Genomic DNA, 57671 nt, shown 5'->3' on the forward strand with positions numbered 1-57671 from the left:
GCGAGAACAAGGTTGAGTCCCTGACGCTGCGCGACACGGTCACGGGCGAGGAGCGTTCGATCGACGCGACGGGCCTGTTCGTCGCGATCGGGCACGACCCTCGCTCGGAGCTCGTCAAGGGGCAGGTCGACCTGGACGACGAGGGCTACATCAAGGTCCTCGGGCGCACCACCGCGACCAACCTGGAGGGCGTGTTCGCGTGCGGCGACGCCGTGGACCACACGTACCGCCAGGCCATCACGGCCGCCGGCTCGGGCTGCTCCGCGGCTCTCGACGCCCAGCGTTACCTGACCGAGCTCGTCGATGCGGTCGAGACCGAGAAGGGACTGCCGGAGATCGCCGGCACCCCCGACTCCCCCGCACCGGAGGAGCTGCCCCGCGCACTGGAGGAGATCCGATGACCAACACCGTCAAGGTCACCGACGACACGTTCAAGACCGAGGTCCTCGAGTCCGACATCCCCGTCATCGTGGACTTCTGGGCGACCTGGTGCGGTCCGTGCCTCCAGATCGCCCCGATCCTCGAGGAGCTCGCCGGTGAGTACGCCGGCAAGGTCAAGATCGCGAAGCTCGACTCCGACGAGAACCCCGCGATCACTGCGGCCTACGGCGTGGTCTCGATCCCGACGCTCAACTTCTACTCGGGCGGCGAGCTCGTGAAGTCCATCGTCGGTGGTCGTCCCAAGCGCATCCTCGCCGAGGAGATCGACGCGCTGATCGCCTGATCCACCGTCGCGGCTCGCGACACGCAGCACGCCCTGGGGCGGCCGGTCTCGTCGGACCGGCCGCCCTTCGTCGTCGGAGCCAGGCCGGACGGCACGGGCCGGCCGCCGTCCGGGGAGCGGCCCCTTCACTGTTTCCCCCGATCCGTCGTGCGAGACTGGGGATCGTGAGCACGACACCGACGCACCCCGCTCAGTCTGCCGCTTCAGGCGGCACCCGCCTCGACCCCTGGTTCGGCGCCTACGCCGAACGAGCGCACGGGATGCGAGCGTCGGAGATTCGCGCCCTGTTCGCGGTCGCGAATCGCCCCGAGGTCGTCTCGCTCGCCGGCGGCATGCCCTACCTCGAAGGACTCCCGCTCGACGTCATCGCCGCCGCCATGCAGAAGCTCGTCGCGACGCGCGGGACCACGGTCCTGCAGTACGGCTCGGGTCAGGGAGACGAGTCGCTGCGCGAGAAGATCGTCGACGTCGTGCGACTCGAGGGCATCGACTGCCACCCGGACGACGTCGTGGTCACGACCGGATCCCAGCAGGCGCTCGACCTCGTGACGCGGATCTTCATCGACCCCGGCGACGTCATCGTCGCGGAGGCTCCCAGCTACGTCGGGGCGCTCGGTGTCTTCCGGTCCTACCAGGCCGACATCGTCCACGTCCCGCTCGACGAGCACGGGCTGGTCCCGGAGGCTCTCGAGGAGACGCTGACGCGGCTCGCTGCCGAGGGCCGCCGCGTCAAGCTCCTGTACACCGTGCCCAACTTCCACAATCCTGCCGGTGTGACGCTCTCGGCCGAGCGGCGCCCCCGCATCCTCGAGATCGCGCAGCGGTTCGGGGTCCTCGTGATCGAGGACAACCCCTACGGCCTGCTGGGGTTCGACGGCGACCCGCTGCCGGCCATGCGGTCGCTCGACGACCAGGGCGTGCTCTACCTGGGCTCGTTCTCCAAGACGTTCGCGCCGGGCTACCGGGTCGGGTGGGTCGTCGCGCCGCACGCGGTCCGCGAGAAGCTCGTGCTGGCCAGCGAGTCGGCCATCCTGTGCCCGTCGAACGCGTCCCAGCTCGCGATCGCGACGTACCTGGAGACCTGCGACTGGCAGGGTCAGATCAAGCAGTTCCGTGAGCTCTACCGCGAGCGACGCGACGCGATGATCGGCGCCCTCTCGGAGTACCTCCCGTCGGCGTCCTGGAACGTCCCCGACGGCGGGTTCTACACCTGGGTGAAGCTTCCGGACGGGCTCGACGCACGGTCCATGCTTCCGCGGGCCGTGACCGCTCGCGTTGCCTACGTCCCCGGCACGGCGTTCTACGCCGACGGCACGGGGGCGGACCATGTGCGCCTCTCGTACTGCTTCCCGACGCCGGAGCGCATCAGGGAGGGCGTGCGCCGGTTCGCCGGGGTCGTCTCCGCCGAGCGAGACCTCGTCGACCTGTTCGGGACGTCAGGGGCCCAGGACCCGGACCTGACGGACGTCGAGAACCCTGGCCCCAACCTCGCGTGAGCGCCACCCCTGCTCGTGCGAGAACCCCGCTGAACGTCGAGAGGACCAAGACCGTGGGCACCGCTGCGGAATCACTGACCGTCACCGAGGACGCCACCGAGAACGTCTCGGCCGACCTCCCGACCCCCGACGGCGACACGGGGACCACCGGACCGGACCGACGTCCCGTCGAGCGGGTCGTCGTGCTCGCTGGCGGGTTGTCGCACGAGCGGGAGGTCTCGCTGCGCTCCGGACGCCGCGTCGCTGACGCCCTCCGGGGAACGGGGATCGAGGTCTTCGTCCACGACGTCGACGCGTCGCTCCTCCCCTTCCTCGACGAGATCAAGCCCGACGTCGTCTGGCCGCTCCTGCACGGCGCGAGCGGTGAGGACGGCTCGATCGGCGACGTGCTGGAGCTGCTCGGCATCGACTACGTCGGCACCGGCCCCCGCGCGTCGCGCGCGGCCTGGAACAAGCCGATCGCGAAGAACGTCGTGCTCGGCGCCGGCATCGACACCCCGGACTACGTCACGCTGCCCCAGAGCCTCTTCCGGGAGCTGGGTGCGCAGCCGGTGCTGGACGCCGTCGTCGGGCGTCTGGGCCTGCCTCTCGTGGTCAAGCCCACCCGCGGGGGCTCCGCTCTGGGGGTCACGCTCGTCCGTCGCGCAGAGGACCTCCCCCGCGCCATGGTGGACTGCTTCTCCTACGGCGACATCGCCCTCATCGAGCGTGCCGTCGAGGGCACGGAGATCGCCGTGAGCGTGGTGGACGGACCTGACGGACCCGAGGCGCTTCCCGCCGTCGAGATCGTCACCGACGGCACGTACGACTACGACGCACGGTACAACCCGGGCCGCACCCGGTACTACGCGCCCGCACGACTCACGCCGGAGATCGCCCGCCACGTCGGGGACGTCGCCGTCCGTGCTCATGTCGCGCTCGGCCTTCGAGGCCTGTCCCGGACGGACCTCATCGTCGACGCTGACGGGAACGCCCAGTTCCTCGAGGTGAACGTCGCACCTGGGATGACCGAGACGTCGCTCTTCCCCCAGGCCGCGCAGGCGGCGGGCCGTGACCTCGGAGATCTCTACCGGGCGATCGTGACGCAGGGCGTCAACCGTCGGGCAGCCTCGCGGTAGAAGCCTCGGCCTGGTACGACATCGGCCCCGATGAGCAGCTGCTCATCGGGGCCGATGTTTCACGTGAAACGCTGGTGACGCCTGGCGGCTACCGCCGCAACAGGCCAGGATCCTGGGGGGCCATGAGATCGAGGATCCGGTTGAGGTCCTCGACCGACGCGAACTCGACCGTCAGGCGCCCCTTGTTCTTCCCCAGGTCGACCTTGACGCGCGTCTCGAACCTGTCGGAGAGACGCGAGGCCAGCTCGTCGATCGCTGCGCTGCGCTGCCCCGGACGGGGCGTCCGCTCGACCGGGCGCTTGGCGTCCAGTCCCCCGAGAGCGACGATCTCCTCGGTGGCTCGCACGGAGAGCCCCTCGGACACGATCCGCTGTGCGAGGCGTTCGATCTCCGCGCCGTCGGTCAGCCCCAGGAGGGCGCGAGCGTGACCCGCCGACAGCACTCCCGCGGCCACCCGTCGCTGGACCAGCGGCGGAAGGCGCAGCAGACGGAGGGTGTTGGAGATCTGCGACCTGCTCCGGGAGATCCGGCTGCCGAGCTCCTCATGGGTGCACCCGAAGTCGTCGAGGAGCTGCCGATACGCGGCCGCCTCCTCCAGGGGGTTCAGGGCGCTGCGGTGGAGGTTCTCGAGGAGCGCGTCGCGCAGCAGGTCTGCGTCCTCGGTCTCGCGGATGATCGCGGGGATCACGTCGAGGCCGGCGGCCTGCGTCGCCCTCCACCGACGCTCACCCATGATGAGCTCGTACCCGCCGGCGTTCTCGGGGTCGCGGCGAACCACGACCGGCTGAAGAACCCCGATCTCGCGGATCGAACCGACGAGCTCGTCGAGCTCACCCTCGTCGAAGACCGTGCGCGGCTGTCGAGAGTTCGGCCGGATCAGCCCGACGGGCAGCTCGGCGAAGGTCGCACCAGGGACCGGCAGGAGGCCGTCCTCTGCCGGTGTCGCGTCCTCGCTGCTCGACTGCGGGGTTTCACGTGAAACATCGGCCTCCGCTTCACCGGAAGCCGTGGAGTCCGTCCCCTCTGCTGTCGACTCCTCCGGTTCCTGCGTGTCCTTCCCCGGGCCCGCCGCATCCTTCGGGGAGGCCGCCACAGGCTCCGTCTCCACGTCCGCGGGCAGCGAGGTCGGCGAGTCCGCCTCCGGCCGTTCGATCGTGAGTACGGAGGTGGCGGGCTCCGCTGGCTCCGCTCCCCCGGCTTCGACGGCGACCCGCTGACCACCTGCCTCGGCGACCCGCGGTGCCGAGGGGAAGAACACGTCCACGGGGCGCTCTCGCTCAGGACTCGTCGGGATCAACGCCCCGAGTCCACGGCCGAGTCCACGGCGCTTCTCACTCATCGTGCATCCTCCTGATAGCTAGGCAGCACTGCCCATCGCTCGGCGAGGTAGTTCTGCCGCGAGACGTTGCGAGACGCTCCGTCGACGGGTTGAACAGACAAAGGCTGAGGACGACCGCGGTCGGCAACCTCCCGCGCTGCTTCGAGATAGGCCAAGGCGCCCGTGGAGCTCGGGTCGTAGGTGATGACGCTCTGACCGTGACTCGGCGCTTCCGAGATCCGCACCGAGCGAGGGATCGACGTCTTGAGAGTCTGTTCGGGGAAGTGCTCGCGGACCTCGGCGGCGACCTGTTGCGCCAGGTTGGTCCGACCGTCGTACATGGTCAGCAAGATGGTCGAGACGTGGAGCTGCGGATTCAGATGCGCCTTGATGAGCTCGATCGTCTTGAGGAGCTGGCTGAGTCCCTCCAGTGCGTAGTACTCGCACTGGATGGGGATCAGCACCTCGCGGCCCACCACGAAGGCGTTGACCGTGAGCAGCCCCAGGCTCGGAGGGCAGTCCACCAGCACGTAGTCGATGGGCTCGAGGCCCTGTTGGACGCGCTCGGCCAGGAAGTCGTCCACAGCCTTGCGAAGCCGTGTTTCACGTGAAACCAAGGACACGAGCTCGATCTCTGCGCCCGACAGGTCGATCGTCGCCGGTACGCACCACAGGCTCGGGAGGTCGGGGCACTGCTGCACCGCGGAGGACAGGGGTGCGCCGTCCACGAGCACCTCGTAGACCGAGGGCGTGCCTGCTCGATGCTCGACCCCCAACGCGGTCGAGGCATTCCCCTGCGGGTCGTTGTCGATCACGAGCACGTTCAGACCCGCCTGCGCCAGGCCGGCAGCCAAGTTGACCGTGGTGGTCGTCTTGCCGACTCCGCCCTTCTGGTTCGCGATCGTGATGACGCGCGTCGACGCCGGACGTGGGAACCGTCGCCCTTGAAGGTCGATCCGACGACGCGCATCGATGGTGAGCTGAGCGGCGAGCGGCGTGTCCTCGTCCATCTCCGGAAGGCTCGCCATCAGGGCTTCCCGGCGGTCCTGATCGAAGCGGGACGAGGACACCGAGTCGACAGGGGTTTCACGTGAAACATCCCTCAGGCTCATCCTGTCCTGCGCCTGGCCCGGACCGTCCTGTTGCTGGTCGGAACTCTCCGTCACGCCCATCTCCCTCACTTGACCTACTACAGCATGCGCTCCGTGGCAGCCTCATTCGTGGACCGTCGAACGCGTGTCGTGCCGGGGTTCTGGCTACCCGAGACCATGCGTCGACGCACCACTTCCCCGAGCCACCCTATGTGCTGCGCACCACTGGTGGTGTGATCAGTCCCGCTGGACATCGGGTGGTTCGGCGAGCGAGGCGGGCGAGGCGTGATCCGGACGCAACGCTCAGAACTGGGCCGGTGTCCGCCGAACGCGGAGCACGGTGGTGGGCTCGACGCCCTCGATGCTGAACGCTTCCAGAATCTCCGGCTCCTCGGTCTTGTACTTCCGAAGCACCTTGCGCGCGGGCTCGATCTCCTGCGTGACGTTGCGCCCCTTGAGCACGACCATCTCTCCCCCGCGTTCCACCAACGGGAGCGACATCCGGGCAAGCTTCTCCAAGGCAGCGACCGCGCGCGAAGTGACGGCCTCGCACTGGAACGCGCCGTGATACTCCTCGGCACGACCGCGCTTCACCTCGACGTTAGCCAGGCCGAGTTCCTCGATCACCTCGGACAGCCAGACGCACCGGCGCTCCATCGGTTCGATCAGCAGGACCTCGGCCTCCGGTCGCATCGCGGCGATCACGATGCCCGGGAGTCCGGCCCCAGATCCGATGTCGGCGATGGTGCCGGTCTCAGGAAGGAACTGGACGACCGCCGCAGAGTTGAGGATGTGCCGGTCCCAGATGCGCGAGACCTCGCGAGGACCGATCAGCCCCCGGAGCTCGCCCTGATCGCGCAACATCTCGGCGAACCGAGCGACAAGCGGGTACGCGCTGCCGAAGTAGGTCTTCACCTCCGGCGAATCGGCGAGTGTTTCACGTGAAACATCACTCTCAGCAGCGTCGCTCGTCTCGTTGGCCATCTACTCCTCTTTCGATACTCGAGTACTCACCGGCAAACGTCGGTTCCTCACCGACAGCCTGGCACCCCATGGTGTCATGTCTCGCGGCCACGCGGCGGAATGCCCACTCCGGTACTGCGTCGCGTCCACGACCGTCTCGTTCAATCACTCGCATCTGCCTCCCGTGCCGACGTCCGGTCCGTGACCGCTCCCTTGGGCAGCGTCCGTCAGGGACGCGACCCCGGCGGCACCACGGAACGCGCCGAGGACAGACCAGCCTGACACGTGAGCCGAACCAGCCCCCGGACCTGGACTGTGCATCACTGTCGGTGGGAGTGCGGGCCGCCGACCACTCGGCTCAACGGGCATCGGACATCTGCCCCGGCTCCCTCGTGAGACACCACGGATGACAACCGATGGGTACTGCCGCTGTGCTCGACCTGGCGCCCTGCACGCGTCACGCGGACCGTGGCACGCGGACCGTCGCACGCGGCGGAGGGCAATCGGCACTCGGCGCACAGGACCCGGAACTGACGACGCGGCGCCCGGGCGCGCCAACGCCGGACGCTGGACAGCGCCGGTCGCCCAGTCGTCACGAGACCCGGGTTGTCGGCCCCTGTCCCCACCCAACGCACCGTCGAGCATCGTCAGCACCGTCGAGCATCGCCAGTCCCCCGCTGGACCTGATGGGCGCGACAGGGACCCTCGACCGGGGCCACCATCGCTCAGAGGGACGCTGCGGACGGCGGCTCCCGCAGGGGCGCTGTGCCGCATCGCGCTCAGCGAGTCCCGTTCCCCGGCGTAGCGCGCCGTCCGTCATCTTCCCACCCGCGCACACGCGGAAGCACCCTCGCCCCCGTGGAATCGCCGCTCCCCCGTCGCACAGAGAAACGGCCGCCTGATGTTTCACGTGAAACATCAGGCGGCCGTCTGTGGTGCGGACGATCAGGAGGCGTCTGCAGGCCGGATCACGACGTATCGCTCGGGGTCCGTCCCCCGAGAGTCGCTCGTGAGCCCCGCGGCCGCGACGACGTCGTGCACGACCTTGCGCTCGAAAGCGTTGAGAGGCTCCATCGAGAGTTCTTCACCCGACTCGCGCACGGTCGCGATGGCCGTGGTCGCGAGCTCGGTCAGCTCGACCTTGCGCTGAGCCCGGAAACCGGCGATGTCGAGCATCAGTCGGCTTCGTTCGCCCGTCCGGGCCTGGACAGCGAGGCGGGTGAGCTCCTGGAGCGCGTCGAGGACCTCCCCTTCCTTGCCGACCAGGTGGCGCAGCGAGGCGGGCTCGTCGGCGACGATCTCGAGCGCGGCACGACCGTGGTCGATGTCGATGTCGATGTCCCCGTCGAGGTCTGCGATGTCGAGGAACTCCTCGAGGTAGTCAGCAGCAACCTCGCCCTCTTCCTCGAGGCGCGTCATCTCGTCGGGCGCTTGGTCTTCGGCAGCGGGTGCGTCGGTCGACGACATGCTGACTCCTTGGAGGTGGTCGGGAGAACCCGGGTCGGGAAGGATCCTCGGTGCTCTCGGAACAGGACTGGGGCTACTTCTTCGGCTTCTTCGGCTTCGAGGAACCCGAGCCGGTTCCCTTGGGCTGACCGTCGGTCTCGTCGGTGACGGGCGCGTCCTCGACCTGGTCCGCGGGCACGGTGGTTCCCGTGATCACGCGGGGCGTGCCCGGCTTCCGGCGGTCCTTGCGCTTGGGCTGCTGCCGCTGGCCGCGAGGCTGCTCGATGACGGGGGCCGCATCTTCGACGATGCCCTTGGCCGCCGCCTTGCGTGCCTTGCGCTCCTTCATGAGGCGCTCGGCCTCGGATCCCGGGGCCGGCATGCGCTTGATCGTGTAGAACTGCTGGCCCATGGACCAGAGGTTGGTGGTGGTCCAGTAGACCAGGACGCCGACGGGGAAGTTCACGCCCGAGACGGCGAAGATGAACGGGAAGACGTAGAGCATCATCTTCTGCGTCGACGCCATGGGGCCCTCGAGCGCCGACTTCGGCATGTTCTTCATGGTCAGCTGGCGCTGCGTGAAGAACGTCGTGGCGCACATCGCGACGATGAGGGCGCCGATGACGATCTTCGCCTGCACGTCGTCGGTCTTGAGGAAGATGTCCGAGAGGTGCGCACCGAAGAGCGATGAGCTCTCGATGTCGCTCGCGACGCTCGCGTCGATCGGCCCGATCGCCTTGGCGTCGCCGTTGGAGATCGGCACCAGGCCGTTGAGCACGCGGAACAGGGCGAAGAAGATCGGCGACTGCAGCAGGATCGGCAGGCAGGAGGCGAACGGGTTGGTCCCGTGCTTCTTGTAGAGCTCCATGGTCTCGCGGCTCATGGCCTCGCGGGACGCCGGGTCGGACTTGCCCTTGTACTTCTTCTGGATCGCCTGCATCTCGGGCTGCAGCATCTGCATGCCGCGGGAGGCCTTGATCTGCTTGAAGAACAGCGGGATCAGGAGGATACGGATGATGATCACGAGCCCGACGATCGAGAAGACCCAGCCGAGCCCCGGTCCGTCGCCCATGCCCAGGAACACGAGCCCCTGGTGGCACAGGTACATGATCCACGCGACCGCCCACTCGATCGGCGCGAGGAACGCGAAGAAGTCCATCCGTACTACTCCCTAACCTTCAACAAACTGGGTCCTGACCGACGTCGCCGGCAGGAGGACTAGTGCGAGTGCTTCCTCGGCGCCTCGGGGACGTCGTCGACGCCTCCCTTGCTCCAGGGATTGCATCTCAGCAGCCGCCACACGGCGAGCCGTACGCCGCGCAACGCACCGTGTCGTCGTATCGCGACGAGCGCGTACTGCGAGCACGAGGGGTAGTACTTGCAGGTGGGACCGGTCATCGGGGAGATCACGCTCTGATATCCCCGGATGAGCCCCACGAGCACGAGCATCGGAACTCGCCGGACGAACCGCCACGACCGCACGCCCCACCCGGGCGAGGCGACCGCGGGGCGGTCCACCTGGGCGGTCGCGCTCACGGCTCGGCCCTCCGGCGGTCCCACTGGGCCACTGCTCGCGCGAGGCAGGACGCGAGGTCCTGCTCGAGCCGGGAGTAGTCGCTGTCGGCGGAGGCCGGGAGGGCTCGCACGACGACCCGTGTCCGTGGGGGCAGCGCTTCGAGGTACGCCGAGGACGCAGCGCGCAGGCGTCGCTTCACCTGGTTGCGGTGAACCGCGTTGCCGACGGCCTTGGATACGACAAAACCGACCTGTGGTGGTTCTTCTCCCCCAGGATCCTGGGCGAGATGAACCACCACGGTCGATCGTCCCGCGCGCACGCCACGTCGCACCGCCCGCTCAAAATCTACGGAACGGCGCAAGCGGTGCGCCGCGGGTAGCACCTGCTGTCAGGCAGAGAGCTCGGCGCGGCCCTTGCGACGACGGGCTGCCAGGATGGCGCGGCCGGCGCGGGTGCGCATACGCAGCCGGAAACCGTGGGTCTTCGCACGGCGCCGGTTGTTCGGCTGGAAAGTCCGCTTGCTCACGAGGTACTCCAAGAACGTCGGGGAGGTACACCGTCTATGTCCTCGACGATGCAGTGCTACAGCTGGAAGAGATGCAGTTCTGCATCCCAGCCGCCCGTGTACCCGCCACGATCAGTCCGTGGATTCGCCCCCGTGAGGGCGCGCGAAAGTACCTGGAACGGCTGTATGACGTTACGCCGGGGACCCCCCTCGGGTCAAACCCAGGTACTCAGCGCCGAGCCTGTCATGATATGTCGCGCAGCAGGCGATACGTCTACCCTGGTCATGGGACCGTGGGCGCCCGGCCGGGGCACCAGACCGCCTGGCGTGCGCCGACGGCGCAGCAGGCCCGAGAGAGCCGGAGTGCTTCCGAGCATCCCCACAGGTTGTGGAAAACTATGTGGATAACGTGCCGGCGTGGCACACTCCAGACTGATCCCCCGCATCACGCCCCGCCCGACGACGAAGGAATCACCTGGTGTCCAACCCTGACGAGAACATCGCTGACGTCTGGGCCCAGACCATCGCCGTCCTCGAGGCCAGTCCCGACATGACGCCGCGGCAGATCGCGTTCATCAAGCTTGCCAAGCCTCTGGCGATCCTGGACGACACCGTCTTCATCGCCGTGCCGCACGAGCAGACGCGAACCTACCTGGAGACCCGGGTCCGGGACGAGCTCGTCTCGGCGATGGCCGGCGCCCTCGGCCGGGACGTCCGGTTCGGGATCACGGTCGACCCCGAGCTCGCGGCCGAGCCCCCCTCGCCCGCCGCTCTCACGGCGAGCGTGCCGGACCAGCCTCTTCCCATGCCCGTGCGCGTCGAGCCGGAGCGTGAGCGGATGCTCCCCGCCCCGGCGCAGCAGCGCCCGCACGCCGAGCCGACCCGGCTGAACCCGAAGTACATCTTCGAGACCTTCGTCATCGGTTCGTCGAACCGGTTCGCCCACGCGGCCGCCGTCGCCGTCGCGGAGGCACCCGCCAAGGCGTACAACCCGCTGTTCATCTACGGCCAGTCCGGTCTGGGCAAGACCCATCTGCTGCACGCGATCGGGCACTACGCGCACAACCTGTACCCCAACGTGCGCGTGCGGTACGTGAACTCGGAGGAGTTCACGAACGACTTCATCAACTCGATCGGTGAGGGCAAGGCAGGGGCGTTCCAGCGACGCTACCGCGACGTCGACGTCCTCCTCATCGACGACATCCAGTTCCTGCAGGGCAAGGAACAGACGATGGAGGAGTTCTTCCACACGTTCAACGCGCTGCACAACGCCAACAAGCAGCTCGTCATCACCTCGGACCTGCCCCCCAAGCAGCTCAACGGCTTCGAGGACCGGCTGCGCAGCCGGTTCGAGTGGGGCCTCATCACCGACGTCCAACCTCCGGACCTCGAGACCCGTATCGCGATCCTCCGCAAGAAGGCGGCGAGCGAGCGCCTGGCGGTCCCGACCGACGTCCTGTCGTACATCGGGTCCAAGATCTCGACGAACATCCGTGAGCTCGAGGGTGCGCTGATCCGAGTCACGGCGTTCGCGAACCTGAACCGGCAGCAGGTGGACCTGGCGCTCGCCGAGATCGTCCTCAAGGACCTCATCACCGACGACGACGCCTCGGAGATCACCCCGGCGAGCGTCATCGCGCAGACCGCGGCCTACTTCGGTCTGACCATAGAAGATCTGTGCGGCAGCTCGCGCTCGCGTGTGCTGGTGACCGCGCGCCAGATCGCCATGTACCTGTGCCGCGAGCTCACCGACCTCTCCCTGCCCAAGATCGGCCAGCAGTTCGGTGGACGCGACCACACGACGGTCATGCACGCGAATCGCAAGATCACGGAGCAGATGGCTGAGCGTCGTTCGACGTACAACCAGGTGACCGAGCTGACGAGCCGCATCAAGCAGCAGCACCGGGGTTGACCTTCGTCCCGTGCTCGTGAGGGGACCAGGCCGGCAGGGGCGAGGCCTGGTCACGTGCCTGCGGCTCCTGTCCCGGTCCGGCCTGGAGCCGTGTGCCGCGGGCTCCTCCGTCCGTCGCCCTGCCGTGCTGACGTAGCGCCTCCGCAGCTCCTTCCTCGTCGTGGGGTGACCGCCTGGCGGTCCAGCGCGAACCAGCGCCGTCCAGCGCGGCCCCGCACCGTCTCCCCGTCCCGAGGTCACCCCGCGCCGCGCTCGTCTGGTCCGGTCCCGGGACGTCCCGATCCCGGGACGCAAGGACGGCCCAGGTTCGCCGGCCGTCAGCCCTGTGTGACGACGGGGTCCACGCGCGTCGTCGCACGTCCAGGGTCTGTTATGCACTTTATGCGGCTTAACTGTGGATGAATTCTCGTCCGGCGCTCGACACTGTGCACAGACGCCCCGACGACGTCGCTCACCCTGTTCACAACTGGCTGAGCCGTCCGCGAGGATGCACAGGCTGTCGGAACCGATGTGTACAAGTAGCTGTGGATACGACGTCGTCCCCATGGTTGTCCACAGCGCCTGGGGGTATGTCCACCACTCACCCTCGATCGTCCCCAGATCGGTGGTCCTGCGTCCCCAACAGGCTGTGTACAGGGCACTCTGTGCTGTGTACAGATCAGGTGGAGGCCGCGCTCCCCCACAACCTTGTGCACCTACCTGTGGATAACTGTGGATGAAGGGGCACATCGTGTGGACAGAGGAGGTGCCGTCGGTGGACGGCGATCTGTGGACAACTCGCCGTCAACAGTGCCTGCGATTTACCCACAGGTTCGTACCCGGCTCGTCCACACGCAGAACATGCCTCTGACCTGCGAAGAGACCCGTTTTCCACACTTTGCACAACACCGATGACTACGACGAATGATCTCTAAGAGGAAAAATCCACACGCCTTCATCTGGTGCCGCGCCGTTCGAGCTGCCTCAAGTCGCAGGTGTGACCGCAGTCACAGCACGTGCGTCCGAGAGCCCGGGCAGGACCAGGATCACCCGAGATCCACAGAGCGTGCCAGAGGTACCGGGCAGGGCCACGACTCGCGTAGGGTTCATGCGGGCACGACGACCCGAACAGGTCTCGTCCTCCCCGACGGTGAGGAGGTCGACGCGACGAACCGCGACGTGCGGTCTTCATGCACGAGCGAACTCACCCCTGTGTACCGCGCGGTCGAGTGCCTGACATGTGAAGATCGATCCATGGACGAGAGGGTGTGGGATGAAGTTCCGGGTTGAGCGTGATGTCCTGGCCGACGCAGTGACCTGGACGGCCCGTACGTTGCCGACACGGCCGCCGGCGCCCGTCCTCGCAGGGGTGCGGATCGAGGCCGACGCGATCGGCACGATCGGGCTGTCGAGCTTCGACTACGAGGTCTCCGCACGGTCCGAGATCCCGGCCGAGGTCGTCGAGCCGGGGACCGTCCTCGTGTCGGGCCGGCTCCTCGCCGAGATCTCGCGCGCCCTGCCGGCCAAGCCGGTGGACTTCGCGGTCGAGGGCAACAAGGTGATCGTGACGTGCGGTGCGAGCCGCTTCACGCTGCTCACGATGCCCGTGGAGGACTACCCCGCGCTGCCCGCCATGCCGGAGCTGTCCGGGACGGTCTCCGGCGACGAGCTGACGCACGCGGTCGCCCAGGTGACGGTCGCGGCGAGCCGTGACGACACGCTGCCGCTCCTGACGGGCGTGCGCATGGAGATCGACGGCGAGCGCATCACGCTGCTCGCGACGGACCGCTACCGTCTCGCGCTGCGCGAGCTCACGTGGACCCCGTCGTCCCCCGACTTCAACGCGGTCGCCCTGGTACGTGCCCGCACGCTCAACGACGTCGCGAAGTCCCTCGGTAGCTCGGGCCTGGTCAACGTGGGCCTCACGGCCGGCTCCGGCGTCGACCTCATCGGTTTCGAGGCGGGCGGGCGCCACACGACGTCGCAGCTCGTCGACGGCGACTACCCCGCGGTGCGTCGCCTCTTCCCCGACGAGACCCCGATCCACGCCGTGATGGCGACGGCACCCCTGATCGACGCGGCCAAGCGCGTCTCGCTCGTCGCGGAGCGCAACACCCCGATCCGCCTGTCGTTCACGGACGGTCAGGTCGTGCTCGACGCCGGCCAGGGCGACGACGCGCAGGCGTCCGAGGCCCTCGAGGCGGTCCTGGTGGGTGAGGAGATCTCGGTCGCCTTCAACCCGCAGTTCCTGCTCGACGGGCTGGGGGCCCTGGGGACGGACTTCGTCCGCCTGAGCTTCACGCACCCCAACAAGCCGGTCGAGTTCACGGGCCAGGAGTCGCTGGACGGCGAGGACTCCTCGCACTACCGCTACCTGCTGGTCCCCATCCGGTTCGCGAGCTAGCAGCGGCGGGACGAGCCCTACGGCACGGAGGTACGCCATGGTCATGCACATCGGTCTGGTCGGTCTGGGCAAGATGGGCGCGAACATGCGCACCCGTCTGCGCGCGGGGGGCATCGAGGTCACGGGCTTCGACCGCAACCCGGAGGTCTCGGACGTCGCCTCGATCGCCGAGCTCGTCGCGGCGCTGCCCGCGGGCCGGCGGTTCGTGTGGGTCATGGTGCCGGCGGGTGACGTCACGCGCGGCGTCGTGACCGAGCTGGGGGACCTCCTGGCGGAGGGCGACGTCGTGATCGAGGGCGGCAACTCCCACTTCTCGGACGATGCGGCGCACGCGGCACAGCTCGCCCCGCGAGGAGTCGGCTACCTCGACGTCGGGGTCTCGGGCGGCGTCTGGGGCCTCGAGAACGGCTACGGCCTCATGGTGGGCGGTGACACGGCGCTCGTGGAGGCCGCGATGCCGGTCTTCGACGTGCTGCGCCCCGAGGGCCCGCGCGACGAGGGCTTCGTCCACGCCGGTGCGGTGGGGGCGGGGCACTACGCGAAGATGGTCCACAACGGCATCGAGTACGGCCTCATGCAGGCCTACGCCGAGGGCTACGAGCTGCTCGAGGCCAAGGACATCGTGACGGACGTGCCGGGCACCCTGAAGGCCTGGACACGGGGCACGGTCGTCCGGTCGTGGCTGCTCGAGCTCCTGGTCAAGGCCCTCGAGGAGGACCCGGAGCTGGGCGAGATCAGCGACTGGGTCGAGGACTCGGGCGAGGGCCGGTGGACCGTGGACGAGGCGATCGACAGCGCGGTCCCGCTCCCGGTGATCTCGGCCGCCCTCTTCGCGCGCTTCGCGTCGCGCCAGGGGGCGTCGCCCGCGATGAAGGCCGTGGCGGCGCTGCGCCAGCAGTTCGGCGGTCACGCCGTGAAGCCCGCGGGCGGCTCCTGAGGCCGTCGTGTCCCGCGCCCGACGGCGTCGCGCGCCCGGTCGTCCGTCGCACCGCGGAGCCTGCACACTGGTGGGGAACGTCGCCCGGCGCCTCGTCCCCCGCCCTGTCCACACCCTGTGGGCGGTCGCACCGCAGAGCGACGACCGACCTCTCGACCCGACGCCGTAGGACCTGATGTACATCTCTCACCTCTCGCTCGTGGACTTCCGCTCGTACCCGTCCGTCGACCTCGAGCTCGAGCCGGGCGTCAACGCCTTCGTGGGCCCCAACGGGCAGGGCAAGACGAACCTCGTCGAGGCGATCGGCTACGTGGCGACCCTGGGGAGCCACCGGGTGCCGTCGGACGCAGCACTCGTCCGGGCGGGCGCCTCGCGGGCCCTGGTCCGGGCACGGATCGTCCGTGGCGACCGCGCGAGCACGGTCGAGATCGAGATCGCCGCGGGCAAGGCGAACCGGGCACGGATCAACCGGGCGCCCGCGGGCAAGCCGCGTGACGTGCTCGGCATCGCCCGGACGGTGCTGTTCGCGCCGGAGGACCTCGCCCTGGTGAAGGGGGACCCGGACGGTCGTCGGCGCTTCCTCGACCAGCTCGCGGTGCTCCTGGTCCCCCGCTTCGCTGGGGTCTTGAGCGACTACGACCGGGTCCTGCGCCAGCGCAGCGCGCTGCTCAAGTCCGCGGGCGGGGCGATGCGTGCCTCGCGCTCGTCGACGCCGGACCTGCGGACGCTCGACGTGTGGGACGCCAAGCTCGCGGCCACGGGCGCGGAGATCGTCGCGCTGCGGCTCGAGCTGGTGGCGGCGCTCCAGCCGTACACGGCCGCGGCGTACGAGCAGGTCAGCTCGGGGCAGGGCGAGGCGCACATCGCCTACCGGTCCTCGGTGGCGGCCGCGCTGGAGGACGGGAGCGACGCCGTCGGGCAGGAGGCCGGGCCACGGACCGTCGAGGCCCTCGAGGCCCAGCTCCTCGAGGCCATGGCCGCGGTGCGGAAGAAGGAGATCGAGCGCGGGGTGTGCCTCGTGGGGCCGCACCGGGACGACCTCGTGCTGACCCTCGGCGGCCTGCCCGCCAAGGGGTACGCGAGCCACGGGGAGTCGTGGTCGTTCGCGCTCGCGCTGCGCCTCGCGTCGTACCGGCTCCTCACGGACGGCGCACCGGAGGCGGCCGGCTCGCTCCTGTGGTCGCCGGACTGGGGGCCCGACGGCGAGCCCGTCCTCCTGCTCGACGACGTGTTCGCGGAGCTCGACGTGCGCCGCCGCAACCGGCTCGCGGACCTGGTCGCGGGCGCCCACCAGGTCATCATCACGGCGGCCGTCCCGGAGGACGTGCCGGAGCAGCTCTCGGGTCTGCGGCTCGACGTGCTCGACGGCACGGTGACCCGTCGTGCGTGACGTCGAGCGGCCGGAGGAGGGCGACGCGGCCCGTGAGGACGGCGAACCGACGCGTCCTGCGGGGCTGCCCGTCGGGGAGGTCGTGGACCTGACGCCCCCGGCGCAGGTCGCGCGCGAGGCGCTCAACCGGGCACGGGCCGCGGCGCGGGCGAAGGGCATCCGTCCGGGGCAGCCCTCGCGGCGGGTCCTGGCGGACCCTCCCCCGTCGAGCGGCGCCCGGCCGGGGGGACGCGACCCGCAGACGTTCGGTGCGGTCGTCCAGCGGCTGCTGCACGAGCGCGGATGGGTCCAGGACGTGTCGGTCGGCGGGGTGATCGGGCGGTGGCGCGAGGTGGTCGGCGACCAGGTCGCGGACCACTGCGAGCCGGAGACGTTCGAGGACAAGGTGCTCGTCGTGCGGGCGGACTCGACCGCGTGGGCCACCCAGGTGCGTCTGCTGACGCCCCGGCTGCTCGAGCGCCTGGCCCAGGAGGTCGGCGAGGGCGTCGTCGAGACCGTCACGGTCCTGGGGCCGACGGGGCCCAGCTTCCGGCGTGGCCCGAAGTCGGTCCGGGGACGTGGACCGCGCGACACGTACGGCTGATCCCGGTGCCCGGTTCGCCCGAGTTTGTCCACAGGCGGACCCGCTGGTTCCGCCTCGGCGGCGGACAGATCCACCACCCTGTGGAGAACCTTGTGGAGAACTTGCCGGGAAGGGCCCCTGATCCGCTGTTTCGGCCACCTCCCGGGTAGAATGGAGAGGTCATTCCGGGTACCTCCGCGAGCACCGAACCGGTGCACCGTGCGAGCCGGAACCGATGAGCCGTGCAGCGATCCTCCCCAGCGGGTGAACCTGTCGCGTGCATGATGACGAGGAGCGCTTCCGCCCGTGGCAGAGCACACAGACAACGTCCCTTCGAGCCTGCCCCCGGAGAGCGGTGGAGGTCCGGGCCTGGACCGGGATCCCTCGGGTGGCACGTACGACGCGAGCAACATCACCGTCCTCGAGGGGCTCGAGGCCGTGCGCAAGCGGCCCGGTATGTACATCGGCTCGACCGGTGAGCGCGGGCTCCACCACCTCGTGTACGAGGTTGTGGACAACTCTGTGGACGAAGCCCTCGCGGGGTACGCCGACACGATCGACGTGACACTTCTGGCCGACGGAGGTGTACGGGTCTCGGACAACGGCCGCGGCATCCCTGTCGCGATGCACCCGACCGAGGGCAAGCCCACGGTCGAGGTCGTCATGACGATCCTCCACGCCGGCGGGAAGTTCGGGGGCGGCGGGTACGCGGTCTCGGGCGGCCTGCACGGCGTGGGCATCTCGGTCGTCAACGCGCTCTCGCGCAAGGTGGAGACCGTCATCCGGCGCGACGGCCACGTGTGGAGCCAGAACTTCAAGGACGGCGGCAAGACCGACGGACCGCTCGTCCAGGGCGAGGCGACCACGGAGACCGGCACGACGCAGACGTTCTGGCCGGACCCGGAGATCTTCGAGACGACCGAGTTCGACTTCGAGACGCTGCGCTCGCGCTTCCAGCAGTACGCGTTCCTCAACAAGGGGCTGCGCATCACGCTCACGGACGAGCGCCGCCAGTTCCTCGACACCGACGACGAGGTCACGGGCCAGGTCGCCGACCCGTCGGAGGACCTCGTGGCCGCACCCGAGGGCGACGAGGAGTTCAAGCCCCGCGTGGTCTCGTACAAGTACGACGACGGTCTCGTGGACTACGTCCGGCACCTCAACTCGGCCAAGAAGGTCGAGCTGATCCACGACCAGATCATCGACTTCGAGTCCGAGGACAAGGAGCGGCGCATCTCCGTGGAGATCGCGCTCCAGTGGACCAGCGCCTACTCCGAGTCCGTGCACACGTTCGCGAACACCATCTCGACGACCGAGGGCGGCACGCACGAGGAGGGCTTCCGTGCGGCCATGACGTCCCTGGTCAACGAGTACGCGCGGGCCAAGTCCATCATCAAGGAGAAGGACGACAACCTCACGGGCGACGACATCCGTGAGGGCCTCACGGCCGTCCTGTCGATCAAGCTCGGCGAGCCCCAGTTCGAGGGGCAGACCAAGACCAAGCTGGGCAACACCGAGGCCAAGTCGTTCGTGCAGCGCGTCGTGCGCTCGCAGCTCACCGACTGGTTCGACTCGCACCCGACCGAGGCCCGCGACATCATCCGCAAGGCGATCCAGGCCTCGCAGGCCCGCCTGGCCGCCCGCAAGGCCCGCGAGGCGACCCGGCGCAAGGGTCTGCTCGAGTCCGGCGGCATGCCGGGCAAGCTCAAGGACTGCCAGTCGAACCGTCCGGAGGAGTGCGAGGTCTTCATCGTCGAGGGCGACTCGGCAGGCGGCTCGGCGGTCCGTGGGCGCAACCCGCACAACCAGGCGATCCTCCCGTTGCGAGGGAAGATCCTCAACGTCGAGCGCGCGCGCCTCGACCGTGCGCTGGGCAACAACGAGGTCCAGGCCCTCATCACGGCGTTCGGTACGGGCATCGGCGAGGACTTCGACATCGCCAAGCTGAGGTACCACAAGATCGTCCTGATGGCGGACGCCGACGTCGACGGGCAGCACATCTGCACGCTGCTGCTGACGCTCCTCTTCCGCTACATGCGCCCGCTCATCGAGCACGGTCACGTGTACCTCGCGCAGCCGCCGCTGTACCGCCTCAAGTGGTCCAACGCGCCGCACGACTACGTGTACTCGGACCGGGAGCGCGACGCGTTCCTGCTCGAGGGGCAGGCCGCGGGCAAGCGCATCCCCAAGGAGAACGGGATCCAGCGCTACAAGGGTCTGGGCGAGATGGACTACTCGGAGCTGTGGGACACGACCATGGACCCCGAGCACCGCACGCTCAACCAGGTCACGCTCGACGACGCCGCTGCCGCGGACGAGATCTTCTCGATCCTCATGGGCGAGGACGTGGAGTCGCGACGCAACTTCATCCAGCGCAACGCCAAGGACGTGAGGTTCCTGGACATCTAGCGTGCGGTCGTGGTCGGTGCCACGGAGCGGTCGGGTCCTCGACCCGGCCGCTCGCGGCGCCCGGCCCGACCCCGGGCCGGGGTCTCGACCCGGGCCCGGACCCGGCACAGCCACCCGCGCCGGCGGACCGTCCGAGAGGGCGGGACCCGCGGCCCGGGCACAGGCTCCGTGCCACGACGACTCAGCTTCACCACTCAGCAGGACCACGACAGGACGAGGTAGACGACGGTGACGGACGAGACTCCCGAGCAGGACGAGAACCAGGGAACCCTCCCCGGGGACGGGACCGAGGCGGCGCTGGGGGCCGACGGCACGGTCGCCGTGCACCACGGCCGGATCGCGCAGGTGGACCTGCAGCTCGAGATGCAGCGCTCGTACCTCGACTACGCGATGAGCGTCATCGTGGGCCGTGCGCTGCCGGACGTGCGTGACGGGCTCAAGCCCGTGCACCGTCGCGTCCTGTACGCGATGCACGACGGCGGCTACCGCCCCGACCGTGCGTTCTCCAAGTGCAGCCGTGTCGTCGGCGACGTCATGGGCAAGTTCCACCCGCACGGCGACACCTCGATCTACGACGCCCTGGTGCGCCTGGTCCAGGACTGGTCCCTGCGCTACCCGCTGGCCGCCGGGCAGGGGAACTTCGGCTCCCCGGGCAACGACCCCGCGGCAGCGCCGCGATACACCGAGTGCCGCATGGCGCCGCTGGCCACCGAGATGGTCCGGGACATCGACAAGGAGACGGTCGACTTCCAGGACAACTACGACGGCCGGACGCAGGAGCCCGTCGTCCTGCCCTCGCGCTTCCCGAACCTGCTGGTCAACGGCTCGGCCGGGATCGCCGTCGGGATGGCCACGAACATCCCGCCGCACAACCTCCGTGAGGTCGCGGACGGCGTGAAGTGGCACCTGGAGCACCCCGAGGCCTCCAAGGAGGAGCTGCTCGAGGTCCTGCTGACCAAGATCAAGGGCCCGGACTTCCCGACGGGCGCCACGATCCTGGGCCACAAGGGCATCGAGGAGGCGTACCGCACGGGCCGAGGTTCGATCACGATGCGCGCGGTCGTCAACGTCGAGGAGATCCAGAACCGGATCTGCCTCGTCATCACCGAGCTGCCCTACCAGGTCAACCCGGACAACCTGGCGCTGCGCATCGCGGACCTGGTCAAGGACGGCAAGGTCCAGGGCATCGCGGACATCCGTGACGAGACCTCGGGTCGTACGGGCCAGCGCCTGGTCGTCGTGCTCAAGCGCGACGCGGTCGCCAAGGTCGTCCTGAACAACCTGTACAAGCACACGTCGCTCCAGGAGAACTTCGGCGCGAACATGCTCGCCCTGGTCGACGGGGTGCCGCGCACGCTGAGCATCGACGCGTTCGTCCGGCACTGGACGACGCACCAGATGGACGTGGTCATGCGCCGCGCCCGGTTCGACCTGCGTGCCAAGGAGGAGCGGGCCCACATCGTCCGTGGCTACCTCAAGGCGCTCGACGCCCTCGACGCGGTCATCGCGCTCATCCGCGGGTCGGCCACGGTCGAGGACGCGCGCGAGGGGCTCATGGCCCTCCTCGAGGTCGACGAGGTCCAGGCACGCGCGATCCTGACGCTCCAGCTGCGGGCACTCGCGGCCATGGAGCGGCAGAAGCTCATCGACGAGTACGCCGAGCTCGAGGCAGCGATCAAGGACCTCAACGACATCCTGGCCCGGCCCGAGCGCCAGCGTCAGATCGTGGGCGAGGAGCTCGAGGAGATCGTCGCGCGGTACGGCGACGAGCGCCGGACCACGATCCTGCCGTACGACGGCGAGGTCTCGATGGAGGACCTCATCGCCGAGGAGGAGGTCGTCGTCACGATCACGCGCGGCGGCTACGCCAAGCGCACGCGCAGCGACAACTACCGCCAGCAGAAGCGTGGCGGCAAGGGCGTGCGGGGTGCGCAGCTGCGCGAGGACGACATCGTCGACCACTTCTTCGTGACGACGACGCACCACTGGCTCCTGTTCTTCACGAACCTCGGCCGGGTGTACCGGGCCAAGGCGTACGAGCTGCCCGAGGGCGGCCGGGACGCCAAGGGGCAGCACGTCGCGAACCTGCTGGCGTTCCAGCCGGGCGAGAAGATCGCGCAGGTCCTGGACATGCGCGACTACGACGCGGCCGAGTACCTGGTGCTCGCGACGCGTCGCGGCCTCGTGAAGAAGACCCGCCTGTCGGAGTACAACTCGCCCCGGTCGGGTGGTCTCATCGCGATCAACCTGCGCGAGGACGAGGAGGGCAACACCGACGAGCTCGTCTCGGCCCGTCTCGTGGACGCGACGGACGACCTGATCCTGGTCTCGCGCAAGGGCCAGTCGATCCGCTTCACGGCCGACGACGAGGCGATGCGTCCGCTGGGGCGCTCGACCTCGGGTGTCACGGGCATGAAGTTCCGCGACGAGGACGACCTGCTGGCCATGGACGTCGTCCGTGACGACGCGTACCTGTTCACGGTCACGGAGGGCGGGATCGCGAAGCGGACCCAGCTCACCGAGGACAACTACCGGGTCCAGGGCCGCGCAGGGTTCGGCATCAAGGTGGCGAACCTGCCCGAGCGCAACGGTGACCTGGTCGGCGCCCTCGTGGTGGACGACGACGACGAGGTCCTCGTGATCATGGAGCGGGGCAAGATCGTCCGTTCGTCGGTCGACGAGGTCAAGCCCACGGGCCGCACGTCGCAGGGCGTCATCTTCGCCAAGCCGGACAAGAACGACAAGATCATCGCCGTTGCCCGTAATGTCGAACGTCGGCTGGGAGAGGATCGGGATACCGTGGACGAGGACGCGTCCGAGCAGGGGCAGTCCGAGGTCGCCTCTCCCGCCAGCACGACCGGGCAGGAGGCTTCGTCGGAAGCGGCCCCCGGAGCCACCGAGGATGGTAGATGAGCAGCGAGAAGAAGTCCCCGCCGACGATCGTGCCGAAGGTGGTGCCGCCACGTCCTGACGAGGTGACGAGCACCGCCACCCGCCCACCGGCGAGCAACGGCACCGCACGGACCGCAGGGGGCGGGACGACCAACGGTGCGCAGCCCGGGGCGAGCGCCCCGGTGCCGCCGCCACCTCCGACGACCGGCGCTGCGCCGTCGGGCGGGACGGTGGCGGGCGGCGAGCCCGTGCCGCCGCCGCCCTCGGCCGGCTCGACCGCACGGTCCGGCGCGCTCAAGGCGGCTGCGGCCGCCATGGCGACCGCCAAGGCTGCTGCCAAGAAGCTGGCGGAGCCCGCCCCGGCGCCCACGCCGACCAAGCAGAGCGAGAAGTCCTCCGACGAGATCGACGACCGGACGGTGCCACGAGTGACGACCAACTCGACCAGCACGGGGAAGCCTTCCGTGGGCGAGACCCGGGAAGTGCCTGCGATGCACTACACCGCGGCAGGGTTCAGCGGATCGGCGAGCCCCGTCACGGGCAGCACGCCGGCGACCGGCGAGGCACAGCCCGGGACCGGTGCGACGCCCGCGGCGCGCCCCGCCGACGGCCCTCGCCGGGTGCGGCTCGCGATCTCGCGCGTCGACCCCTGGTCGGTCATGAAGCTGTCGTTCCTGCTGGCCGTGGCGATCGGGATCATGACGGTCGTCGCGACGGCGGTCCTGTGGACGGTCCTGGACGGCATGGGCGTCTTCACCGAGACCGATGCGCTGATCCGCAGCATCGTCGGCGAGGAGTCGAAGGTCGACGTCCTGCAGCTCGTGGAGTTCAACCGCGTGGTCGCGCTGTCGACCTTGATCGCGATCGTGAACATGGTGCTCATCACAGCGCTGTCCACGATCATGGCGTTCATCTACAACATCGTCGCGGCGATGGTGGGCGGAATCCACCTGACCCTGACGGACGACTAGGATATAACGCACCATACCGGGACGTCGTCCGGAGGCCCTGACAGGGCGTCGGAGCACGTCGGACGATGTCCCGGTTTGGGCGCACCCCGAGAAGTGCGGTAGTCTCAAGCGCTGCCGCAGCACAGCAAGGGCCTATAGCTCAGACGGTTAGAGCGCTTCCCTGATAAGGAAGAGGTCAGAGGTTCAAGTCCTCTTAGGCCCACTGCAGGAAACCCACCCGAGGGGGAACGTCATGAAGAAGTTCTTCGCACTGCTGCTCGTTGCCGGCGCCGGATTCTTGATCTGGCGCAAGGTGTCCGAGGACAACAACGAGCGCGATCTCTGGGCAGAGGTCACCGACACCTTCGAGTGACGGCCTCTGTGAGGTAGTTCCGCACGATCTGGGGCCATGGCGCAATTGGTAGCGCACCTGCTTTGCAAGCAGGGGGTTGGGGGTTCGAGTCCCCCTGGCTCCACAGCACGAACAGGCCGTCGGCCGGGTACAGCACCCGGACGGCGGCCTTTCGCGTGCCCGCAGCAGGACGTCTCGCCGCCAGGCCGTGGCGGTGCACCGGCACCCGCCCGACGAGCTCCGTGGTGCCCCCTCGACGACGAAGGCCCTGACCCGAGGTGATCGGGTCAGGGCCTTCGTGCTGCGGGCGCTGGTGCGCCGTGCGTGGGTCAGACGGTCGGCTTCGTGTCGTCGCCGGCCGCGTCGCCCTCGCTGCCCGACGGCGCAGCGTCCTTGGCGCGGCTCGTCGCCTTGCGCGTGGCCTCCTTGGCCTCGCTCACGGCGTCCTTGGCCTTGCCCGTGATCTTCTCACCGGCGTCCGTGACGGCCTCCTGCACCTTGCCGGTCGTCTCGCGGCCCTTGGCGACAGCGACGCCCGCGGCCTCGCCCACCGCCTCGGCGGCGTTGTTGACGGCCGCACGGGCGTCCTCGAAGGTCGAGGCGGGGACCTGGTCCCAGGGCTCGGCCCAGGGGTCGGTCGTGGGCTGCGCGCGACGCCACAGGACGTAGGCACCGCCTGCGGCCGTGACACCGCCCACTACCCACCACAGCGCCTTGCTCTTCTTCTGCGGGTCGGCCATGTCCGCAGCGGCAGTGAGCCGTGCGGGGGCGGCCTTGGCTGCCTTCTTCGCGGAGGCGGCCGAGGAGTCGATGCCGCGCTTGGCAGCCTTCGCCGCCTTCTTGGCGGTCTTCCTCGCGGCCTTCTTGGAGGCAGTGCCGGCGGCGACCGCGGACGCGGCCGTGGCGGCGGCAGCGGCCTCCACGTTGCGGGACGCGGAGTCCGCGGCGGCAGCCGCAGCAGCGTTGAAGCTCGCGACGATCTTGGGCAGGACCTCGTCCACGAGCTTGTCGTGAGCCGTGTCGATCGCCGGACCGGCCTTCTCGGCGGCCTTCTCGACCCGGGGAGCCGCGGCCTGCAGGCTGTCCTGCCACGCCTTCTCCAGGCGGGGCGTGACCCACTCGACGAAGGCCTCGACCTTGGGCTGTCCCCAGTCCTTGGTCTGCCCTGCGAGGTGGGCCGCCGAGCTCTGTGCCTTGGTGCCCGCCTCGCCGACGAGCGCGGCGAGCTCTGCGGCCTGATCCTTGATCTTCTCGGAGTCGATCGACGAGAGAGTGTCGTTCACGGCTCGGGCGGAACGGCGGGTGCGGTCGGACATGGAGCCTCCTGGTGTTCGCAGTGCTGGTCAGGGTCGCTGGGACTCCACTCTGCCACCGCGCCTGGGGACCCGCGAGGCAAGCGCGCCGGTGGGTTCGGCGCGGGAACGGGCGACTCGCCGACGCCACAGCACGTCATGTGAGAATGAAGCCATGTTCGCAACCCTCCACACCACTGCTGGTGACATCCGTATCGAGCTCCTGCCGAACCACGCGCCCAAGACGGTGGCGAACTTCACCGGACTGGCGAAGGGCACCACGACCTGGACGGACCCGCGCACGGGCGCCGAGAGCAACGCTCCGTTCTACGACGGCCTCATCTTCCACCGCGTGATCCAGGACTTCATGATCCAGGGCGGCTGCCCGCTGGGCACCGGTACGGGTGGTCCTGGCTACACGTTCAACGACGAGATCCACCCCGAGCTGCAGTTCGACCGCCCGTACCTGCTGGCCATGGCCAACGCGGGTTCGCGTCGCAACCCGGTCTCGGGCGAGGTCGAGGGCACCAACGGGTCCCAGTTCTTCATCTCGACGATCCCCACGCCGTGGCTCAACGGCAAGCACACGATCTTCGGCGAGGTCGCGGACGACGAGTCCCGCGCGGTCGTGGACGCGATCAACGCGACCCGCACCCGCCCGGGCGACCGCCCGGTCGAGGACATCGTCATCACCTCGGTCACCATCGAGGACTGACCATCTCCGTCCCCGCCTTCGGGACACCGGGGCCGGCGCAGCCGGCCCCGGTGTGTCCCCGACACCCCGACCGCGTCTCCTACGTCCGCTGCCAGCGCTGCGGCCGTCCGGCCTGCCCCGAGTGCCAGCGTCCGGCCGCGGTGGGCATCCAGTGCGTCGACTGCGTGCGCGAGCAGGCGAGGTCCGCACCGCAGACGAAGACGGCCTTCGGCGGGACCGTCCGGACGGGGCGCCCGGTCGTCACGCTGACGATCATCGCCCTGTGCGTCGTGAGCTGGTTGCTCCAGCGGGTCACGGGGGGCGAGTGGACCCAGCTGCTGGCGTTCGCACCGTTCATCGGCGACGTGCAGCCCTACCGCTTCCTGACTGCGGCGTTCCTGCACTCCTCGAGCGTCTTCCACATCCTGTTCAACATGTACGCGTTGTGGATCACCGGGCCCTTCCTGGAGCAGATGCTCGGGAGGGCGCGCTTCATCGCGCTGTACGTGCTCGCGGCCGTCGGCGGGTCGGTCGGCGTCGTGCTGCTGGCGCAGCCCACGATCGACGGCGGGTGGTTCACACCGGTGGTCGGTGCGTCGGGCGCCGTGTTCGGGCTCTTCGGGGCGATCCTCGTCGTCCTGCGCCGACTGGGCCGCAACGCCGCCCAGATCCTGGTGCTGATCGGGATCAACTTCGCGATCGGCTTCATGATCGACAACATCGCGTGGCAGGCGCACCTGGGCGGGCTCGTCGTGGGACTCGTGCTCGGGGCCGGCTACGCATATGCCCCGAAGGAACGCCGCAGGCTGTGGAGCGTGGGCATCACGGTGCTGGTCGCGGCCGTCTTGCTCGTGCTCACGGTGCTCAAGTACGCGTCGGCCCCGGCCTTCATGCTGTCCTGAGCCGATTACTCGACCTCGAATAGTTATCCACAGAGTTACTCACACCTGTGGAACTACACCCGTGTAGTTATCCACAGGGTGAGTGGATCTGTGGACGGCGGGCCGCCGAGACCGACTGGGCGAGGACACCGGGCCCTCGCCCGGTCGGGCTACTTCCAGCGGGTCGTCAGGACGAACCCGGCGATGATGAACGAGAAGCCGATCGCCAGGTTCCACTGCCGGATCGCCGGGATCGGCAGGCCCAGACCGTTGCTGGTGAGGTAGTAGAGGACGATCCACGCCAGACCCACCAGCATCAGGGTCAGCATCGTCGGTACCAGCCAGCGGGGGTTGCCGGTCTCAGGCTTCTTCACCTGCGGGGGCTTCACCTTGACGGGCTTCTTGCGGGACTTCGACTCGGGCACGAGAGCTGGCTCCTGTCCTCGGTTTGCGCGTTCCTGGCACGGGTGGTGTGCAGGAGCTGTGTCGGGTGGGACGAAGCGACTGCGCGCGACGTCGTGAACGGCAACGCCATTCGACGTCTAGCGTAGTGGGCGGACAGAATAGCCGTGTGCACGGTGAGGCGGAGGTGAGCCAGTGAGCCAGGACGAGGGGAACGTCGACATGACCCGCAGCGGGCCAGAGGGCGTCGACGGCCGTGAGACGCCCGGTGACGGCGCGCCGGCCGCGGCAGGAGGGATCCTCTCGCGTGGTCGACGTGTCCGGTCCGGCGTCACCGTCCTCCTGGTCCTCGCGCTCTCGGGGCTGATGTTCACCGCGAGCGCGCGCCTGGCACGCAACCAGGACGGGCGGCACCCGCAGAACCTCACGGAGCTCGTGCAGAGCGAGGAGCGCCGCGTCAAGAGCATGACGGAGAAGGTGGTCCAGCTCGAGGTCGAGGTGACCGGTCTCGCCGAGGAGCTGGCCCCCACCGAGGTCGCCGCTCCGGAGGACGTCGTCAACACGGGGATCGTGGCCGGCTCGATGCCGCTCACGGGTCCGGGCCTCAGCGTCACGCTCGACGACGCGCCGCCGACCCAGCTGGGTCGCGGTGCGACGGTGGACCAGCTCGTGGTCCACCAGCAGGACCTCCAGGACGTCATCAACGCGCTCTGGGCCGGCGGGGCCGAGGCCATGACCCTCCAGGGGCAGCGCGTCACCCCGACCACCGCCTTCCGTTGCGTCGGCAACGTGCTCAACCTGCACGGTCGTGTCTTCTCGCCGCCGTACACCGTCTCGGCGATCGGGAACACCGACGCGCTCCAGGCGTCGCTCGACCGGTCGCCGGCGATCGACCTCTACAAGGACTACGTCGACGCGTTCGGCCTGGGGTGGAAGGTCGAGAGGTCCTCCTCCTTGACCGTCCCGGCGTTCGAGGGCACGACGGACCTGCAGTACGCACGCGTTCCCGGTGCGAAGGACGATGCGTGACGCTCTGGTCCTGTGCCGTCCCGTGGTGGACGCGGTGACCGGCTCGGTGCGCCGGCGACGATGATGTACTGAGCACTGCGGCGCGGACGTGCCCGGGCCGGCCGCTCCGGGACCCGCTGCTGACCGTGCTCCCCGGGTGCCTCCTCCTCGCAGGGCGCACCCCTCCACAACGGAACGACAGTCGAAGGAACAGGTGGGTAAGGGATGGTCCGCATCCTCGTCGTGGACAACTACGACTCGTTCGTCTACACGATCGTGGGGTACCTGAACCAGCTGGGTGCCCGGACGGTCGTGGTGCGCAACGACGCCGTCCCTGCGGTCGGCGCAGACGGTCTGTTCCGGGACGACGACGGCGCGTTCGACGGCGTCCTCGTCTCTCCAGGCCCTGGCACCCCCGCGGAGGCCGGGCAGAGCGAGGAGGTCATCCGCGCCTGTGCGGAGTCGAGGACCCCGCTGCTCGGCGTCTGCCTGGGACACCAGGCACTCGCCGAGGTGTACGGCGCGACCGTCACGCACGCTCCCGAGCTCATGCACGGCAAGACGAGCCTGGTCGAGCACCAGGACGTCGGCGTCCTGGCCGGGCTCCCCTCCCCCTTCACGGCGACGCGCTACCACTCGCTCGCGGTCGTCCCCGAGACGGTCCCGGCGGAGCTGGTCGTCACGGCGACGACCGAGAGCGGGGTCGTCATGGCGCTCCAGCACAGGGACCTGCCGCTGCACGGCGTGCAGTTCCACCCCGAGTCCGTGCTGACCGAGGGCGGGCACCGCCTCCTGGCGAACTGGCTCCAGGCCTGCGGGGCGACCGACGCCGTCGAACGCGCGGAGGGGCTCGCGCCGCTCGTGCGACGCTGAGGCGACCAGGCGCGTCCCCGGTGAGGCCGCGCACGGTGCTCGATCCCCGGGACGGGTGAGGGCCCGGCACCTCTCGGTGCCGGGCCCTCACCCGTCCTGTGCGCTCTGGCGTCGGCGCACGGCGATCACGGGTTGGGAGAAGGCTCTCCGCCCTGGTCGTTCCCGCCGTCGTCACCCGCGGGCGGTCCGGACGAGATCACGACGTCGACCTTCGAATTGACGTCCAGGACCGCGCTCTCGCCGGGGTTCGAGGAGATGACCCGGCCCTTGGCGACCTCCGAGGACTCCTCCTCGCTGGTGTTCCCCAGCACGAGCTTGCGGGCGGCCAGCGCCTGCTCGGCCTGGGAGAGCGTCATGCCGAAGATGTCCGGGACGTTCGTCTTCTCGATCGTCGGCTCCTCGGGCGCCGCCTTCGCGAGGACGACGTTGACCTTCGAACCCTGGCTGACGAGATTGCCGGAGCCGGGGTTCTGATCGATGACCGTGCCGACGGCCTCGTCGCTCTCTTCCGTGCTGAAGGCGGCGACCAGGCCCACGTCGTCGAGCGCCTTCTTCGCGTCGGCCTCCGACAGACCGTCCAGGTCGGGCACCGCGACGAGCCCCGTCGAGATGTAGAGCTTGACGGTCCCTCCGGCCTCGATGCTCTGCCCGGCCGTCGGGTCGGAACGAGTCACCAGCCCCTTGGCGACGGTCGTGCCGTCCTCCTGCTCGACGTTCGGGTCGACCACGAGCCCCTGGTTCGTGAGCGCGGTGCGCGCGGCATCCTGCGAGAGGCCGGCGACGTCGGGGACGATCACCGCATCCGGGCCGGCCGAGAAGAAGACCGTGACCTCGGTACCCTCGCGGACGGACTCCCCGCTCTCCGGCGACGACCGGACGAGCGTCCCCTCGGGCTCCTGCGACTCCTGGTCGAACGCCTGGAGGAACCCCAGGTTCACCGCCTTCAGGGCGGCCTCGGCCTGCTCGGGCGTCATGGTCGACGTCAACGTGGGGACGGTGACCATCTTGGGTCCCTTGTCGTCCTGGCCGCCGATCACGATCATGGTGATGATCGCGGCCAGCGCGACGACCCCCACCGCGATGAGCGCCCACATGAGGCCCCGCTTCTTGCGCGACCCGTCGTCCTCGGCGTCCTCGTCGGTGGGTGCCCCCCCGGGCTGCTGCCCCGGGGGGACGGCAGAGGGGAACGCCGCGGTCTGCTCCCAGGGGTTCGGTGCCCCCGCGACGGCGGGGCTCATGACCTGGGTCGCGTTCTCGAGCGGGCCCTGCACCTGGGTCGCCGCGAGGGCACCAGCACCTGCGGCGGCCGCTGCCGCGACGCCGAGAGCGGGGGCCGTGATGTGACCGCCACGGACCGCGTTCTCGAGGTCGTTGCGGAACTCCGCGGCGCTGCTGTAGCGGGCCGTGCGCTCCTTGGCGAGCGCCTTGAGCGTGATGCGGTCGAGGACCTCGGGAACGTCGGGAGCGAGGTCGCTCGGCTTGGCCGGGGCCTCGCGAACGTGCTGGTACGCGACCGCGACCGGGGAGTCCCCGATGAACGGCGGACGACCGGTGAGCAGCTCGAACAGCAGGCAGCCCGTCGAGTAGAGGTCGCTGCGTGCGTCGACCGTCTCGCCGCGGGCCTGCTCGGGAGACAGGTACTGCGCGGTGCCGATCACGGCGTGCGTCTGCGTCATGGTCGCCGCGGAGTCCGCGACGGCACGCGCGATGCCGAAGTCCATGACCTTGACGGCGCCCGTCGGGGTGATCATGACGTTGGCGGGCTTGATGTCACGGTGCACGATGCCGGCGTGGTGCGAGTACTCGAGGGCCGAGAGCACGCCCGCGGTGATCTCGATGGCCTCGTCGATCGGGACGGCCTGACCGTCGCCGAGGATGTCGCGGACGGTGTGGCCCTCGACGTACTCCATGACGATGAACGGCACGTGCGCCGTCGCACCACCGGGCTCGACGTGCGTGTCCTCGCCCGTGTCGTACACCGCGACGATCGCGGGGTGGTTCAGGGCCGCCGCGGCCTGGGCCTCACGACGGAACCGCGCCAGGAAGGACGGGTCGCGCGCGAGGTCCGATCGCAGGATCTTGATCGCCACGGTCCGTCCGAGACGGGTGTCGTGGCCGATGTGCACCTCGGCCATACCGCCTCGGCCGATGAGCTCACCGACCTCGTACCGGCCGGCAAGTACCCGGGGAGCGTTGTCCACCACTTAGGAGTCCTTCGATGTCGGGGCCGAGGACGCAGACGTCCCCGGCACAGTACTGAGCATCATCCCATCGTCGGACGCCAGGTCCGGGGACGAAGACAACGATCTGGTCACGTTCGAGGCCGCTGAGGCGCCCTCTGAACGCTGGTCGCCGCCCCCGGCGAGGGTCGCGACCAGCACGACCAGCAGCAGGCCCAGGAGGGCGAGGAGCGGCCACGAGAACCCCTTGGCGAAGCCGCCGATCCGCTGACCGGTCGTGGTCGACGTCCGGACGGGCGGCGCGTCCTGGGACGCGCGCCTGCGCTCGGCGCGCGTGACTCCCGCGGCGACCGCCCGGTGGGGACCGGTCTCGCGGGACGTGCGCGACGCCGTCGGGCCGGATTCTGCGGGGCGCGGGCGTGCGGCCGACGCGGCCGCGTGCATCTCACGACGGGGCGGGTACGAGCGGGGGGCCGGAGGGGCTGCCGGGGGCGCCTGGTCCGGCGCGGCCGTCGAGCGCTCCCACGGGAGCGCGCTCGCCTCGGTCGGCTCGGCCTCTGCCACGGGCGGGACGGATGGGGGCGGGGGCGGCGGGGGGAAGGCCTGACCGTCGAAGACGGGGGAGCTCGACGTCGCCGACGCCGCCGACGGTGCGGAGAGGGCGGAGTGACCCGAGTAGCCCGACGTCGACTGCGCCGACTGCGCCGACCAGGCGGAACGGGTCGAACCCTCCGCGTCCTGCGAGCGCGCCGAGGACACCGTGGGCAGCGGGCGCGAACGCAGCTCCTCCGGGATCTCGAGGGGCGTCGGCGAGCTGGGCTGCGCGGGTGCCCCGTGCCGGGCGGGCTGGGTGCGGCGCGAACGACGCGACGCTCCCCCGGCCCGCGCGGTGGCACCCCACGGGTCCCGTGCGATGGTCTCGACGAGGTCGTCGAGGGTCTCGGCGAGGGCCGAGGCCGGCATGGGGCGCGCCTTGGGGTCCTTCGCGAGCATCGCGTAGATGAGCGACGCCAACGACGGGTGCACGTGCGCGGGCAGCGGCGGCACCTTCTCGTTGACGTGCGCGACCGCGATGTCGACCGGGGTCGTGCCCGTGAACGGCCTGTTCCCCGCGACCGACTCGTACGCCACGATCCCCAGCGCGTACACGTCCGACGCCCCGGTCGCGGCCTGGCCGATCGCCTGCTCGGGGGACAGGTACTGGGCCGTGCCCATGACCATGCCCGTCGCGGTCATGGGGACCTGGTTCGCGGCGAGAGAGACCCCGAAGTCGGTGATCTTCACGACCCCGCGCGGCTCGAGCAGGATGTTGCCGGGCTTGACGTCACGGTGCACCACACCCGCCACGTGCGCGGCGTGCAGCGCCCGCGCGGTCTGCGCCAGGATGGGCAGCAGCTTCGAGGGCGCGAGGACGGGCTCGCGCTCCAGGAGGTCCGCCATGGGCTCGCCCATGACGAGCTCCATGACGAGGTAGCCCGACTGGTTCTGCTCGCCGTAGTCGTACATCTGGGCGATGTTCGGGTGGGACAGGGCTGCGCTGTTGCGCGCCTCCGTCCGCAGGCGCTCGAGGAAGTCCTCGTTGCCCGCGTACTCCTCGCGGAGGAGCTTGACCGCGACCTCGCGGCCGAGCGCGCGGTCGTTCGCGACCCACACCTCGCCCATGCCGCCGATCGCGATGCGGCGGACCAGGCGGTAGCGGTCGCCCAGGGCCAGGCCCTCGACGGGCCTCACTTGTTCAACACCGCCTCCATCACGGCCTTCGCGATCGGGGCAGCCACCGCACCGCCGGTCGCCTCGCTGCCGGAGTCGCCGCCGTTCTCGACGATGACCGCGACCGCGACCTGAGGATCCGTGGTGGGAGCGAAGCCCGTGAACCAGGCGTGCGGGGCGGCGTCGGGCTGGTGCTGGGCGGTCCCGGTCTTGCCCGCGACCTGGACACCGTTGATGCGCGCGGCCTTGGCCGAGCCGTTCTCGACGACGCCGACCATCATGGTCGTGAGCTGCTGCGCGACCGTCGGGGAGACCGAGGTCCGCAGGAGCGACGGCTCGGTCTGCTCGACGACCTCGAGGTCGGCGCCGCGGATCGTCTGCACCGTGTAGGGCGTCATCTGCTTGCCGCCGTTGGCGATCGCGGACGCGACCATGGCCATCTGGAGCGGCGTGACCCGCACGTCGCCCTGCCCGATCGAGGCGCGGGCGAGCTGCCCGGCGTCGTCGGTGGTCTCCGCGTCGGGGAAGTGGCTCTTGGTGACGCCCATGGGGATGTCGAGGGGGGCGTCGAAGCCGAACGCCTCCGCCTGGTCGCGCATGGCGTCGCCGCCCAGCGTGACGCCGAGGTCAGCGAACGCCGTGTTGCAGGAGATGCGCATGGCGTCGGCGAGCGTCTGCTCGCCGTCCGGAGAGCAGCGGGCGCTCCCGAAGTTGCGCATGACGGCGGTCGAGTTGGGGTACTGGTAGACGTCGGGGGCCGGGATGACGGTCTCCGGCGTGTACCGGCCCGACTCGAGCGCGGCCGCCGCGGTCACGACCTTGAACGTCGAACCGGGCGGGTACGTGGCGCCCGCGATGGCGCGGTTCACGAGCGGGTCCCCGTCGGCGTTGATGAGCGACTGGTAGGCCTCGCTCGCGGCCTTGGTGTCGTGGGTCGCGAGGACGTTCGGGTCGTACGACGGCTTGGAGACCATCGCGAGGATCTTCCCCGTCGCGGGCTCGATCGCGACGACCGCGCCGCGCTGCTCGCCGAGCGCGTCCCACGCGGCCTGCTGGGCCGCGGGGTCGATCGTGAGCTCGACCGACGCGCCCTGGGGCTTCTGGCCCGTGATGAGCCCCTGGAGGCGGTCGATCCACAGCGTGCTCGCCTGGCCGTTGAGGAAGTCGTTCTCGGAGCGCTCGATCGCGCTGGTCCCGTTGACGATCGAGAAGAAGCCCGTGACGTGCCCGTAGAGGAGGCCGTTCGTGTACGAGCGCTGGTACCCGTACGGGTCGTCGACCGGTGTCGACAGCGCGACGGACTCCCCCGCGACCACGATCGGGCCGCGGAAGTTCCCGTACTCGCGGTAGACCTGCCGGCTGTTGCGGGGGTCGTTGTTGAGCGAGTCGGCCTGGACGAACTGGATGTAGGTGGTCGAGACCATGAGTGCCAGGAACATCACGAGCACGACGGTCGCCACACGGCGCAGGGGGACGTTCACAGGTTCTTCCGCTCGGTGTCGTCGATGATCTCGGTCGCCCCGGTCATCGGGCCCTCAGCGTTCTCGGGCAGGTCGGTGCGCACGACCTGCGTCGGGTGGTCCTGGGAGGGACCACCCCGTGCAGGCCCGACGGCGGCGCGCGCCTCGCCCGCGTCGACGGCCTCCTGCGAGCGCGAACCGACCGCGACGGGCTGGCTGCCCGAGGTCGGGCCGGCGGCGTGGGCCGCCACCTGCCCGCGGACGGGCAGCGACGAGGGTCGACGGGCGTTGTCGGAGATGCGGAGCAGGAGGCCGATCACGAGCCAGTTCGCGAGCAGCGAGGACCCGCCGTGCGCGACGAACGGCATGGTCAGACCCGTGAGCGGGATGATGCGGGTGATCCCGCCGATCACGACGAAGAGCTGCCACGCCATGACGAACGCGAGGCCACCCGCGAGGAGCTTGCCGAACCCGTCACGCACCCCGATCGCGGTGCGCAGACCACGCTCGACGAGCACGAGGTACATGACGAGGATCGCGAGGAGTCCCGCGAGGCCGAGCTCCTCGCCCAGCGAGGTGTAGATGAAGTCGGAGTTGGCGTACGGCACCAGGCGGGGGTAGCCCTGGCCCCAGCCGGTGCCGGTCAGGCCACCGTTCGCGAGACCGAACATCCCGCCCACGAGCTGGCCGGAACCACCCGGGCTGCGACCGAAGATCTCGGGGTCGAGGGGGTGGAGCCACACGTCGACGCGTGCGGCCACGTGCGGGAACACCGAGGCCGCGACGACCGCGCCCACCGCGAACATGCTCAGGCCGATCACGACCCAGCTGAAGCGCTCGGTCGCGATGTACAGCATGGCGACGAAGAGGCCGAAGAACAGCAGCGACGTCCCCAGGTCGCGCTCGAAGATGAGCACCGCGAGCGAGGCGCCCCACACGATGACCAGGGGGCCCAGGTCGCGCAGGCGCGGCAGCTGGAGCCCCAGGACCTTGGGGCCGGCGAGCGCGAGCGTGTCCCGGTTGGTCACGAGGTACCCCGCGAAGAAGATCGCGAAGGCGATCTTGGCGAACTCCGCCGGCTGGAGCGAGAAGTCCGCGATGTTGACCCAGATCCGGGCGCCGTTGATGTTCTGCCCGATCCCGGGGAGCAGCGGCATCATGACGAGCACCAGGCCGACGATCATGGCCGTGTACGAGTACTTGCGCAGGGTGCGGTGGTCCTTGAGGAACCACACGACCGCGCACGCGGCCACGACGCCGAGGGCGGTCCACATGAACTGCCTCGACGCGAACTCCTTGGTGCTGCCGACGAGCTGGCCACCGATGTCGAGGCGGCTGATCATCGCGAGACCGAGCCCGTTGAGCGCGACGACGACGGGGAGCATCACCTGGTCGGCGTAGGGCGCCTTGATCCGCAGGACCACGTGACCGACGACGGCGAGCGCGACGAGCCCCAGGCTGTACGGGACGAACTGCTCGGGGACCTCGTCGAGCAGACCGAAACCCACGAGGGCGTAGGCGCCGATCCCGATCGCGAGGGCGAGCACGAGGAGGCCGGCCTCCGCGCCTCGCGACGGGCGCTTCGCCGGGCGCGCCGCGTGCGGCTCGACCGTGGCCATCAGGGCGCCGCCGGGGGTGCGGCCGGTTCGTCGGTGCCCGCCGGGGCGGCAGGATCCGGCGTCGGTTCGGGAGTCGGCGTCGGCGTCGCGGTGTCCGGGGTCGTCGCTTCCTCGGTGTCGGGCTGGGCGTCGGCGACGAGGCGGCTCGCGCGCTCGCGCGCGTCGTCGAAGGACGTGGCGCTGATGGTCTCGTGGAGTCGGTCCACGACGTAGGGCGGCAGGTCGTCGACCTTGGCCCCCGTGAGCTCGATCGGCGTGGACAGCGTCAGCGGGCCGGCGCTCGTCGGGACGCCCCGGAACACGGCGACCTGGCCGTCGGCGACCCCGACGTAGTACTGCTCCTGCGTCCAGCGGTATCCGTACAGGGCGCCCGCCCCGATCCCGGCGAGGACGACGAGCGTCACCACGGGGGCGATCCACCGCTTCGTGCGCTTGGCCGGGCGGACGTCGGAGTCGTCCCCTGCGGTCCCGGTGCTGCTCGTCTCCTGCCCGGTACCCGCCGGCTCGCCGTCCTCGGGCTGCTTGCCCGTGTCGTTCGCCGTCGCGACGAGCGTCGCGGCACGGGCGGCGGGGCCGTCCTGGGCCGACGTCGGGCGGTCCCGGTCGATCGCGGCGGAGCCGACGACGACGGGTGACGTCGAGGGCCCGGCCCCGTCGGGAAGGGTGTCCAGGTCGACGACGTCGACCACCACGACCGTCACGTTGTCCGTGCTGCCCGCGCGCAGCGCGAGGTGCAGGAGGCGCTCGGCGCACTCGTCGGTGTCCTCGACGGAGACGAGGGTCTGCTCGAGGGTCTCGAGGCTCACGAAGCCCGAGAGACCGTCCGAGCACAGCATCCAGCGGTCACCGGGGCGTGCCTCACGGACCGACATGTCGGGCGTGAGGTCGACGTCGAAGTCGCCGAGGACCCGCATCACGACGTTGCGCTGCGGGTGGTAGTCGGCCTCCTCCGGGGTGATCCGGCCCGTGTCGACGAGGTGCTGGACGAACGTGTGGTCGGTCGTGACCTGGGTCAGGACCCCGTCGCGCAGCAGGTAGGCGCGCGAGTCGCCCAGGTGCGCCATCGCGAGCGTGTTGCCGCTGCGCAGCAGGGCCGTGACGGTGGTGCCCATCCCGGCGAGCTCAGGGGTCTGCTCGCTGCGCTCGACCAGGTCGAGGCGCGCGTTGTCGATCGAGGACTCCAGCAGGGCGAGCGCCTCGTCGGGACGGTGGGACTCGCCGTCGAGCGGGGCCAGGGCGGCGACCGCGAGGGACGACGCGACGTCGCCGCCGGCGTGGCCCCCCATGCCGTCCGCGACGACGACCAGGTGCGGGCCGGCATAGCCCGAGTCCTGGTTGTTCGACCGGACAAGGCCCACGTCGGACAGGGCCGCGTACTTCAGTGCGATGTTCATGGCGCGCTACCGCTGCAGCTCGACGACGCTCTGACCGACCCGCACTCCCACGCCGGGCGGCAGGGGTTCGATCCCGGAGATGCGCCGCTCGTTGATGTACGTGCCGTTGGTCGATCCGAGGTCCTCCACGTACCAGGTGCCACCCTGCGGGAAGATCCGGGCGTGCCGGGACGACGAGTAGTCGTCGTCGAGGACGAGCGTGCAGCTCGGTGCGCGCCCCAGCAGGATCGAGGAGGTGGAGAGCGGGACCGTGGTGCCGCGCAACGGGCCCGCCGTCACGACGAGGCGCGTCGGACCCGTCGGTGCAGGGGCTGCCGGGGTCGGGGCGGAGGCGGGCGCGGAACGGGACGGCGCGGCGCCGGCCGCGGCCCGCGGGGCGTCCTGGGCGCTCCGGCCCTTGCGTGCCGTGATCTTCGTGCCGTAAAGGTCGCGTCGCAGCACACCGATCGCGGCGAACACGAACACCCACAGGAGGACCAGGAATCCCAGCCGCAGCAGGGTGAACGTCAGCTCGGTCATGCGGAGGGGATCACCAATCCTCGTTGTCGGGCGCGCCCGTCCAGAACATGATGCGGGTCCGCCCGATGGTCAGGCTGTTCCCGTCGAGCAGGGTAGCGGCCGGGACCTGATGGCCCTCGACGAACAGTCCGTTGGTCGATCCGAGGTCCGTCGCGATCACGCCGTCGGGCGTCACCCGGATCTCGAGGTGGCGACGCGAGACGCCCGGGTCGTCGACGACGATGTCCGCCTCCGAGCCGCGGCCGATGACCGTGACCGGGCCCGTGAGGAGGTAACGCTGCCCGTCGATGTCGACCAGCGGGTGCCGCGCGCTCGGTGCAGCGCTCGTCGCCGGTGCGACGTTCCCGCGCACGCTCGCCGACCGCAGCTGGAAACGCCCGGTGTCGAGGGAGTCCTCCTGCTCGAAGGACACGCTCACGGGTCCGACGAACGCGTAGTGCTGCGACGCCGCGTGCTCCGTCACGTTGGCCGCGAGCTCGTCGGCGAGCGACTCCGCCCCCCAGCCCTCGACCTGTGCATAGTCGTCGGGCGACAGCTCGATGATGAACTGGTTGGGCACGACGGTCCGGTCGCGGTCCACGACCGCGGCCCGGTCGTCGACCTCACGACGCAGAGCGCTCGCCAGCTCGACGGGCTTCACCTCGCTGCGCCCGACCTTGAAGGCGTTGTTGACGACGCGCTCGACGCCCTTCTCGAAACGATCCAGGACTCCCATGCCACCTCCTCCCTCATCGACGTTCCCTCGACCGGGTACACGGTCCCCGGGCAGACTACCTAGATCGTAACGACCTGAGGCCTCGCCAGGCCGGTGATCCACTGAAGTGGAGGGGGAGATCAGGGGGAGATCGGGTGCTTCGGGCGTGAGACGGGTCCGCGGGCGGGGTACTGTTCTCTCTGGTGCACCACCGGGCTCAGGTCGTGGTGGGGCGCCGGTGGAAGGTCTGGCGAGAGCGACCGACGACCGATGCAGGTCCTGGTCGGCACTCGTGATAATCTTCTGCGGCACGCGCGAGTGGCGGAATGGCAGACGCGCTAGCTTCAGGTGCTAGTGTCCGAAAGGGCGTGGGGGTTCAAGTCCCCCCTCGCGCACGTGAGGGCTGTTTCCTTGGAACAGCTCAGTTGGTAACGAATCTCCTGTCCGGAGTTATCCGGGCGGGAGATTCGTCGTTTCAGGGGTGTCTCGGTGGCTGTGGCCGGGTGGTTCGAGCGTGGTGTTGCCGCTCGGAGGGTGCTGCGGCCCCGGTTTCGCTGGCACGCGGGTGCTCTTGGGCGCGTTGATGCGTTCGAGGTCGTGCTCGTGGGTGACGTGGTCGCGGTCTAGAGGGTTGGCGGGGTCAGGGGCCGCGGGTGCGGTAGATCCAGTCGGGTTCGTGGCGGTGGGGTTTCTCGTCGAGCTCGATCTGCCAGGGGTCTGGGAGTCCGCGTTCGATGTACCAGTGGTGCAGGTGGCGCATGTTGTAGCCGGCGAACGCCAGGGTGAGCATGAACGTGGTTGCGGTGTGGCCGAAGACGCGTAGGTAGCCGCGGTTCATGCTGGTGGTGTTGTAGCGGATGTTGCCGAAGAGGCCTTCGATCAGGCTGCGTCGTGCGAAGGACAGGGCCCAGGTGGTCGACCGCCAGGGTAGGTGCTGTCGGTCGCGCGCCCGCAGGGTGTCGGGAACCGTCAGCGTGACTCCGCAGCCACACGGCACACCCCTGGTGCAGTTGGTCGTCGGTACTGCTGGGCCCAGGCGCATGGTGGCGGGGGTGTTCGGGCAGCGCACGTGCCCGGCGAGAGCGGGGCCTTTGAGGCGTTGGGTTCCCCGGGTGTCGTCGTGGCGGCTGTGCGGGACGAGGCGGTAGGGCTCGCGGGCGTCGAAATGTTCGTGGATGAGCGCCTTCTCGGCGGCAGTGTCGGTGGGCTTGGGCGGCTCGAGGTCGCGGAGGGCCTGTGGGAGTGCGCTGGAGTAGAGGTGGCCGTCCTGCCAGATCGTTCCTGCTCTCGGTCCAGGGCGGGTGCCTCGCTGGGAGATGTGGAGGTCCATGACGAGGCGGATGCTCCGGTCGCGCAGCGGGTGGGCGAGGTTCTCCGCGCTGGCAGTCGTGTAGCCGCGGTCCAGAAGGACCTCGTCGGCTCGGTGCCCCGTGGCGTGGAAGGCATCCAGGAGGCTCAGTGCTGCGGGGGCAGAGCCGCGGGACCCGGGGCGCACGGCGATCCCGAGGGCCAGCTGGGGTATCGGTTCTCCCCCTACCGATGGGCAGCCGGTGATCGCGTGGGTCGAGTACCCATGGAAGCGGGACGTGGGGCGCCGGTCGGTCGAGGTGCGATATCCCCATGCGGCGTCGTGGTCCGCGGACCAGTAGGTGTCGCCGTTCTCGTCGATAGAACGGTGGCCTGGGCGTGCATGGCTCTCGAAGTCAGTGCTGTCGATGGCGACCGTCGTGGGAATCGGGACGGTGGCGGGGATGCTGGTCAGAATCATCCGCCCAGCGAACTCGTCGAGGTTCGCCGCGATGTAGTGGCACGTAGGCGGGCAAGGGCACAGGTCGCCTGTGCGCGGGTCGGCTTCCAGCTCGTGGTTGTGCACGGAGCAGGTGCCGGACTCGATCTCTCGGAGGAGGGCGCGGTATCCGCTGTAGAGGCGGGCGTACTTCATGGCGCAGTTGATAGGGAAGCCCAGCTTGAGGCGCTGTGACTTCGTCAGGATCTTCAGTTCAGCGGCGATGTCGGTGAAGAGAAGGCGATCGGGTGCCTTCAGGCAATGGAAGACGATCGCCGCGAGGACTGCTTCGACGGGGTAGAGACGTCTGCGGCCCTTGGTCCGGTGAGTTGCGGCCACCAGTCGGAGGGCTTCGGGCGAGTGCGCGTAGGCAAAGGCGCGACGAAGTCGCTGATTGACGGTGAGCGGGATCTGGTGCGCACGGACGGTGCTGGCCTCCGGCGAAGGACGCTGGGCTGTCGCCAGTGCGAGACTCATCGGCGGGTCAATTCCTCGAACAGGCTCGCTTCGTCGATCGGTGGCAGGTAGGCCATGAGGTGACCGAACGTCTTCCAGGACGTGACACCCGCCATCTGGGCGAGACCGTTGAGGTGGACCCGGTGCTTCAGGTGCTGCAGCAGCCAGGTAGCGCGCAACCGATGGACCTTGAGGTCAGGGCAGTCCGGCGGAAGGTCGATGTCCTCGAGCAGATGCCCGAGGGGTGCGCGGTCCCATCCCTTGGCCACGAACCCGAGGATCGACGAACCGGGATCCTCCACGCGGATCCGATCGAGGGTGACATCGTGAGGCGGACTCACAGGGACGAGGCGAGCTCGATCACCAGGGATCCTCAGGCACACGCGCCCATGTCGTTCGACGAGGTCATCGGTCGTGGCCGACCGTGCCTCGCGCGGGTAGGCGCCGGTCCCGAGTCCGATGGCAAGGAGAGCGCTCAAGCGGCGTCGCTGCAGCGCCGTGCGTTGATGTGCGGCGACCTCAAGCAGACGAGCGACCTCCGCCGGCGTGTAGGGGACGATCGCATAATCCCCGCGCAGACGCTGAGCTCGCGGGGGCCACGGCGCCTTACGCGTCACGGCCGCGGAGAAGCGACGCAGATCGGAGCGTCGGGTGGCCCGCGATGACTCGGCTAGGTGTCCGCACGCGACCGCGATGTAGCGCTCGACCATGTCCGGGGTGAAGATCGCTTCCCGGTCCAGCGGCATCCCCTGACGGTGTGCCCAGACGACGAACTGCGACAGGGTCCTCATGGTCTCGGTCGCCCGACGCCGGTCGACCGGTTGCAGGTCGAGCCCGACCTGACGGGCGAATAGGGCGACCGGTTCCCAGTGCTCGGGGCGGATCGCGTTCGGCGAGTACCCGCGCACGACGTTGGTGGCGTGGGCGAGTTCTTCGGCGTGGCGGTTGACGGACTCAGTTCCAGAAGAGCACTCTGAAGGTGCTGAAGACATGGAAGTACCCCCAATAGGACTTGCGGGTGTTTCTGGCAGCGGAGCGTAAGTCCGCTGTAGCGAGGCGATCGGGTTCAGGAGCGGGAACTCCTGGGCCCGTTTTCGCGCGTTCGGCGTCCCACACCGATCCCCGATCAGCCCATCGCGGCTCCGGTGCCGTCGTCGAGGGCGCGGGAGAGGACGTTGGCGAGCACCACGGTCACGGGAAGCCCGGACTCGTGGGCAGTGTCGTACAGGCGCTGGGCGATGGTGGCGGGGATGCGTGCGTCGAAACGCACCAGTTCGTCCGGCTTGTAGGCGCGCTCGTGGGACGCAGGTCTACCGGTACGTGCGGATCGGATGACGATCCGGCCCTCATGACGCTCGTCCACCTGCTCCACCTCCCGATCGAGACCGCACACATCCGACGAAACGCGGGTCCGTAGACCCGATCACGTCGGATGGTCAGTCCGTCAGAGAGGGTTGGTGGTTCTCGAGCGCCACGCGGCAGATTGCCCAGACGATGTGGCAGGTCCCCGCACTAGGTACGGGCAACTGTTTCAAAGGTAGCGAAGACCGTCGGGCAGCCGGTGCTAGACACGCGGCGTGGCTAGTTGCGCGGCGCTCGTCGACGGTTTACCTCAAGGTCTGGATGTGTGCACGCGCGATCAGGCCGAAGACCCGTTTGTCGCCACGAGGCCGCCGCCCTTGCACGGGGTCGTTGACGTCAAAGTGCCCTATGAGCTCTCTCGGGTCCGCATCGCTCAGCGCTGTCGCCTGACACGCCAAGGCGACCGTCCTACGCTCGAAGGGTGTTCAGGCTCCATGCGAGGACAGAGCACATCCCGGGAGACCACCACCCGACCACGCCTCCCAAGACGCGCGAGGTCGACATCGATGCCGAGGACTTCGATGCGGCATGGCGACGCCTGCGCGCGGACCTACCAGACGGCTGGCGGGTCGTGTCTCTTCGGCGCGTAACTGACCGTTCGTGAGAGCGACAGATGCGCCCACTACGGCTGGCCGGATTCACCCACCATCGAGAGTCCGCAGCGGCTACCTTCGGGACATGCCTGACGGAACCGATTATGTCGCTGCAACGGCCGCGTGCGTCGCCGCAGCACTTGTAGCTTGGCAGTCGTGGGAAACGCGAAAGAGTGCGAAGGCCTCGCAGAATGCCGCTGAAGCGGCCGCCGCGGGCCTTGAGACCGCGAACAACGCGCTCGATATCGCGCGGAGAGAAGAAGGTCATAGCAGGACGCTGGTCTCGGAGGCTCAGCGAGCTCGCATCGACGCAACGCTGCCCGCAGTTTCTGTCTTCCCGCAGCGGGAGATCATCTGGCCACCGCTGACCTCGAGGAACCCGCACGCTGAGTTCGTCGACTGGGACTACTGCGAGGACGACGCTGCGTGGTCGATTCCCGCCGACGCGCGGACCGCACTGGGCATCCGCGGCCGCATCTGGTTCCACAACGGCAGCCAGAAGATCGTCCAGTTTTCGATCGCCTACACGCCGTCTCCCGGCGGCCCAAGGGTCTACGACAAGGTCGTAACGCTCGCACCAGGCGAGGAGGTCGAGCAGCCCTTTCTCGCGTGGGGATGGATCGAGCAGTGGATCGCAGCAGACACCGAGGATGCGCCTGCCTTGGAGGCGCCCCTCCCATCCGTTGTCTACTACGACCAGCTAGACAGCGGAGGCAGCATCAACTGGGAGTTCGCCCATAGCCACGCCCCGATCTACGAGTCGAACGAAGCCGAGCGCGGCCGCTACCGGCTCGTCACGGCCCAGAGTTCACCTGGCAGGGTCCGACCAAGCAAGCCGTTCCTCTTCGTCAAGCGCGAGCACCGGTCGTACTGGCTCTCCCGCAAGAATCTGATTGAGCTCCCAGCACCTGGTGACGCTGAGTAGGTCGCCTCATCCGGGACCACCACCGCGGCACCTGTTTTGCTGGTCATGACGTCGCAGCCTTCTCGAGGTCGGCCAGGTGTCGGTAGAGGGTGTCTCGGGAGACCCCGAGCGCACGGGCGACGGCTGCGCGTGACTGCCCGCCGGCCAGGGCGACGCGGGCTGCGTCGATGCGGTCGGGGGTCATCACAGTGGGGCGGCCGCCGCCGCGGCCGCGGGCTCGTGCGGCGGCGAGGCCGTCGAGGGTGCGTTCGCGGGCGAGGTCGGCTTCCATCTGGGCGACGGCCGCGAGCACGTGGACCATGAGGCGCCCGGCTGCGCTCGAGGTGTCGAGGGTCTCGGAGAGCGATCGCAGGGTGACGGCGCGCTCGTCGAGGTCGCGCACCAGGCGTGCGACGTGGGCGGCGGAGCGGCCGAGGCGGTCGAGCTTGGTGACGACGAGGGTGTCTCCCTCGCGTAGGCCGGCGAGTAGCAGTGCGAGCTCCGGGCGGTCTTCTCTGGTGCCGGACGCCTTCTCCACGACGACGTCGCGCTCGTCGACGCCGCCAGGCCCGGTGAGGGCGTCGATCTGGGCGTCGAGGTTTTGCGCGGTCGTGGAGACGCGGGCGTAGCCGTAGGTGTGAGCCATGCGCTGACGGTAGCGAAAACCCCCGGGTCGCGTTCTGCGACACCGTGGGTTTTCGGACACTAGTTCTGCGACATGTTCGGTCGGCGTGTCGCGGCGACGGAGGAGGTGCCTGAGAAACGGTGGCGGTCTCAACCGATCAACGCACCACAGGTGGATGATCTGTGGTCGTGGAGGCGGGGATGGGTGTTGGGTCGTCGTTGTCGGTGCCGGAGCAGGCTGTGGTGTGGGAGGCGTGGGGTGAGGGTGACTCGCTACGGAGGATTGCTGATCGGGCCGGCCTCCAGGAGCAGCAGGTGCGCCGGTACCTGCTGCGCCATGGCGGGGTCCGACCTTCACTGCCGAGGCGTTCGCTGCGGCACCTGAGTCCTGGGGAGCGGGAGGAGATCTCGCGCGGGATCGCAGCGGGCTTGTCTGCGCGGGCGATCGCTGAGGGGCTTGGCCGGCCGTCCTCGACAGTGTCACGGGAGATCACGCGCAACGGCGGCCGCGGTGCCTACCGGGCGACCAAGGCAGACGAGCGCGCCCAGAGCGAGGCGCGGCGCCCGCGGGTGCCGCGCCTGGCAGGGGACGAGCGGTTGCGGACTGTGGTGCTGTCGCGGCTCGAGCTGGACTGGTCCCCACAGCAGATCGCGGCGTGGTTGCGCCGCGAACATCCCGATGAGCCGGCCATGTGGGTCTCGCACGAGACGATCTATCGCGCGGTGTACCTGCCGAGGTCACGTTCGATCCCGAAGGCGACCTACCAGCGGCTACGAACGGGCCGTTCGATGCGCCGTCCCCGGATGGTCCAGCGCTCTCACGGGCGAGGGCAGCTGCGTGACATGGTCTCCATCCACCACCGACCAGCGACCGTGGCCGACCGGCTTGAGCCCGGCCACTGGGAAGGCGACCTCGTCATGGGCAAACGCCCCTCAGCGGTGGCCACGCTCGTGGAGCGCTCGACCCGCTACCTGAAGATCGTGCCGCTGCCCGACGGGATCAAAGCCAAGGATGTCAGCATCGCGGTCGCCCGCGCGCTGTTCAACGTGCCACCGGGGATGTGCAAGTCCCTGACCTGGGATCGTGGCCGCGAGATGGCTGATCACGCATTCCTCAGCGCCCTGATCGACGCCCCGGTCTACTTCTGCGACCCCCGCAGCCCGTGGCAGCGCGGCACCAACGAGAACACCAACCGTCTCCTGCGCCAGTACCTACCGCGACGGTCCAACCTCACCGCCACCGACGACAGCGAGCTCGAGCGGATCCAGAGGCTGCTCAACGAGCGCCCGCGAAAAGTGCTCGACTGGTCAACCCCCGCAGAGCAGTTTCTCGAAGCTGCCGCACGGAGCAAGTCCCTACTCCGAGTTCGTGAATCGCTACCGAACCGCGGCCTCGTGCCCTCGTCGCGTGTTCCACAGGACCCAGGCGCGTTCCAACATGCCCATCGGCATGGACCAGATGGCAACGTATTGCGTGAGGGGATCGTCGTCCTCGAGCGGCGTGTCCCACGCCCAGATGCGGGCATGAGCGGTACCCGATGAAAGCCTCCACAGCTGCAGGAGCGAACTCTTGGGGTCGCTAAGCCCGTCGGCGAGTTGCGGAGCTACCACGCCGAGGAGCGCGGTCTCTGACATGACGCTGCCGGGCTTGCGCCCGACGGAAGTCAACTCGCGTTCGCACTCGGCCTTGAACTGGTCGGCAGCCTCGCGCGCCTGCGACAGATCCTGCCCTCTCGTCGCGGCCTCCCAATCAGCTACGACTTGGCTCACATCGTTCGCCTCGGCGCGAAGTAGTTGAAGTCCTCGGACTCGCCGGCCGTCAGAGGTGTCAGGTTCCAGCACGTACAACGCCCGGGCTGCGCCCAGCATCGTCACCCGCGCCAGGCTCAGATAGGGCTTCGCGAAGACTCCGCCGTCGCTGCTCGCAACAGAATGAGAGAGCAACCCGACATGCTCGCCAGCTGTGCCGAGCGCTCGCCAGGCCAGCCGAGAAACCTCGACTCCCCCGGGCAGGGCCGGGTCTCGCACGAGGTCGCTTCCCGCCGCAAGACGGATGGAAGCAGGGTCCTGAACGCGAGCACTCCACGAATCGGCGCTCTGCATGATCCACTGGCCGAACTCTGCCGTGTTCATCCCCCGAGAGTACCGAGCAGCACCCTCGCCACTCGGAAATCGAGCCGATCGCGCGGCGGCCGCGTGCCATGCAGACTCGGTCCTATGACCGATCGGCGTGCATGCGGAGATCACGGAGGATGTCATGCACAGCACGTTCCGCCTCGACGGCGTCGCGAAGAAACTGCTCCTTGCTTTCGTCCGCTATGAACTCGCGAAGCTCCGCGTCGGACTTCGTCACCCGTCGCTTCCACATGTTGGGTACACGGTCTGGACCGAGGAAGGCGATCAGCGCCAACGTCTCGGCGCCCATGTCTTTGACGATGACCGGATCGGTATGCCCTCCACGCGCTTCGAGAATGGAAAGCCGCTTCCCTGCCTCAAGCTCGACGAGCAGCCGAGCCTGCTCCGCTGACGCTCTCCGATCAGCCTCGGCAATAGCGGCAGAATGCCTCCGGTCTTTCGACGCGATCACGAGCGCGACGATCGACGCGCCGGCCGCGGTGATCACAACTAGTACCTGGATGAAATCCGCGAGGGTCATGCCGCCAGAGTAGAGCGACACGCGTCTCGCTCAGGGATCCCTTCCCGGGCACCCCGACGCTCCAACCCGACCCGCGCGGTACCGCCAGTCTGCGCTGCCCGGTAGACCCGCCCGCAAATATGCCCGGTGAAGGGGTTTCAACTGCGACACTTGCGTCATGACGGGGATGAAGATCGGATACGCGCGGGTCTCGACGCAAGGTCAGGACCTGACCGCGCAACGCGAAGGGCTCGAGCGGCTGGGTGTCGAGGCCGAGCGGATCTACGTCGACCACGGCCTCACCGGTACCAACCGCGACCGACCAGGTCTACGCGAAGCCCTCGCCGCATGCCGGTCCGGTGACACGCTCGTGGTCACCAAGCTCGACCGCCTCGCCCGATCTCTGCCCGACGCCAGAGACATCGCCGACGAACTGACCCGCCGCCGGATCGTCCTCTCCCTCGGCGGAAGCGCCTACGACCCGACCGACCCCGTCGGCAAGCTCCTGTTCAACGTCCTGGGAATGGTCGCCGAGTTCGAGGCCGACCTCATCCGCATGCGCACCCGCGAAGGCATGGCCGTGGCCAAGGCCAAGGGCCGACTTCGCGGGAAGAAGCCCAAGCTCACGCCGGCCCAACAACGCCACCTCCTGGCCCTCCACACCGCCGGCGAACACACCAGCGGCGAGCTTGCCGAGCTCTTCGGCGTCTCGCGCGCCACCATCTACCGCACCATCCAGCGCGCGATGGGACTAAAAGCCCTTCCGACGACGCCCTCGGTCGCTTCGCGTTGAAAGGCAACGGTCAAACGCCGTGGGCTGCCCGCAGTCGGGGGTGGACTCCCACAAGAAACGGGTTCCGCGGATAAGGTCCGGCGGCGGATGCCGGCGAAGCCGATGAGCAGGAACTCAGGAGACGTAGACCAGGACCGGGACCTTGATGAGCGGCCCGACCACTCCGGCCGGGGCTTGGCCGGGCGCCGAACGTCACGAGGGCCACCGCGATCGCAGGGCCCGCACCGTATATGGAACCGGGCCTCCCGGTAGCCTGCGGTGATGGACCAGGTGATCTTGATGTGTGGCCCGGCGGGATCAGGCAAGTCCACCTATGCGCGCGGACTCGAGCGCGACGGCTACGTCCTGCTCTCCTTCGACGATGAAGCCTGGCAGCGCGGACACCGAGACCATCCGGTACCCGAGGACGCCATGCAGTCCATCCATGAGCACCTGCAGAACAGGCTGACCGAACTTGTCACCAGTGGTGCCCGCGTCGTGGTCGACACCTCGTTCTGGTCCAAGTCCTCTCGCGACCGCTACCGAGACCTCCTCGCTCCGCTTGGCGTGACCCCCACCATCTACTACCTCGATACCCCGACCGGCGTCCTGCTCGAACGGATTGGGGCCCGCACGAACGCCGGCCCGAACGACGTACACGTCGCACTTGAACAAGCCCACGCCTACATCAACGGCTTCCAGATACCCACCCCCGACGAAGGCCCCCTGCATGTCATCCGCTACCCGGATGCGTAGCCGCGTCCGACGAGCGATCCGGTGGAGTGACGCGCGCGCTGACTGGGTCCGATGTGTCTCTAGAGTGTCAGTGTGGAACTTGGACTCCTGATTGTTGCGGTGGACGAGTTGGATCCGGCCGTCTCGTTTTGGCGGGCCTTCACAGGCTGGGTGGTGGCAGAGGATGTTCCAGGTGTCTATGCCGAGCTGCGTACTCCAAGCGGACTGCGGTTCGGGCTCTACGCGAGACAGCACTACGTGACGAACCTTGGGCCCGAGGAGTCCGATCTCGTGAAGGAGGGGCTTGTCGCGGATCTGCCCGGACGTCGCGCGTTGGGCTCGGGACGTGCTCGGGCGCGATGCCCAGATCCGGTACGAGTTGCTTGATCTCGCCGAGATTGGCTTGCCTCTTCTCGACGAGCCGTTGAAGGCGTCCCTGCACCGGTACGCGCACGAGCACACGAAGCGTTGGAGCGCGATCGCGTCCTCGTTCGACGGCTTCCTGTTCGTGTCCCCGCAGTACAACTGGGGCTATCCGGCCGTGCTCAAGAACGCGCTCGACTACCTGTACGAGGAGTGGCACGACCGGCCCGCGTCCGTGCTCTCGTACGGCACGCGGGGAGGCCGCAAGGGCGCGGCTCAGCTCCCGCAGGTGTTGCAGGGCTGCGTATGAGCGTCGCGGGCGCGCACGTCGAGGCGCGGATCGGCGACGCGGACGTCGGCCCCGATGGGCGGGTTGTGGACCTCGAGGCGACGCTGGGCCCGCACCGCGCGGAGCTGGAGGCGGTGGGCCGCGAGCTGCAGGCCATGCTCCTTGACGTGTCCGACTGACCGGCACGACGGCCGGTTACGCCAGGGCGCCTGGCTCTGCTGACAGCTTCGAACTCCTAGGCAAAGAGGCGCTGTAGTCGATGCCAAGAGTCGGGGATGCGCGATCGGGAGTGCGCCTGGCTCACGGCGTGGATCCGCCTCATGCGGTTTGGCGTTCGATGAGCTGGACTTGTAGTTCGATCGGGGTCTCGGGGTCGTCGTCCTTGTCGAGCCGGGCGAGCAAAACGGCGGCACCGAGCGTTGGGCGCTTACCATGCCCACGCCCGGCGAGACGCTCGTGGCGGCGAGGGAGGGCCGGGCCCGCCGAGCCGCTACGGACAACCGGTCCAAGCTCCGGCTGGTGGCATGAGAGCGCGTGATCGACGTCCCGAATGACCGCTATCGGACATAAGGAAGGTTATCAGCGTTTCGTCCGCCCTGGTCAGAAGTGGTTTTCAGCCGTCAGTTCGGTGCTCGAGCTCGTCCTCGATCACGGCCTCGAGCTCGGCCGCGCTGGGCAGTGCGCCGCGGGCGTCCGCCGGCAGACCCTGGTAGTCCGCAACGGCGATCGGCACCCGAGTCCCGGCCAGCGCGTACCGCACCGTCGCGCCGGCTTTTCCGGTCACGAGCAGGATCCCGACCGTCGGCGCGTGGATCTCGGGCTGACGCATCTGGTCATCGACGATCGCGACGTACGTGCCCAGCTGGCCGATATGGCCGGGCTCGAACTTGCCGACCTTGAGCTCGACCACCACGTACCGCAACTGCAGGACGTGGAAGAACAGCAGGTCGACGTAGAACTCCTCGACCTGGCCGCTGGCGTCGTCCGGCACGCTCAGACGCACCTGGCGCCCGACGAACGCCATTCCCCGACCGAGTTCGAGCATCGTGTCCTGCAGCCGGTCCATCAGCGCCTGCTCGACGTCGCGCTCCGCGACCCGCTCGAGCAGGCCCAGGTGCTCGAACACGTACGGGTCCTTGACGAGCTGCTGGGCAAGTTCGGAGTCCGGCGCTTCCAGCGCCTCGGTGAAGTTCGTCGGCGCCGCCCCGACGGCCCGTCGCAGGTCAGCCTTGATCTGGTGCTCGAGCACCGGCCGCGACCACCCGTACTCGGCAGCACTCGCGGCGTACCAGTCCCGCTCCTCCCGCGTCTTGAGTCGGTCGAGCAGCGTCGCGACGTGCCCCCAAGGCAATCGTCCAACGGGTCGTTGGACGAACTCGTCTTCTGTGGGCCATGCCTCAGCGGCCCGCCGCATGTAGAGCAGGTTCGACCGTGACCAGCCTCGCTGGTCGGGGAACTCGCGCTGCAGGTCGGCGGCCAGTGACGAGACGACCTTGCTGCCCCAACCCGCCGTCTGCTGCCGATCGAGGATGTCGCGGCCCACCGACCAGTACAGGCGCAGCACCTCGGTGTTCGCCGCCCGCGCCGCGCGGAACCGCGTCGCACGCACCCGCGCCTTCAGCTCGGCCAGCAGCTCGGCGTAGCCGACAGGCTCGAGGTCCTGTCCCGGTGACGTCATGAGGACATCCTGCCCGAAGCGGCCTCGCCGCAGCGTCGACGGGGCATCCGAACCTCGACGTCCGTGTCGGAGACGGAGCAGGATCCGCGTATCGTGGTGACAAGACCCCAGAGACGGTCTGGCATGGCCGCTACGCGCGCTCGGGGTTTCGTGAGTGACGAGCGATCACCTGATCTGCAGTCAGGTGGTTGCGCGTGAGGGCCGAAGCGACGGCCTCTGGTCGGCTCCACGAGTCGTTCGCTGCGAGTTCGTTGACGAACGCTTCGACGTCTCGGCGTAGAGCCTCAAGATCGTTGGGGGTGATGATGCGGGCGCCCTGAGGTAGGTGGGCGTCCCCACGCAGCACACTTGATGGGTGCAGCAGTACCGGCGCCGCGTGGGCGGCATCGGGGTATCGCGATTCGAACCACGTCATCGAGTGTCCGAGCTGTTCTGCCTCACTCTTGGTGATCCTGGTGTCCGCACGCTTGACGTCGGTCTTCAACTCGATGACGCCGAAGCGGCCGACGGCTAGAGCCCACAGGTTGTCCGGACCGCCATCGCTATCTTCCTTCTCCGGGCGAGAGGACCCGAACCCGAGGTGTAGTCCCAGTTCGCGGACCTGCGCCTCCGAGCGATCCGCAGCTTGATGGACACCCCAGACGATGTTGTCGAATAGCGACGCTGTCTTGAGTTGTAGCTGGCGAGAGTCGGCGTACTGGGCTGCGAGGTACTCCGCGGCGGTCCTGCCCTGGGCGGCAGGTCCGTTGATCTTCTTATGCTGTGGCGATACGGAACTCTCGGACCTCTCCCATCTCTTCACCGAGGTGACGGAGCGCGATGCTCGCCGCACAGCCGAGGAGGCGGAGGGACGTGGGCTGGCGGTCGTCGCGCCCCTGGCGAGCCATGCCCACCGAGTGACGTTCGGACGCCCCGTCCGCGACGACCTCCAGCGGCTCGCCGACGCCCTGGTGTGTCCCAGCCGCTGGCTGTGCGGTCGTGCCGGAGCCGTCCTGTCCGCCGCGCTCGACGCGCACCTCGCCACGCTGCGTGAGGACCTCGGAATCGATGAGGTCCCGCTCGGCGCGGCCTACGGTGTCGTCTACGACGTGCTCGAGGCCCCCGGCGCACTCGACGGCGTGATGAGGGACTTCTGGGCCGCATGGGAGCGAGTGCTGACGGACGACGGGGCGCTCCCGCTGCCAGGGCCCGAGGGGGAGGTCGACCTCGAGGCCGTCGCGGCGCGCCACGGATGCTCGGTCGAGGAAGTGCTCAGGCGGGCGTTCCCCGAGGAGCCGGACGCCCCCGTGGAGTGGGGCTCGGGGCATCTGCACAGCCCCGACGTCCTCCTGGCGGCACCCGGCGGCGAGCACCGCCTGGTCCTCGGCGAGGTACACGTCGGCTCGGCCACCTCGGACGACCAGCTCTTCGCCGCACGGTGCCACCCGGTGCACGCCCGCGGCGATCGCGACGAGCTCGTCGTCGGTCGCGCCGTCCGTCACGGTCACCGAGCCGTGCTCGCTGACGCCTTTGTGGCGGTGCAGCACCTGCCCGTCGCAGATCAGGCTCGTCGTCGCTCCCGCCGCCCACAGCCGCTCCACCACATCGGAGAAGGTGCCGAGCACGAGCACGTGCGGCTGCGCGCGCCCGCCCATCAGAACCAGACCCGGTCGAGCGAGCCCGCGAGGCTCGGCACGATGTCGAGCGTCGGAGCCGTACGCGCGAGGCCATCGATGGCCGTGCTCAGCGCCCCCGACCCCGTGGCCCCTCCGGCTGCGATGCGGACGAGAAACTCGCCACCTTCGCTCAGGGGGAGCACATCACTCCCGAGGTTGGCCAGCGCACGCACGTCCAGCACGCCAGGCACGTTTCGCGCGTCGTCGAGGCCGTCGAGCGCGACGAGCGCCCCCGCCACCTCGCTTCCGTAGGCGGCTACCGCGACACTCGCTGGCCCGCCGTCGGGTCCCGAGCCGTCGGTACCTGCGACCGAGACCTCAGCCCCCGTCAAGACCGACCAGGCGAGCTCGACCGCCTCCATGCCACGCGTGCGCAGGAGCTCGGTCGTGCCGTCCGTGGGTTGCCACGGCCGGACGCCGGTCCGTCGCAGGCCCGACGGCGTGACCACGAAGTCGACCGACCCGAGGAAGGAGGCCGGGACGTGGTCGAGGCACCAGGCGAGGACCTCGGCGCGGTCCACCTCGTGCGGACCGTCCTCGGTGAGCACGGCCCCAGAGGCGTGGCGCTGGACGCGGGTGGTCAGCAGCAGTTGCGCGCGGTGCCCGTCACGGCGAAGCACCTTCGCGGAGAGCTCGGGCCCTCCCGTCTCGGCTCGTGCCCCGTCGGCAGGATGCGGGACACCGCCGACCAGGGACGCTCCCAGTTCCGCCGCGACGTCTTCCGCGACGTCGGCGAGCTGACTGCCTACGTGCCACACGCCGCTGACCTCTTGCGTGTCGGCGAGCACACGAGCCATCGTGACCCAGTCCTCCGGCTTGGCGTCCCGGTGCAGGGCGTGCGCCGTGCGGAATGGGCCCTGCCCGTGGCGAGCGAGGTCGGGCACGAGCGCCAGCCAGCTCAGCCGGGTGTGCGCACCGAGCTCTGCCAGCGCTGGCAGGACGGGGCCCGGGTTCCCGACGACGACGACGTGACGCGATGATGTCATGGTGCTTCCTCACTCTTGAACGGGCGACCGCCCGCGGTGCTCGTGCGTGGTTCCAGGCCCACAGGCGGTGGTCCGGCTGCGCCGCCCCCGCCGTGCGTCGTGACGCGCATCCGCGCGCCGCCGAGTGCCCGCACGGCACGTCGCAGAGCTAGCTGGGCCGTTGGTGCGGTGGACATCACGGTGACCGAGAGGTCGTCGCGGGTGCGCGCAGAGGCGCTGCGGTAAGGGGGCTGCCGCAGCACCCTCACTCCAGCGACGTCGTCGTGGGCGCGGACCTCGTCGAGGTCGCGCAGCTCGAGGTAGTCCGCCTCGACGTCGGGGGCACCGCACGCGATGACGGCGCATGTGCCGGCCGACGCGGCGGCCTCGCGGATGCGCGGCAGGGGGTCCTCGCCTAGGAGCTGCCGCGCCCACGCGTCGTACACGTCGAGCCCTGAAGCGGCAAGGGTGAGCTCGGGAAAGTCGCCGCCCGGGCGCAGCTGCGTCTCGATGAGCACGGGCGTGCCCTCTGCGGTCAGCAGCAGTTCCGTGTGCGCGGGACCGGTCGTCACGCCGAGCCGAGCGAGCGCCGACGTCACGGTCCCGACGACGTCGCGCCGCTCGGTGTCCGTCAGCGGCGCGGGGACACCGTAGATCATCATCGCCGGGTGAGCAGCGCCAGGAAGCTCGAAGCCGATCGACATGACCTCGTGCGCACCCGCGTGGGACAGGGTGTCCACCGTGATCACGCGGCCGCGGACCTGGACCTCGGCCATCGCCCGTCCGGTCGGGGTGTAGTGCGTCCGGACCGTCGCCCGTGCGAGCGCGTCCGCCGCACCGTCCGGCCCAACGCCGAGCGTCACGCCTGCGCTCCCGCTACCCGAGACGGGCTTCACCACGATCGGCCACCCGTGGGTACGCCCGAACCTGAGAACGTCGTCCACCGAGCCGACCACCGCATGCGGCACCGCGGCCGGCGTGCCCGTGAGCGCGGACCGGTACCGGTCCTTGTCGTGCACGGTGCCCACCACGGTGGACGGGTCGCCGCCGCCGAGCCCCAGCTCCTCCCTAATCCGCGCGGCAGCCACCATCGACGTGTCGTCGAACGAGACGGCGTGGGACAGTGGAGCGCGCGCGTGTACGCCCTCCGCGAGCGCCACGAGTTCCTCGAGGCCCGCAGCCCTCGTGACCGTCACCGACCGGTGTTCGGAGAGCCCCTGGTGCTGGTCGAGCATCTCCGCATCGCACAGGAGGCTCGTCTCGGCCCCGGCCGCCCACAGGCGCTCCACGACGGGCGACCATGCGCCGACGGAGAGCACGTGCACGGGTTCACTCGGGCCGGCCATGTCAGAACTGCCCCACGGTGCCGCGACGGCGTACCGCTCGCACGCAGATGTGGAAGATGACGAGGCCGAGCACTAGCTGCCCGATCGACAGGCCGGCCGCGGCGAGCCATGTCGTCGACCACGGCTGCATGAGGGTGCTGCCGAGCAGCACGTGACGCAGGAGGTCCAGGATCCACGTGGTCGGGAGGATCTGCGCGAAGGCCAACAGCGGCCCAGGGAGGACGATGAGCGGGAAGACCGAGCCCGAGAACACGCTGACTATCGACCCGACGGCGTCGAGTGCTGACTCGGCCTCGCGGACGATCAGCAGGAGACCCGCGAGCAGATACCCGAGGCCCAGCACGGCGAGCAGGAGCAGCGCGAAGATCGGTATGAGCCAGGCAGCCCGATCGAGCCGGAAGTCGGCGCCGAAGGGGATGGCAACGATGATCACAACGGCGCTCGCGACGAGCGTGAAGATGAATCCGGACAGGCCGGACCCGAGCGTAAGCCTGGCGGGCGACGTCGGGCTGGCCCATAGCGTCTCGAGGACGCCGGTCTCACGCGCTCCGGAGATGTCGCCCGTCATGGTCCACACGACTCCGACGATGGCGGACGTGACCACGACGCCTAGCACGAGCCAGGAGAGGAGCTCTGTCGTGCCGGTGTTCTGCTCGAGGCCGACGGCGTTGCCGTCGACGAGGAACGCGGCCCCTAGGAGGACCGATGGCAGGATCGTCTGCGCCAGCGGCGTGAGCAGCAGCAGGTCGGCGGTGTTGAGCGGGTAGCGCCGGGCGTTGCGGACGTTCCGTCCGATGACGGCGAGAGCGGTCAATGTAGGGCCAGCCTTCCTGTCCGGCGACCGTGCGCTAGCGCACGGTCGAGAGCGAAGTCCGCCACCACGACGAGGACGGCCGCGATCACCAGCAGGTACAGCACCCGGCCCCCCATCTCGGCGAGGGCGACGCCGCCAAGCGTTCCCGAGCGCAGCAGAAGGATGGTCTGCGTGGGCGGCAGCGCCTGGCTAATCCACTGGAGAGCCTCGGGAAGAACGGCGATCGGGTAGGTCACCCCGCACAGCACCGAGACGAATGCCTGGGCGATCGACACGGCGCCGTCGGAGTCGCGCGTGAGCATCGTGAACGAGCTGAAGATCATTCCGAGCGAGACAAGCGCGGGTGTCGACACGAGGATCACCAGCACCAGCCGGACAAGATCGGGACCCGTGAGGGGCACACCGATCGACCCCCACATGAAGAAGCAGACGATCCCGAACATGATCACTGTCGGCACCATCGGTGCGATGCAGGAGCCGATCAGCAGGGTGCGGCGCGAGACCGAGGTCAGCAGGATCGCCTCGAGAGTGCCGCGGAGCCGCTCGGTGCGCAGCGCAGACGCCGGACCGTACATCACGACGGAGACCCACATCAGCACGGCCCAGCCGAGGTAGATGAAGCCCGCGACCTCGTCGGTGCCGCTGAGGTCGCGGAAGCTACCGAGCGCTTCGTCGGATGTCCCGGCGAAGCCCATCGCTTGGGCGTAGTACATGAGCGGCAGCACAACGGCCGTCGCGAACATACCGAAGTAGCCGGCCCGGTACCGCCACATCGTGCGCAGGTCCCGGACGACGATCGCGCGCAGCGCCACGAACTCTGTCTCAGCTGTCCTCATCGTCGCGCTCCTCGGGCTCGTCCGAGGTGATCTCGTGCCCCGTGAGGACGAGGAACGCGTGGCGCAGCGTCACCGGCTCCGCCCGCATGCTGTGCATCGTCCAGCCCTGGCCCACCGCGTGCGTGACCAGGCGCGCGACCACGGCGTCGTCGAGGCGTCCGCCGAGGGTCGCCATGATGCGCCCCTCCGGGCCGTCGGACGTGGCGAGCACGTCGAGCGGCGTTCCGAACCCCTCGATGAGCGTCATGAGGTCCTGACCTTGCGGCGGCGAGAGCTCGCACGTGAGGGTCCCGCTCGCGCCCACCGATGATCGGAGGGCGTGCGGCGTGTCGAGCGCGACCAGGCGACCTTCGTCGATCACCGCCACTCGGTCAGCGATGAGCTCGGCCTCCTCGATGTGGTGCGTCGCGAGGAGGATCGCGTGCCCGGCCGACCTGAGGCCCGAGATGAGCTCCTGGAGTGACGCGGTCGCGTGCGGGTCGAGGCCGGCGGTCGGCTCATCGAGCACGACGACAGCCGGGTCGCCCAGGAGCGCCCGCGCGATGACGAGACGCTGGCGCATGCCGGTCGAGTACTCCTCGACGTAGTCATCGGCGCGGTCGGTGAGGTCGACGCGGGCAAGGGCGTGCAGGACCGCCTCGGTACGGCGCCGGCCCCGCATCCCGCGGAGCGCGGCGAAGAACGCGAGGTTCTGCCGACCCGTGAGCTTCCAGTAGACGCTGCGCTCACCGCCCAGAACGACGCCAAGCGAGCGGCGCGCCGCCTCGTCGTCGTCGACGGCGTCGTGCCCGTCGACGAGCACGGTGCCCGACGTCGGAATCGTGATCGTGCTGATCATGCGGATCAGCGTCGACTTCCCGGCGCCGTTGCGACCCAATAGGGCGACGATCTCGCCCCGCCGCACACCGAGGGACAGCTCGTCCACCGCCCGGTGCCGCCCCTTGCCGGAACGCCCCGGGTACTCCATCGTCACGGCATCGACCACGAGCACGTCAGCTGTGTCGCGCGGCGGAGCCTTCTCGCTCTCGGCGATCTCGACTGTCGTCTCTTCCATGTGTCTCCTCCTCATGCTCTGCCAACTGCGATCGTCGCCGGCGCACCGTTCACCGCGCGCGCGACAAGGTGGAGTACGGCGCGGGGGTCCTCGAAGAAGTGACCGCCCGGCACG

53 protein-coding genes, 3 tRNA genes and 1 pseudogene (2 of these 57 running past the window's edge) are annotated in these 57671 nt (G+C 69.3%); 26 read left to right on the plus strand and 31 right to left on the minus strand.

Annotation, left to right across the window (positions count from 1 at the left end; all coding sequences use genetic code 11):
• From trxB to H9623_RS07745, 4 genes are all read left to right on the plus strand, one after another.
• Positions 1–401, plus strand: the final stretch of a protein-coding gene (gene trxB, locus H9623_RS07730) for a thioredoxin-disulfide reductase (protein ID WP_193719478.1). The gene continues 646 nt to the left of window position 1, outside the view; 401 of the gene's 1047 nt are visible here — the last part of the coding sequence; its start codon lies beyond the left edge, outside the window; the stop codon is at positions 399–401.
• A complete protein-coding gene (gene trxA / locus H9623_RS07735) occupies positions 398–724 on the plus strand; it encodes a thioredoxin (RefSeq protein ID WP_193719479.1) in 327 nt (108 codons plus the stop codon). Before trxB ends, trxA begins: the two co-directional genes overlap by 4 nt.
• Positions 725–888: 164 nt before the next feature.
• Positions 889–2220 carry an aminotransferase-like domain-containing protein gene (locus H9623_RS07740; protein WP_321575338.1) on the plus strand — a complete coding sequence of 444 codons (1332 nt, stop codon included), beginning with the start codon at positions 889–891 and terminating at the stop codon, positions 2218–2220.
• A gap of 53 nt (positions 2221–2273) precedes the next feature.
• Positions 2274–3338 carry a D-alanine--D-alanine ligase family protein gene (locus H9623_RS07745; RefSeq protein ID WP_321575339.1) on the plus strand — a complete coding sequence of 355 codons (1065 nt, stop codon included), beginning with the start codon at positions 2274–2276 and terminating at the stop codon, positions 3336–3338.
• 88 nt (positions 3339–3426) lie between these two features.
• On the opposite strand, the gene H9623_RS07750 is transcribed toward H9623_RS07745, so the two are convergent.
• The 8 genes from H9623_RS07750 to rpmH all read right to left on the minus strand — a co-directional run bounded on the left by H9623_RS07750 (position 3427) and on the right by rpmH (position 10198).
• Entirely contained in the window at positions 3427–4677 is a 1251-nt protein-coding gene (locus H9623_RS07750; RefSeq protein ID WP_193719480.1) for a ParB/RepB/Spo0J family partition protein, read from the minus strand.
• Positions 4674–5684 (minus strand): ParA family protein, encoded by a 1011-nt coding sequence (locus tag H9623_RS07755; RefSeq protein ID WP_407671866.1) that lies wholly within the window; start codon positions 5682–5684, stop codon positions 4674–4676. The genes H9623_RS07750 and H9623_RS07755 overlap by 4 nt, the downstream gene beginning before the upstream one ends.
• A 366-nt stretch (positions 5685–6050) precedes the next feature.
• The gene (gene rsmG / locus H9623_RS07760) at positions 6051–6731 is read right to left on the minus strand and encodes a 16S rRNA (guanine(527)-N(7))-methyltransferase RsmG (protein WP_193719481.1); all 681 of its coding nucleotides are present in this window, start codon (positions 6729–6731) and stop codon (positions 6051–6053) included.
• 924 nt (positions 6732–7655) lie between these two features.
• On the minus strand, positions 7656–8177 hold the full coding sequence (locus H9623_RS07765; RefSeq protein WP_193719482.1) for a Jag family protein: 522 nt from the start codon (positions 8175–8177) through the stop codon (positions 7656–7658).
• 73 nt (positions 8178–8250) lie between these two features.
• Positions 8251–9315, minus strand: a complete 1065-nt coding sequence (gene yidC, locus H9623_RS07770; RefSeq protein WP_193719483.1) for a membrane protein insertase YidC — start codon at positions 9313–9315, stop codon at positions 8251–8253.
• Between the two features lie 59 nt (positions 9316–9374).
• Entirely contained in the window at positions 9375–9605 is a 231-nt protein-coding gene (yidD, locus tag H9623_RS07775; protein ID WP_193719524.1) for a membrane protein insertion efficiency factor YidD, read from the minus strand.
• Positions 9606–9688: 83 nt separating this feature from the next.
• Positions 9689–10054 carry a ribonuclease P protein component gene (rnpA, locus tag H9623_RS07780; protein ID WP_193719484.1) on the minus strand — a complete coding sequence of 122 codons (366 nt, stop codon included), beginning with the start codon at positions 10052–10054 and terminating at the stop codon, positions 9689–9691.
• A 6-nt stretch (positions 10055–10060) separates the two neighbouring features.
• Complete coding sequence (gene rpmH, locus H9623_RS07785; RefSeq protein WP_010849920.1) at positions 10061–10198, minus strand: 50S ribosomal protein L34; 138 nt, start codon at positions 10196–10198, stop codon at positions 10061–10063.
• 457 nt (positions 10199–10655) lie between these two features.
• On the opposite strand from rpmH, the gene dnaA reads away from it, so the two are divergent.
• The 11 genes from dnaA (at position 10656) to H9623_RS07835 (ending at position 24088) form a co-directional block, all read left to right on the plus strand.
• Positions 10656–12089, plus strand: coding sequence for a chromosomal replication initiator protein DnaA (gene dnaA, locus H9623_RS07790; RefSeq protein ID WP_193719485.1), 1434 nt, complete (start codon positions 10656–10658; stop codon positions 12087–12089).
• 1252 nt (positions 12090–13341) lie between these two features.
• Positions 13342–14472 (plus strand): DNA polymerase III subunit beta, encoded by a 1131-nt coding sequence (dnaN, locus tag H9623_RS07795; RefSeq protein ID WP_193719486.1) that lies wholly within the window; start codon positions 13342–13344, stop codon positions 14470–14472.
• 43 nt (positions 14473–14515) lie between these two features.
• On the plus strand, positions 14516–15409 hold the full coding sequence (gnd, locus tag H9623_RS07800; protein WP_193719525.1) for a phosphogluconate dehydrogenase (NAD(+)-dependent, decarboxylating): 894 nt from the start codon (positions 14516–14518) through the stop codon (positions 15407–15409).
• A gap of 175 nt (positions 15410–15584) precedes the next feature.
• Positions 15585–16799, plus strand: a complete 1215-nt coding sequence (gene recF, locus H9623_RS07805; RefSeq protein ID WP_193719487.1) for a DNA replication/repair protein RecF — start codon at positions 15585–15587, stop codon at positions 16797–16799.
• Positions 16792–17382: a DUF721 domain-containing protein gene (locus tag H9623_RS07810; RefSeq protein ID WP_321575340.1), complete on the plus strand. Its 591-nt coding sequence runs from the start codon at positions 16792–16794 to the stop codon at positions 17380–17382. The genes recF and H9623_RS07810 overlap by 8 nt, the downstream gene beginning before the upstream one ends.
• Before the next feature lie 318 nt (positions 17383–17700).
• Positions 17701–19770: a DNA topoisomerase (ATP-hydrolyzing) subunit B gene (gyrB, locus tag H9623_RS07815; RefSeq protein WP_193719527.1), complete on the plus strand. Its 2070-nt coding sequence runs from the start codon at positions 17701–17703 to the stop codon at positions 19768–19770.
• A 228-nt stretch (positions 19771–19998) separates the two neighbouring features.
• A complete protein-coding gene (gene gyrA / locus H9623_RS07820) occupies positions 19999–22683 on the plus strand; it encodes a DNA gyrase subunit A (RefSeq protein WP_193719488.1) in 2685 nt (894 codons plus the stop codon).
• Positions 22680–23633, plus strand: a complete 954-nt coding sequence (locus H9623_RS07825) for a DUF3566 domain-containing protein (RefSeq protein WP_227748330.1) — start codon at positions 22680–22682, stop codon at positions 23631–23633. The genes gyrA and H9623_RS07825 overlap by 4 nt, the downstream gene beginning before the upstream one ends.
• A gap of 128 nt (positions 23634–23761) precedes the next feature.
• Positions 23762–23835: transfer RNA gene (locus H9623_RS07830), tRNA-Ile, on the plus strand.
• Positions 23836–23865: 30 nt separating this feature from the next.
• Complete coding sequence (locus tag H9623_RS19405) at positions 23866–23985, plus strand: DLW-39 family protein (RefSeq protein ID WP_227748331.1); 120 nt, start codon at positions 23866–23868, stop codon at positions 23983–23985.
• Between the two features lie 30 nt (positions 23986–24015).
• Positions 24016–24088 (plus strand) — tRNA-Ala (locus H9623_RS07835).
• A gap of 205 nt (positions 24089–24293) precedes the next feature.
• On the opposite strand, the gene H9623_RS07840 is transcribed toward H9623_RS07835, so the two are convergent.
• Positions 24294–25280, minus strand: a complete 987-nt coding sequence (locus H9623_RS07840) for a hypothetical protein (protein WP_193719489.1) — start codon at positions 25278–25280, stop codon at positions 24294–24296.
• 151 nt (positions 25281–25431) lie between these two features.
• On the opposite strand from H9623_RS07840, the gene H9623_RS07845 reads away from it, so the two are divergent.
• Complete coding sequence (locus H9623_RS07845; protein WP_193719490.1) at positions 25432–25971, plus strand: peptidylprolyl isomerase; 540 nt, start codon at positions 25432–25434, stop codon at positions 25969–25971.
• Between the two features lie 140 nt (positions 25972–26111).
• Positions 26112–26852, plus strand: a complete 741-nt coding sequence (locus H9623_RS07850) for a rhomboid family intramembrane serine protease (protein WP_321575341.1) — start codon at positions 26112–26114, stop codon at positions 26850–26852.
• A gap of 149 nt (positions 26853–27001) precedes the next feature.
• On the opposite strand, the gene H9623_RS07855 is transcribed toward H9623_RS07850, so the two are convergent.
• Positions 27002–27256 carry a cell division protein CrgA gene (locus tag H9623_RS07855; RefSeq protein ID WP_193719491.1) on the minus strand — a complete coding sequence of 85 codons (255 nt, stop codon included), beginning with the start codon at positions 27254–27256 and terminating at the stop codon, positions 27002–27004.
• Positions 27257–27428: 172 nt separating this feature from the next.
• On the opposite strand from H9623_RS07855, the gene H9623_RS07860 reads away from it, so the two are divergent.
• The gene (locus H9623_RS07860) at positions 27429–28262 is read left to right on the plus strand and encodes a DUF881 domain-containing protein (protein WP_321575342.1); all 834 of its coding nucleotides are present in this window, start codon (positions 27429–27431) and stop codon (positions 28260–28262) included.
• Positions 28263–28466: 204 nt separating this feature from the next.
• The gene (locus tag H9623_RS07865; RefSeq protein ID WP_193719492.1) at positions 28467–29114 is read left to right on the plus strand and encodes an aminodeoxychorismate/anthranilate synthase component II; all 648 of its coding nucleotides are present in this window, start codon (positions 28467–28469) and stop codon (positions 29112–29114) included.
• Positions 29115–29239: 125 nt separating this feature from the next.
• On the opposite strand, the gene pknB is transcribed toward H9623_RS07865, so the two are convergent.
• From pknB to H9623_RS07900, 7 genes are read right to left on the minus strand one after another with little or no spacing between them, the layout of a single operon-like run.
• Entirely contained in the window at positions 29240–31318 is a 2079-nt protein-coding gene (gene pknB / locus H9623_RS07870) for a Stk1 family PASTA domain-containing Ser/Thr kinase (RefSeq protein ID WP_193719493.1), read from the minus strand.
• Positions 31319–33025, minus strand: coding sequence for a serine/threonine-protein kinase (locus H9623_RS07875; protein ID WP_193719494.1), 1707 nt, complete (start codon positions 33023–33025; stop codon positions 31319–31321).
• Positions 33022–34485, minus strand: a complete 1464-nt coding sequence (locus H9623_RS07880; RefSeq protein WP_193719495.1) for a peptidoglycan D,D-transpeptidase FtsI family protein — start codon at positions 34483–34485, stop codon at positions 33022–33024. The genes H9623_RS07875 and H9623_RS07880 overlap by 4 nt, the downstream gene beginning before the upstream one ends.
• Positions 34482–36083, minus strand: a complete 1602-nt coding sequence (locus H9623_RS07885; protein ID WP_193719496.1) for an FtsW/RodA/SpoVE family cell cycle protein — start codon at positions 36081–36083, stop codon at positions 34482–34484. The genes H9623_RS07880 and H9623_RS07885 overlap by 4 nt, the downstream gene beginning before the upstream one ends.
• Positions 36083–37477: a PP2C family protein-serine/threonine phosphatase gene (locus H9623_RS07890; RefSeq protein WP_193719497.1), complete on the minus strand. Its 1395-nt coding sequence runs from the start codon at positions 37475–37477 to the stop codon at positions 36083–36085. Before H9623_RS07890 ends, H9623_RS07885 begins: the two co-directional genes overlap by 1 nt.
• 6 nt (positions 37478–37483) lie before the next feature.
• A complete protein-coding gene (locus H9623_RS07895) occupies positions 37484–37996 on the minus strand; it encodes an FHA domain-containing protein FhaB/FipA (protein WP_193719498.1) in 513 nt (170 codons plus the stop codon).
• A gap of 10 nt (positions 37997–38006) precedes the next feature.
• Positions 38007–38711, minus strand: coding sequence for an FhaA domain-containing protein (locus H9623_RS07900; protein WP_193719499.1), 705 nt, complete (start codon positions 38709–38711; stop codon positions 38007–38009).
• Between the two features lie 291 nt (positions 38712–39002).
• Between H9623_RS07900 and H9623_RS07905 the strand changes: the two genes are divergently transcribed.
• A tRNA-Leu gene (locus H9623_RS07905) sits at positions 39003–39085 on the plus strand.
• 245 nt (positions 39086–39330) lie between these two features.
• Here H9623_RS07905 and H9623_RS07910 read toward each other — a convergent pair.
• The 3 genes from H9623_RS07910 to H9623_RS07920 all read right to left on the minus strand — a co-directional run bounded on the left by H9623_RS07910 (position 39331) and on the right by H9623_RS07920 (position 42295).
• Positions 39331–40953: a hypothetical protein gene (locus H9623_RS07910; RefSeq protein ID WP_193719500.1), complete on the minus strand. Its 1623-nt coding sequence runs from the start codon at positions 40951–40953 to the stop codon at positions 39331–39333.
• Complete coding sequence (locus H9623_RS07915; RefSeq protein ID WP_193719501.1) at positions 40950–41924, minus strand: site-specific integrase; 975 nt, start codon at positions 41922–41924, stop codon at positions 40950–40952. Before H9623_RS07915 ends, H9623_RS07910 begins: the two co-directional genes overlap by 4 nt.
• A 134-nt stretch (positions 41925–42058) precedes the next feature.
• Complete coding sequence (locus H9623_RS07920) at positions 42059–42295, minus strand: mechanosensitive ion channel protein MscS (protein WP_193719502.1); 237 nt, start codon at positions 42293–42295, stop codon at positions 42059–42061.
• A gap of 677 nt (positions 42296–42972) precedes the next feature.
• Here H9623_RS07920 and H9623_RS07925 point away from each other — a divergent pair.
• On the plus strand, positions 42973–43812 hold the full coding sequence (locus tag H9623_RS07925) for a hypothetical protein (protein WP_193719503.1): 840 nt from the start codon (positions 42973–42975) through the stop codon (positions 43810–43812).
• A 43-nt stretch (positions 43813–43855) separates the two neighbouring features.
• On the opposite strand, the gene H9623_RS07930 is transcribed toward H9623_RS07925, so the two are convergent.
• Positions 43856–44437: a recombinase family protein gene (locus tag H9623_RS07930; RefSeq protein ID WP_193719504.1), complete on the minus strand. Its 582-nt coding sequence runs from the start codon at positions 44435–44437 to the stop codon at positions 43856–43858.
• A gap of 179 nt (positions 44438–44616) precedes the next feature.
• Here H9623_RS07930 and H9623_RS07935 point away from each other — a divergent pair.
• A pseudogene (locus H9623_RS07935) lies at positions 44617–45777 on the plus strand (IS30 family transposase); the annotation flags it as partial.
• Positions 45778–46630: 853 nt separating this feature from the next.
• Here the strand turns inward: H9623_RS07935 and H9623_RS07940 are convergent.
• Positions 46631–47071 (minus strand): hypothetical protein, encoded by a 441-nt coding sequence (locus H9623_RS07940; RefSeq protein WP_193719505.1) that lies wholly within the window; start codon positions 47069–47071, stop codon positions 46631–46633.
• A 157-nt stretch (positions 47072–47228) separates the two neighbouring features.
• On the opposite strand from H9623_RS07940, the gene H9623_RS07945 reads away from it, so the two are divergent.
• From H9623_RS07945 to H9623_RS19410, 4 genes are all read left to right on the plus strand, one after another.
• Positions 47229–47843, plus strand: coding sequence for a recombinase family protein (locus H9623_RS07945; protein ID WP_227748332.1), 615 nt, complete (start codon positions 47229–47231; stop codon positions 47841–47843).
• 261 nt (positions 47844–48104) lie between these two features.
• Positions 48105–48578: an AAA family ATPase gene (locus tag H9623_RS07950; protein ID WP_227748333.1), complete on the plus strand. Its 474-nt coding sequence runs from the start codon at positions 48105–48107 to the stop codon at positions 48576–48578.
• A 283-nt stretch (positions 48579–48861) separates the two neighbouring features.
• On the plus strand, positions 48862–49230 hold the full coding sequence (locus H9623_RS07955; protein WP_227748334.1) for an NADPH-dependent FMN reductase: 369 nt from the start codon (positions 48862–48864) through the stop codon (positions 49228–49230).
• Positions 49227–49388, plus strand: a complete 162-nt coding sequence (locus H9623_RS19410; protein WP_225220747.1) for a hypothetical protein — start codon at positions 49227–49229, stop codon at positions 49386–49388. The genes H9623_RS07955 and H9623_RS19410 overlap by 4 nt, the downstream gene beginning before the upstream one ends.
• A gap of 434 nt (positions 49389–49822) precedes the next feature.
• Here the strand turns inward: H9623_RS19410 and H9623_RS07960 are convergent, their stop codons facing one another.
• The 9 genes from H9623_RS07960 to H9623_RS08000 all read right to left on the minus strand — a co-directional run.
• Complete coding sequence (locus tag H9623_RS07960; RefSeq protein ID WP_193719506.1) at positions 49823–50887, minus strand: PDDEXK nuclease domain-containing protein; 1065 nt, start codon at positions 50885–50887, stop codon at positions 49823–49825.
• A gap of 130 nt (positions 50888–51017) precedes the next feature.
• The gene (locus H9623_RS07965; protein WP_193719507.1) at positions 51018–51689 is read right to left on the minus strand and encodes a hypothetical protein; all 672 of its coding nucleotides are present in this window, start codon (positions 51687–51689) and stop codon (positions 51018–51020) included.
• Positions 51643–52521, minus strand: a complete 879-nt coding sequence (locus H9623_RS07970; RefSeq protein ID WP_193719508.1) for a hypothetical protein — start codon at positions 52519–52521, stop codon at positions 51643–51645. The genes H9623_RS07965 and H9623_RS07970 overlap by 47 nt, the downstream gene beginning before the upstream one ends.
• On the minus strand, positions 52521–53528 hold the full coding sequence (locus H9623_RS07975; RefSeq protein WP_193719509.1) for a hypothetical protein: 1008 nt from the start codon (positions 53526–53528) through the stop codon (positions 52521–52523). Before H9623_RS07975 ends, H9623_RS07970 begins: the two co-directional genes overlap by 1 nt.
• The gene (locus H9623_RS07980) at positions 53525–54853 is read right to left on the minus strand and encodes an ATP-grasp domain-containing protein (RefSeq protein ID WP_193719510.1); all 1329 of its coding nucleotides are present in this window, start codon (positions 54851–54853) and stop codon (positions 53525–53527) included. Before H9623_RS07980 ends, H9623_RS07975 begins: the two co-directional genes overlap by 4 nt.
• A 1-nt stretch (position 54854) precedes the next feature.
• Positions 54855–55667, minus strand: coding sequence for an ABC transporter permease (locus tag H9623_RS07985; RefSeq protein ID WP_193719511.1), 813 nt, complete (start codon positions 55665–55667; stop codon positions 54855–54857).
• Entirely contained in the window at positions 55664–56479 is an 816-nt protein-coding gene (locus tag H9623_RS07990; protein WP_193719512.1) for an ABC transporter permease, read from the minus strand. Before H9623_RS07990 ends, H9623_RS07985 begins: the two co-directional genes overlap by 4 nt.
• Before the next feature lie 10 nt (positions 56480–56489).
• Positions 56490–57557 carry an ABC transporter ATP-binding protein gene (locus H9623_RS07995; protein WP_227748335.1) on the minus strand — a complete coding sequence of 356 codons (1068 nt, stop codon included), beginning with the start codon at positions 57555–57557 and terminating at the stop codon, positions 56490–56492.
• 11 nt (positions 57558–57568) lie between these two features.
• Positions 57569–57671, minus strand: the 3' portion of a protein-coding gene (locus H9623_RS08000) for a thioesterase II family protein (RefSeq protein WP_193719513.1). The gene runs 602 nt beyond the window's last position; 103 of the gene's 705 nt are visible here — the last part of the coding sequence; the start codon falls outside the window, past its right edge; the stop codon is at positions 57569–57571.

Source organism: Oerskovia douganii (genome assembly GCF_015142735.1).
Classification (GTDB): Bacteria; Actinomycetota; Actinomycetes; order Actinomycetales; family Cellulomonadaceae; genus Oerskovia; species Oerskovia douganii.

Coding starts and splice junctions, on each gene's coding strand:
- H9623_RS07940 (WP_193719505.1), bottom strand. CDS start 47,071: ATGACCCTCGCGGATTTCATCCAGGTACTAGTTGTGATCACCGCGGCC.
- H9623_RS07750 (WP_193719480.1), bottom strand. CDS start 4,677: ATGAGTGAGAAGCGCCGTGGACTCGGCCGTGGACTCGGGGCGTTGATC.
- H9623_RS07960 (WP_193719506.1), bottom strand. CDS start 50,887: ATGACGTCACCGGGACAGGACCTCGAGCCTGTCGGCTACGCCGAGCTG.
- recF (WP_193719487.1), top strand. CDS start 15,585: ATGTACATCTCTCACCTCTCGCTCGTGGACTTCCGCTCGTACCCGTCC.
- H9623_RS07970 (WP_193719508.1), bottom strand. CDS start 52,521: ATGGGCGGGCGCGCGCAGCCGCACGTGCTCGTGCTCGGCACCTTCTCC.
- H9623_RS07865 (WP_193719492.1), top strand. CDS start 28,467: ATGGTCCGCATCCTCGTCGTGGACAACTACGACTCGTTCGTCTACACG.
- H9623_RS07980 (WP_193719510.1), bottom strand. CDS start 54,853: ATGGCCGGCCCGAGTGAACCCGTGCACGTGCTCTCCGTCGGCGCATGG.
- H9623_RS07765 (WP_193719482.1), bottom strand. CDS start 8,177: ATGTCGTCGACCGACGCACCCGCTGCCGAAGACCAAGCGCCCGACGAG.
- H9623_RS07845 (WP_193719490.1), top strand. CDS start 25,432: ATGTTCGCAACCCTCCACACCACTGCTGGTGACATCCGTATCGAGCTC.
- H9623_RS07900 (WP_193719499.1), bottom strand. CDS start 38,711: ATGGGAGTCCTGGATCGTTTCGAGAAGGGCGTCGAGCGCGTCGTCAAC.
- H9623_RS07895 (WP_193719498.1), bottom strand. CDS start 37,996: ATGACCGAGCTGACGTTCACCCTGCTGCGGCTGGGATTCCTGGTCCTC.
- H9623_RS19405 (WP_227748331.1), top strand. CDS start 23,866: ATGAAGAAGTTCTTCGCACTGCTGCTCGTTGCCGGCGCCGGATTCTTG.
- H9623_RS07995 (WP_227748335.1), bottom strand. CDS start 57,557: ATGGAAGAGACGACAGTCGAGATCGCCGAGAGCGAGAAGGCTCCGCCG.
- yidC (WP_193719483.1), bottom strand. CDS start 9,315: ATGGACTTCTTCGCGTTCCTCGCGCCGATCGAGTGGGCGGTCGCGTGG.
- H9623_RS07885 (WP_193719496.1), bottom strand. CDS start 36,083: ATGGCCACGGTCGAGCCGCACGCGGCGCGCCCGGCGAAGCGCCCGTCG.
- gnd (WP_193719525.1), top strand. CDS start 14,516: ATGCACATCGGTCTGGTCGGTCTGGGCAAGATGGGCGCGAACATGCGC.
- H9623_RS07975 (WP_193719509.1), bottom strand. CDS start 53,528: ATGACATCATCGCGTCACGTCGTCGTCGTCGGGAACCCGGGCCCCGTC.
- H9623_RS07930 (WP_193719504.1), bottom strand. CDS start 44,437: ATGGCTCACACCTACGGCTACGCCCGCGTCTCCACGACCGCGCAAAAC.
- H9623_RS07840 (WP_193719489.1), bottom strand. CDS start 25,280: ATGTCCGACCGCACCCGCCGTTCCGCCCGAGCCGTGAACGACACTCTC.
- H9623_RS07950 (WP_227748333.1), top strand. CDS start 48,105: ATGGACCAGGTGATCTTGATGTGTGGCCCGGCGGGATCAGGCAAGTCC.
- dnaN (WP_193719486.1), top strand. CDS start 13,342: ATGAAGTTCCGGGTTGAGCGTGATGTCCTGGCCGACGCAGTGACCTGG.
- H9623_RS07755 (WP_407671866.1), bottom strand. CDS start 5,684: ATGGCGAGCCTTCCGGAGATGGACGAGGACACGCCGCTCGCCGCTCAG.
- H9623_RS19410 (WP_225220747.1), top strand. CDS start 49,227: ATGAGCGTCGCGGGCGCGCACGTCGAGGCGCGGATCGGCGACGCGGAC.
- rsmG (WP_193719481.1), bottom strand. CDS start 6,731: ATGGCCAACGAGACGAGCGACGCTGCTGAGAGTGATGTTTCACGTGAA.
- H9623_RS07915 (WP_193719501.1), bottom strand. CDS start 41,924: ATGTCTTCAGCACCTTCAGAGTGCTCTTCTGGAACTGAGTCCGTCAAC.
- yidD (WP_193719524.1), bottom strand. CDS start 9,605: ATGCTCGTGCTCGTGGGGCTCATCCGGGGATATCAGAGCGTGATCTCC.
- H9623_RS07910 (WP_193719500.1), bottom strand. CDS start 40,953: ATGAGTCTCGCACTGGCGACAGCCCAGCGTCCTTCGCCGGAGGCCAGC.
- H9623_RS07890 (WP_193719497.1), bottom strand. CDS start 37,477: ATGAACATCGCACTGAAGTACGCGGCCCTGTCCGACGTGGGCCTTGTC.
- trxA (WP_193719479.1), top strand. CDS start 398: ATGACCAACACCGTCAAGGTCACCGACGACACGTTCAAGACCGAGGTC.
- H9623_RS07825 (WP_227748330.1), top strand. CDS start 22,680: ATGAGCAGCGAGAAGAAGTCCCCGCCGACGATCGTGCCGAAGGTGGTG.
- H9623_RS07925 (WP_193719503.1), top strand. CDS start 42,973: ATGCCTGACGGAACCGATTATGTCGCTGCAACGGCCGCGTGCGTCGCC.
- H9623_RS07945 (WP_227748332.1), top strand. CDS start 47,229: ATGACGGGGATGAAGATCGGATACGCGCGGGTCTCGACGCAAGGTCAG.